Genomic DNA, 56720 nt, shown 5'->3' with positions numbered 1-56720 from the left:
TCGAACATGAACGGGCCCGCGGATAGCCAGTGGGCCGCAACGGCACCGAGCAGAGACGTGTACTCAGACTCCCAGGGGGTCACTCAGGCCAGTCTTCCTCATCGCGGCCACAGCAACCGCCAAATCGTGGCAGCTGCCGCCGACCGCGAAACTCGAGTCGCGGGCCGCTCCAGACACTCTGCCTCCGGGCGACAACGAGAGCGATGTCCTCGCCGGACGCACGTGGGTTAGGGCCCAGCATGAGACTGGACTCCTGACCCGACCATAAGTTGATCAATGGGAGCCACGATGGGTGCGAAATACTATCGGCGAGATCCAAAAGAGCCACTCCAGGCAAGCAGTGGGTCAAGCTGACCAGCAGCGAACGGCGGAGATGGTGTTGACCAGCGCTTTTGCAAGGCGGTGCTCACCAGTTCACGTCTTCCTCCTGCTCGTCGATCCAGCGATCGAGGTCGGAGCGTCGGATCCGGAGCTCCCCGTTCGGAAGCTTGATGCACTTCGGCCCACGCCTCTTCATGCGCCACTCGTAGAAGGTTCTTCGGGCCACTCGTAGCTCGTCGCACACCTCCATGACCGTCAGCAATCTACTGGGGCGGTTCATGCTGCTCCCTGCGAAGCCGCGCCACGAAGTTGTTGACGGCGGCCGCCGGCACGCGACGGTTGCGACCGATGGTCACCGACTCGAGCTGGCCTGATCGCAGTAGCTCGTAGATCACGGTGCGACTGATCGCCAGCCGGTTGCCGGCCTCCTCGACCGTGAGGAGGACCCGCGGCTGTCCGGCTGGCAGCTCGCGAAGCTTCTGCGCGACTACCTCACCGAGCAACGTCGCGAATCGGCGGGCGAAAGCATCCGAAATGTCTAGGTCGCCGACGCTGATCGTCAGCTGGTCTTGATCTCGATGCACGGTTCTTCTCCGTGGAGTGGGGCTCAGCCTGTGCGACGGGCCCGCCGCGGCGGCAGGCTAGCGCTCATCCGAGCGCCGCGCAGCCGAAGTACGTCGCCCTTGTCGGGCGTGCCGCTTGGTCGCGGCGCTTCTTGCGCGACCGGGACGGGCGGCCATGGTGATTAGAGTCCTTTCTGTGCAACGTCAGCGACATGTGCGACGCGCGCAAATTATGAAAATAGAGTGAAGAAATGAACTTGCAATTTGTTGCCACCGTCCTTCGGATCTGAAGTACGATTCTTTTCATGTTGAACGCAGAACACGGGTATTTGCATATGGCGACTGAGGCGAGCTCGGGTCAAGGCCCGTCTGGCCCGCGGCGGATGCTGACGGTCGAGCAGGCCGCTGATTGGCTCGCAGTCAGCCGTACCACCATGTTCGCCCTCATTAAGGCCGAGGTTGTGCCAAGCGTCCTGGTCGGCCGCCACAGGCGAGTGCCGGCCAATGAGCTGACGGCGTATGTCGAGCGCCTTATAGCTGAAGCAGGAGGATGCTGAGGATGCCGCGCAGGAAGCGTGTTGAAGGTTCGCGAGCGCCGAACGGGGCGAGCAGTATCTACCTCGGCCAGGATGGGAAATGGCATGGCCGTGTCTCCATGGGGGTGCTCGACAATGGCGAGCCAGACCGTCGGCACGTCGAACGAAAGTCCGAGCCTGAGGTCATCGCGGCGGTACGCGAACTCGAACGCCAACGCGATAGCGGCAGGGCGGCGAAGCCCGGCTCGCAGGCGTGGACGGTCGAGCAGTGGCTGAGCCACTGGGTGGAGAACGTGGCAGCCCCTTCCGTGCGGGAAAGCACGCTGACCGGGTATCGGGTTGCGGTTTACAAGCACCTGATCCCCGGACTTGGGGCGCACCGGCTCCGCAAGCTGGAGCCTGAGCACCTGGAGAAGCTCTACGTCAAGATGGCCAAGGCCGGCGCGAAATCAGGAACGGTGCACCAAGTCCATCGCACCGCCAAGACAGCACTCACGGTCGCGGTCGACCGCGGACGCCTGGCTGTCAATCCGGCGAAACTGGCGAGGGCGCCACGACTTGACGAGGACGAGATCGTTCCGCTGGCCGCGGTTGAGGCCAAGCGGGTACTCGCGGCGGCCCGCAATCGGCGCAACGGCACACGCTTCGTGATTGCTCTCGCGCTCGGCCTGCGTCGCGGTGAGGCGCTCGGGCTGAAGTGGTCGCGGATCGATCTGGACGCCGGTTTGCTCCGCACGCCCCGACAGCTTCAACGCCACAAGTGGAAGCACGGCTGCGACGACCCGCACAATTGCGGCGGGCGACTCCACAAAATGAAGCCGTGCCCGCTCGGGTGCACCAGGCATGCGAAGTGCCCGCCGGTTTGCCCGCCGGACTGCGTACGGCACGCCAGCTCTTGTCCGGAACGTCATGGTGGCGGGTTGCGGGAGGTGGACGTGAAGTCGAAAGCTGGACGCCGCACCGTCGGCATCCCCGGACCGCTCCTCGAGCTGCTGCGCAAGCACAAGGTGACGCAGGACCAGGAACGCGAGTTTGCCGGCACCGAATGGCAGGAAGGGGGCTGGGTGTTCGCGCAGCCGACCGGCCGGCCGCTGGATCCGCGGGCGGATCACGATGAGTGGAAGACGTTGCTGGCCGAGGCTCAGGTTCGCGACGCCCGATTGCACGATGCTCGTCACACGGCAGCGACGATGCTGCTGGTCTTGCGGGTGCCGCTGCCCGCGATCATGGAGGTGATGGGCTGGGGCGACGCGGCAGTGGCGAAGCGATACGTCCACGTGCCGACGGAAGTCGTCACGGGAATCGCCGACCAGGTCGGCAACTTCCTCTGGAGCGAAGCTCCACAGCAGGCGCCACCTGCGGCGCCTGCTGACGCAGCCTCGCTGATCGACCAGCTCCAGCAACTCCTCGATGCCGCGAAATCGTCCGGCCGCGACTCCGGTGGCGACGACCCGCCCGGGCTGCGCGCGGTGGTCTGAACGCCGTATAACGGCTTGTACTGAGACGGAAACTGAGACGGCGGGGTTTCTCCTCTCGGAGAAGCCCCGCCGTTTTCGCTGGTCACACCAATTGCCTGAGTCGGGATGACAGGATTTGAACCTGCGACCCTTCGCTCCCAAAGCGAATGCGCTACCAAGCTGCGCCACATCCCGATGCCCGCCACCCGCCGAAACCCGAGCCGAGCCGGGGTCCGGAGGGGGTGTGCCGCACCAGCCTAGCCCTCACGCTAAGCTGGGCCAGCCTCCGGGTCCACTGGGTCCCAGTGGGGGCGCTGCGGGTGTAGCTCAATGGTAGAGCCCTAGTCTTCCAAACTAGCTACGCGGGTTCGATTCCCGTCACCCGCTCCATAACCGTTCACCTGCGAAGACGAGGCCGCGTCGGCCTCGAGGCGGGTGGCGATCACGTCCAGGAGCAGGTCGGTGTCCACCGGCTTGGTGATGTAGTCGTCGGCGCCCGAGGCGAGGGTGCGTTCGCGGTCCTCGGCGGTGGCCTTGGCTGTGACGGCAATCACGGGCAGGTCCTCGTGGGCCGCCTCGGCGCGGATGGCCGCGATGGTGGCGTTGCCGTCGAGCTCGGGCATCATGACGTCCATCAGGACCAGCGCGGTGTCCTCGTGGCGCTCAAGGGCGCGGATGCCCGCGACACCCGTGTCGGCGTAGATCACCTCCAGGCCGGCCTGTTCGAGCACCGCCGCGAGGGCGAAGACGTTGCGCAGGTCGTCGTCGACGATCAGGACCTTCTCGCCGTTGAAGCGCTTCGGGGCGCTGTCCGGCTCGGTCACGGTGATGGTGCTCGGCAGGACCGGTAGCTTCGGCGCGGGGCGCACCGGGACGGCGGGCGCGATGAGGTTCGCCGCGCCCACGGGCAGGTACAGCGTGAACGTGCTGCCCTGGCCCGGTTCGCTGTGCACGCGCAGCTCGCCGCCGATGAGTTCAGTGAGCTGCTGGCTGATCGAGAGCCCGAGGCCGGTGCCGCCGTACTTGCGGCTCGTGGTGCCGTCGGCCTGGCGGAACGCGTCGAAGATGATCGCCAGCTTCTCCTCGGGGATCCCGATGCCGGTGTCCTCGACACCGAACGCGATGATCCCCGCCGCCGACTGCAGCGCCTCCCGCTCCACCTCTTCGGCCGACGCCATGCGGATGTGCAGCCGCACGCCGCCCTCGTCGGTGAACTTGGCGGCGTTGGACAGCAAGTTGCGCAGCACCTGCTGCAACCGGTGTTCGTCGGTGTGCACGCTGCCGGGCACGGGTGGGTCGATGAGCACGGCGAACTCCAGGCCCTTGTCCGACGTGAGCGGACGGCACAGGGATTCGACGTAGTTGACGAGCTCCGGCAGCGTCACGTCGGACATCTGCAGGTCCATGCGCCCGGCCTCGACCTTCGCGAGGTCGAGGATGTCGTTGATCAGCTGCTGCAGGTCGCTGCCCGCCGCCCAGATCGTCTTGGCGAACTGGATCTGCTTCTCCGTGAGGTTGCCCTCCGGGTTCTCCGACAGCAGCTTCGCGAGGATCAGCGCGCTGTTGAGCGGGGTCCGCAGCTCGTGCGACATGTTCGCCATGAACTCGGTCTTGTACTGCGACGCCACGGTGAGCTGCCCGGCGCGCTCCTCCAGCTCCTGGCGCGCCTGCTCGATCTCGATGTTCTTGACCTCGATGTCGCGGTTCTGCTGGGCCAGCAGTGCCGCCTTCTCGGCCAGCTCAGTGTTCGATCGCCGCAGCTCGCCCTGCTGCGCCTGCAGCTGCTCCGAGCGCGCCCGCAGTTCCTGCGCCAGCCGCTGCGATTCCGTGAGCAGCGCTTCGGTGCGCGAGTTCGACAGGATCGTGTTCACGTTGACGCCGATGGTGTGGCGCAGCTGCTCCAGCAGATCCAGGTGCACGGCGGAGAACTCGTTGACCGACGCCAGTTCCAGCACGCCGAGCACCTCGCCCTGGAACAGCACGGGCAGCACGATCACGTTCACCGGCGGCGCCGAGCCGAGGCCCGAGGACACCAGCGCGTACTCCGGCGGCGCCTCGCGCACGAGGATCGTCTGCCGGTCGACGGCGGCCTGCCCGATCAGCGACTCGCCGAGCGTGAACCGAAGGCCGGCGCGCGACTGCGCGAGCCCGTACGCGGCGATGCAGTCGAGCACCTTGCGGCCCGGGTCGCTGCCGTCGTCGTGAGCCAGGAAGAACGCGCCCTGCTGCGCGCTCACCAGCGGCGCCAGCTCGGACAGGATCAGTGTGGCCACGGACGCGAGGTCGCGGTGGCCCTGCATCCGCCCGCCGAGGCGCGCGAGGTTGGTCTTCAGCCAGTCCTGCTCGCGGTTCGCCGACGTCGTCGACTTCAGGTTCGCGATCATCTGGTTGATGTTGTCCTTGAGGTCCGCCAGCTCGCCGGACGCGTCCACTGTGATGTGGCGGGTCAGGTCGCCCGCGGTCACGGCCGTGGCGACCTGGCCGATGGCGCGCACCTGGGTGGTGAGGTTGCCGGCCAGCTGGTTCACGCTCTCCGTGAGCCGCTTCCAGGTGCCGGACACGCCCTCGACCTCGGCCTGGCCGCCGAGCTTGCCCTCGGTGCCCACCTCACGCGCCACGCGCGTGACCTCCGAGGCGAACGCCGAGAGCTGGTCGACCATCGTGTTCATCGTGGTCTTGAGCTCGAGGATCTCGCCGCGCGCGTCGACGTCGATCTTGCGCGAGAGGTCCCCTCGCGCGACCGCCGTGGTCACCTGCGAGATGTTGCGCACCTGGCTGGTCAGGTTGTGCGCCATGAAGTTGACGTTCTCGGTCAGGTCCTTCCACGTGCCGGCCACACCCGGCACGCGCGCCTGACCGCCGAGGATGCCTTCTGTGCCGACCTCGCGCGCCACGCGCGTGACCTCGTCGGCGAACGCGCGCAGCGTTTCGACCATGCTGTTCAGCGTGGCCGCGAGCGCCGCGACCTCGCCGGCGGCGTCGATGGAGATCTTCTTCGACAGGTCGCCGTTGGCCACCGCGCTCGCCATGGTGGCGATGCTGCGGACCTGCTCGGTGAGGTTGTCGGCCATGCCGTTGACGTTGTCGGTGAGGTCCTTCCACGTGCCGGCGACGCCGGGCACGCGGGCCTGGCCACCGAGCTTGCCCTCGGTGCCGACCTCGCGGGACACGCGCGTGACCTCGTCGGCGAACGCCGAAAGCTGGTCGACCATCGTGTTCAGCGTGTTCTTGAGCTCCAGGATCTCGCCGCGCGCGTCGACGCTGATCTTCTGCGTCAGGTCGCCCTTCGCCACCGCCGAGGTGACCTGGGAGATGTTCCGCACCTGGTCGGTGAGGTTGTTGGCCATGAAGTTGACGTTGTCCGTCAGGTCCTTCCACGTGCCGGCCACACCCGGCACGGCCGCCTGACCACCCAGCTTCCCCTCGGTGCCGACTTCGCGGGCCACGCGCGTGACCTCGTCGGCGAAGGCGGAGAGCTGGTCGACCATCGTGTTCAGCGTGGTCTTGAGTTCGAGGATCTCGCCCCGGGCGTCCACCGCGATCTTCTTGGTCAGGTCGCCGCGCGCGACGGCCGTGGCGACCTGGGCGATGTTGCGGACCTGCGCGGTGAGGTTGTTGGCCATGAAGTTCACGGACCCGGTCAGGTCGCGCCAGATGCCGGCGACGCCGGGCACCTGCGCCTGGCCGCCCAGCATGCCCTCGGTGCCGACTTCGCGCGCGACACGGGTGACCTCGTCGGCGAAGGCGGAGAGCTGGTCGACCATCGTGTTCATCGTCGTCTTGAGCTCGAGGATCTCGCCGCGCGCGTCGACGGTGATCTTCTGCGTCAGGTCGCCCTTCGCCACGGCAGTGGTCACATGGGAGATGTTGCGGACCTGGTCGGTGAGGTTGTCGGCCATCTGGTTCACCGAGTCGGTGAGCCCGCGCCACGTGCCGGCCGCGCCGGGGACCTCTGCCTGACCGCCGAGCCGGCCGTCGCTGCCGACCTCGCGGGCCACGCGGGTGACCTCGTCGGCGAAGGCGGAGAGCTGGTCGACCATGGTGTTCAGCGTGGTCTTGAGCTGCAGGATCTCGCCGCGGGCGTCCACGTCGATCTTCTTCGTCAGGTCGCCCGCGGCCACCGCCGTGGCGACCTGGGAGATGTTGCGGACCTGGTCGGTGAGGTTGTCGGCCATCAGGTTCACCGAGTCGGTGAGGTCGCGCCAGGTGCCGGCCACGCCGGGCACGCGCGCCTGACCGCCGAGGCGGCCTTCGCTGCCGACCTCGCGCGAGACGCGGGTGACCTCGTCGGCGAACGACGAGAGCTGGTCGACCATGGTGTTGATGGTGTTCTTGAGCTCGAGGATCTCGCCCCGGGCGTCCACGTTGATCTTCTGCGTCAGGTCGCCGCGCGCCACGGCCGTGGTGACCTGGGCGATGTTGCGGACCTGCTCGGTGAGGTTGTCGGCGAGGAAGTTCACGGAGTCGGTCAGGTCGCGCCAGGTGCCCGCGACGCCGGGGACCTCGGCCTGACCACCGAGGCGGCCCTCGCCGGCGATCTCGCGCGACAGGCGGATCACTTCGGCGGCGAAGCGCGAAAGCTGCGCGAGCAGGCCGTTCACGGTCTTCGCGAGGTCGGCGTACTGGCCCTGCAGCGGCTTGCCGTCCAGCTGCAGCGCCATCGGCTGCGAGAGGTCGCCCTCGGCCACCGCGCCCAGCACCCGATCGAGCTCCACCACGGGCTTGCTGACGTCCTCGATCAGCCCGTTGATCGTCTCGACGGCGGTGGTCCAACCACCGGGGCCGATCTCGGCGCGCACGCGCTCGGTGAGCCGGCCCTCCTGCCCGACGGCGCCGCGCACGCGCATGAGTTCGGTCACGAGCCGCTGGTTGCGCTCGGCGATGTCGTTGAACGCGCCCGCGAGCTGAGCGGCGATCCCGTCGCCGCTCGCCACGAGCCGACGGCGGAAGTTGCCTTCGCCGAGGTCACGGACGGCGGCCAGGAGCCGCTCCAGCGCGGCCGCCTCACCGGCGGCAATGCCGCTTCCCCCGGTGATCTCGTCCCGCTCGGAACCGGTTGTCATGTCTGCCGACCCTCTCCACCACGCGTGTGCCAGCCATGGTCGTCGACCCAGCGTGCCATGGTTCGCCCTACACTTCGAGCCAGTCCGCCCGCTCACGCTGTGCCAACCTTGTACTGACGACAAGTCGGTCGACCCGGAGGCAGGAGGTTCGTGCATGGTGTCACGGCCCGCTCCGGCGTCGGCCCTGCCACCCGGCGCCGAGCTGCCCGAGCACGGGGGTTTCTGGCGTTCGGTGCTCGAAGACGTGCGGGACCCGGTGTTCGTCCAGGACCCGGCCGGAGCCGTGCGCTGGGCCAACGCGGCCGCGCGCACGCTCGCCGCCGAAGGTCCGCCCGTGCTCGTCACCGTGACGGAGAGCACCGGCCGCATCGACCTCGGCGACGTCCGCCGCGCCGCGCACCTGCGCCCGCTGCCCGAGGGCTGGCGCGTGTGGACCGTGGTCGACGACAGCCCCCGTCGTCCTGAGGAGTTCCTCGCGGAAGCCGGTCCGAAACTCGCCGCGGCCCGCGGCCGCCACGGCACGGCGCGCGTGATCGCCGAGCTGGCCGCCTCCGCGCTGGGCGACTGCGTGTTCGTGCTGCTGCCCACCACCCGCGGCCGCTGGGAGTGGTGGAGCTGCGAGGACCACGGCGCGCCCGGCCACGGCCGCATCCGGCGGGTGCCGGCTCAGCACGCGCCGGCGGTGGCCGAGACTTTCGCGGCCATCGGGCCGCCCGAGGTGCGCGTGGTACCCGCCGCGGAGGTGGCCACGATGCCGTCGGCGGTGGCCGAGCGGTTCTCCGGCCACGCCGAGGTATCGGCGGTGTCGCTGGGCGTCGACGAGGGCGGCGTCACCGGCGCGGTGCTGATCGGGCGGCGCACGGAACCGGCGTTCGGCGCCGGGCAGCCGCGCGCGATCGAGGCGTTCGCCACGGCCGCGGGCACGGCGCTGGCCAACGCGCAGCGCTACGCGCGTCAGGAAGAAGCGACGCGCGGCCTGGAGACCACGCTGAAGCCGACGCCGCCGGCGGAGGTCGACGGCGCCGACTTCGCGCTCTGGTACGAGCCGGCCGGTGGCGTTCTCGGCGTGGGCGGCGACTTCTACGACGTGACCGCGAGGGAAGACGGCAGCGCGTTCGTGGTCGTCGGCGACATCTGCGGCAAGGGTGCCGAGGCGGCCGCGCTCACGGGCCGCGTGCGGCATTCGCTGGCCGCGCTGCAGCTCGTGGAACGCGATGGGCGCACGATGCTGCGCCTGCTCAACGAACTGCTCATCGCCGGCGGCTCCAACCGTTTCGCGACGCTCGTGCTCGGCTCGGTGGCGCCGACGGACTCGGGTCTCGACGTCACGCTCGCCTCGGGCGGGCATCCGGCGCCGCTCGTGCTGCGCCGCGACGGCGGGGTCGAGGAGGTGAGCGTGCCGGGCACGCTTGTCGGGATCTCGCCGCAGGCCCGCTTCGCCGAGGCGACGGTGCACCTCGACGAGGGCGACGTCTGCCTGCTCTACACCGACGGCGTCACGGAAGCCCGCAACCGCACGGAATCGGCCGAGCTGTTCGGCGACGAGCGGTTCCACTCCGTGCTCGCCGACTGCGTCGGGCTGCCGGCGCACCAGGTCGTGGCGCGGCTGCGCGAGGCCGTGCGCGCGTGGCTGGGCAACTCCGGCCACGACGACATCGCCGTGCTCGCGATCGAAGCCGTGGCGCGCGCGGATTGAGCGGTCCGCCACGTGGGTAGCCGGGGGTCAGTCACTTGGACCCCGGACGGAGGAAACCCGATGGCGAAAGTACTTCAGGGCCGCAAGGTGGCCATCCTGGCGGCCGACGGCGTCGAGCAGGTGGAGCTGGAGCAGCCGCGCAAGGCGGTCACCGCCGAAGGCGCGACGGTGGACCTGGTCTCGCTCGCCGACGGCGAGATCCAGGCCATGAACGGCGACATCGACAAGGGCGCCACGTTCCCGGTCGACCGGCTCGTCGCCGACGTCTCCGCCGACGACTACGACGCCCTGCTGCTGCCCGGCGGCACGATGAACCCCGACAACCTGCGCCGCGACCCGGCGGCCGTGCGGTTCGCGGGCGATTTCGTGCGCGCGGGCAAACCCGTCGGCGTGATCTGCCACGGGCCGTGGACGCTCGTGGAGGCCGACGTGGTCCGCGGGCGCACGCTGACCTCGTTTCCCAGCGTGCGCACGGACATCCGCAACGCGGGCGGCACCGTGGTCGACGAAGAAGTCGTGGTGGACAACGGTCTCGTGTCCAGTCGGAACCCCGACGACCTGCCGGCGTTCTGCGCGAAGGTGATCGAGGAGTTCGCCGAGGGGCGCCACCCGGTCGGCTGAGGCTTGCCGCCGAGCCGCGCAAAGCACTGGCGCACTTCCGGTCCACGGGGGACCCTGGTGGGGTCCACGCCGTGCAGTCCGGGAGGAGGTGACGCGATGACAGTGCATTCGAGGCGGTATGGCAGGTGGTGCCGGGACCACTTCGACGCGGCCGCCCCCGCCGGGGACAAGGCTGTGGAGGAGGCTCAGGTTCAGGCGCAGGTTCCCCAGCCTGAACCTCCGGGGCCGCCGGCGCCTCCGTCGCCGCGGAAGCCGAAGGGCTGAATTCCGGGCCGTCCGGGGGAAGGCGGGCAACCTCGGTTAGGGCCGCACGTCCTGCCGATCATGAAACCCACCCGGTGCGCCGCCGTCGTCGCGGCCGCACTCGCCGTGCTGGCCCTCGTCCCCGCCTCCGCCACTGCTGCTCCTGATGTTTCTGCTGTTCCTGCCGGCTTCGCACCCGCGTCGACGAGCTGGACCGGGCCGGAGCACGGCTTCGTGCTCGGCTACACCGACTGCGGCGAACCGGGCTGGTGCCCGGTCCTGCTCGAGACGACCGACGGCGGCGCGCACTGGCGAAGGCTGGGCGCGCCGCCGATGTCGTTGCCGGACAACCACAACCACGTCCGGCTGGTCGCCGCCAGCGCTCAGCACCTGTACGTCACCGACGGCTCCCGCATCCTCGCCACGCGCGACGGCGGCCGGCACTGGTTCACGGTGCTCGTGGCCGGCGGCGGGCAGCGTTACGTGTCCGTGCTGGCCGAGACGGGCGGCCGGATTTTTGCCGTGGTCACGAGCAACTCCTACGGCAACACCACGTCCGTGTACTCCGGCCTGGCGGGCGCGCCCGTGCTGGCGCCGCTGCCGGGGTTCGAGGTCACGGGCGGCATCACCTACGGCGACCTGGCCACCGGGGGAGGGCTGCAGATCGCGCTGGGCGCCGACTACCGCACCGAGGAGTACTGGACTTCGCGCGACGGAGTGGTGTTCACGCCCGCGTCGCCGCCGTGCCCGTCCGGGACCGCGGCCTCGCTGGGCGGGGTGCGGGCCGGGCAGGTGATCGCGTTGTGCAGCAGCAGCCCGGGTTCGCCGCAGCCGGGTTCGTCGGAGCGGCGGATGTGGCGCGCGCCGAAGCTGGGCGGCACGTTCAGCGGCACGGCCGACGCGCCGGCCGTCGGCATCACGCAGGGCTTCAGCGCCGCGACCGCCGACACCGCGACCGTCGCGGCCGAGGGCGGCGGCGACGGCTTCCTCCACCACACCACCGACGGCGGCCGCACGTGGACCACCACCGTGCTGTCCGATCGTGGCGTCGGACTCTCGGATCTGGCCTTCGTGGGTGACGGCGTCGGAGTGGTCGTCGACGGGCTGCCGGACGCCGAAAGCGGCTCCGCTGTGTATCGGACGACCGACACCGGGAGGACGTGGGTAGAACTCTCGTTCTCCTGAGGATTACTGCAGGTGGAGCAGGCTGTGGGGAGTGGGTTCACTTGGTGGACGCGGTGTCGTAGTCTGTGCACTGTCCGTGGCGCGAAGGGGGCAATGGTGGTTTCGGGGACCTCGACGCGCTTCGACCCCGACCGCCCCAGCCTGGCCCGCCTGTCCGACGCCCTCCTCGGCGGCTGTGACCACTACGAAGCCGACCGCGTGATGCTCCAGCGCCTGCTCGCCGTCGCCCCCGGCGCCCAGGACATGGCGCACGAGCACCGCGCGTGGCTCATGCGCGTGGTCCGCCACCTCGCCGCCGACCGCGGCATCGACCAGTTCCTCGACCTCGGCTCCGGCATGCCCACCGCGGAGAACACCCACGAGGTCGCCCAACGCCACAACCCCGACGCGCGAGTCGTGTACGTCGACAACGACCCGGTCGTCCAGGTCCACGGCCGCGCCGTCCTGGAGACCAACGACCGCACCCACGTCTCCGGCGCCGACCTCACCGACCCGGGCGCCACCCTGGGCGACCCCATCGTCTACCGCCACCTCGACTTCGACCGCCCGATGGCCCTGCTGCTCTGCTCGATCGTCCACCACATCGACAGCCTCGACCGCGCGCAGTTCATCGTGCGCAGCTACGTCGACCAGCTGGCCCCCGGCTCGTACCTCCTGCTCACCCACCACCACGAACCCCCGGCCGACCCCCCTCGGCAGGCCTTGGCGCACCTCATCGACTCGACCTTCCAGGGCACCGGGCTGGGCACGGTGCACCGGTCGCGGGAGGAGATCGAGTCGTTTTTCACCGGGTTGGAGCTGCTGGAGCCGGGCCTGGGCATGATGCACGAGTGGTGGCCCGATGGGCCGCGGATGACTCCGTTGGGGGATTTGAACTATCTGACGTTGGGTGGAGTGGCCCGGAAGCCGTGAGGCGGTGGTAGCGGACCACCGGCCAGACCTGGCCGCCGACCTCTTTCGTGGGCGGGCCTTCGAACCGGCCGAAGCCGGCGTGCTCGGCCGCTCGCTGCGAAGCGACGTTGTCCGCGTGCGTCCAGAGACGGATCTCGGTGCCGGGCCACGCGGCGCTCACCCGCCGGCACAGCTCGGCGAGCGCGCGGCGCGCGACTCCGCGGCCTCGTGCGGAGGCCGTCACCCAGTAGCTGACCTCCGCGACGGCACCTTCGCGCTCCGCGGCGAGGTTGGCCAGCCGCTCCCCGGACTCGGCGGCGATGGCGACGAAGCCGAGGGCGTTCTCGTTGCGGCGCAATGCTTCCAGGGCGTGCCGGAACTCCGCGACCGTCAGCGTCGCCCGCTCCGTGGTGAAGCGCAACGTGTCCGGGTCCTGCACCTGCGCGACGTACCACGCCGCGTCCTCGGGCAGCCAGTCCCGCAGCTCGATCTCCATACCGCACCGTAGAACAGAAAACGGGCGGCTCCCCACCAAGGGAGCCGCCCGTTGTCAAGCCGACCTCACGCCACGTCGAACGTGTCCGGGTCCGGGCCGGTGCGCAGGCCGCGGTCGAGCGACGACAGGCTCGCCACCTCGGCGTCGGTGAGGGTGAAGCCGAAGACGTCGAAGTTCTCGGCCACGCGCGAGGGTGTGACGGACTTCGGGATGACCACGTTGCCCAGCTGCAGGTGCCAGCGCAGGACGACCTGGGCGGGCGTGCGGCCGTGCGCGGTGGCCACCTCGACGACGGCCTGCTCGCCCAGGAGGTCGCCGCCCTTGGCCAGGGGGCTCCAGGCCTCCGTGGCGATGCCGTGGTCGGCGTGGAAGGCGCGCAGTTCCTGCTGGACGAGGTACGGCGACAGCTCGATCTGGTTCACGGCCGGCACCACGCTGCCCTCGTCGAGCACGCGGCGCAGGTGCGCCGGCTGGAAGTTGGACACGCCGATGGCTCGGACGCGACCGTCGGCGTAGAGCTTCTCCAGCGCCTTCCACGTGTCGACGTACTTGTCGCGCGCGGGCAGCGGCCAGTGGATGAGGTAGAGGTCGAGCTGATCGAGGCCCAGCGCGGAGATGCTGGAGTCGAACGCGCGCAGCGTCTGGTCGTAGCCCTGGTCGCTGTTCCACAGCTTGGTGGTGATGAACAGCTCGTCGGCCGCGATGCCCGACTCGGCGAGGGCCTCGCCGACGGCGGCTTCGTTGCCGTAGGCCGTGGCGGTGTCGATGCTGCGGTAGCCGGCGTCGAGCGCGGTTTTGACCGCGGCCTTCGTCTCGGCGGCCGGCACCTGGAAGACGCCGAAGCCGAGCTGCGGCATCTCGACGCCGTTGTTCAACTTGGTGACAGGAACGCTGGTCAACTCAGAAACCCTTCTGTAGCAAGAAAACTCACGGAATGATCGCCGACGCGACCCCGCCGTCGACGCGCAGCGCGCCCCCGGTGGTCGCGGCGGCCTGGTCGGAGGCGACGTAGGTGATGAGGTTCGCCACCTCCTCCGGGCGGATCAGGCGGCCCAGCAGGGAGGTCGGACGGTCCTGGGCCATGAACCGCCGCTCGGCCTCGGCGAAGTCGAGGTCCGGGTACAGGCTGCGCACGAACTCGCGCACGCCCTCGGTGAGCGTGGGTCCGGGCAGCACGCTGTTGACGGTGACGCCCGTGCCGGCCACCTCCTGCGCCATCCCGCGGGACAACGCCAGCTGGGCCGTCTTCGTCATACCGTAGTGGACCATCTCGGTCGGCGGCTGAACCGCCGATTCACTGCTGACGAAGATCACCCGGCCCCACCCGCGATTCACCATCCTGGGTGCGTAGTGCCGCGTCAGCCGGACGCCCGAGAGCACGTTCACCTGGTAGATCCGGAGCCACTCCTCGTCGCTGATCTCGAACACCGGGATCGGCGCGAAGACGCCCGCGTTGTTCACCAGCACGTCCACGTCCGGCAGCTGCTCAACAAGCGATGCCACGCCCTCCGCTGTGCCGACGTCGGCGGCGATCCCGCGCACGCCCAGGTGCTTCGCGACTGCGGCCACGCGATCGGCGTTGCGGCCGTTCACCACCACGTCGGCCCCCGCGGCGGCCAGTGCCGCGGCCGCGGCCTCGCCGATACCGGCGGTGGACCCCGTGACCAGGGCGGTGCGCCCGCTCAGGTCGATGTTCATCGGGTGGATACCCCTTCCTGCGTTCGCGAGTACAGTGGCAGCAGACGATTACGAGCGTCAGCAATACTTGCGCACGCGGTTATTTGCACACGCTCGATAGTGCCTGAAGGGCGAACCACCCGCAACCGCGGGGGTCGGCGAGAAGGGGTGAACCGTGTCACTGGCTGACGACGCCGTGGAGGCCCGGGCGCAGGGCTGGCGCACTCTGGCCGCGTTGCACGCGCGCATCGAAGACCGGCTGCAGCGCGCGCTCGAGCGCGACCACGAGCTGTCGGTGAGCGAGTACACCGTGCTCGACGTGCTCGCCCGCCAGGACGGCTTCCACCTGCGGATGAACCAGCTGGCCAACGCCGTGGTGCTGAGCCAGTCGGCCACCACCCGCCTGGTGACGCGGCTCGAGGACCGCGGCCTGCTGTCGCGCTACCTCTGCCCGACGGACCGGCGCGGCATCTACACCGAGGTGACCGTCGCGGGCCGGGAGTTGCTCGACGCGGCCCGTCCGACGCACGACGCCACGCTGTCGGCCGCGCTCGCCGAGGCCGAGGAGCTGCCGGAGCTGGCGCCCCTCGTCGTCGCGCTCGGTTCGCTCGCCTTCGCGAAGCAGTAACGCACCGTCACCATCCGGCTGGGGCCGTCCGAGGACCTTCGACCCTAGGCCTACACCATTCGCCGCGTGAGGCTGAACCGGGAAAACTCCCGGAAGCCGGGTGGCGAAATGACGGAAAACGCTCGTATCACGGAAGAAGCCCCCGCCGGAATCCTCGAACGCCTCGGTCGGTGGTGCGCCGCGCGTCCGTGGCCGGTGATCGTGATCTGGATCCTGGTGCTGGCCGGCGCGACGGTGGCCAACAACCTCGTGGGCGGTACGTACAGTGACGACTTCAGCCTGCCCGACGCCGAATCCGGCCGCGGCAGCACTGTGCTCGCCGAGCACGGCGTCGTCGGTGGTTCGAACAGCGCGCGCCTGGTCTTCACCACTGACTCCGGCACGCTGAGCAGCCAGAGCGCGGCCATCGAGCAGGCCGCGACGGCGGTCCGCGCCGTGCCCCACGTCGTGTCGCTGTCCGACCCGCTCGCGCCCGGCACCACCGCGCCCGACGGCCGCGTCGCCTTCGCCAACATCCAGTTCGACGACAAGCCCGCCGCGCTCGGCACCGACCTCGTCGACGGCATCGACAAGGCCACCGATCCCCTCCGCGCGACCGGTGTCCAGGTCGACTACAGCGGCGCACTCGGCAAGGCGGCCGAACCCGGCGCCGGCGACCTGCGCTCGGAGTCCGTGGGCATCATCGTCGCGATTCTGGTACTGCTACTGGCTTTCGGCAGTGTGATCGCCGCCGGCCTGCCGATCGTCACGTCGGTGATCGGCGTCGCGACCGGCCTCGGCATCCTCGGCCTGCTGGCGGCCGCGATCAGCTTCGCCACGGCCTCGCCGACGCTGGCGATCATGATCGGCCTCGGCGTCGGCATCGACTACGCCCTCTTCCTCACCACGCGCTTCCGCCAGCACCTGCTCGACGGCGCCGATCCGGTCACGGCCGCCGGCCGCACCGTCGCCACCAGCGGCCGTTCGGTGCTCATCGCGGCGACGACGGTGGTCATCGCGCTGATGGGCCTGTTCACCGTCGGCGTCGCGTTCATCGGGAAGCTCGGCCTGGCCGCCGCGATCACGGTGGTCGTGGCCGGGATCGCGGCGACCACGCTCGTGCCCGCGCTGCTCGGCCTGTCCGGGCGGCGGATCGACCGCTGGCACGTGCGCAAGCCCGTGGCCGAGCAGTCGGCCGACGGCAAGGAAAGCGCCTGGCACCGCTACGCCGTGCGCATCGACCGCCACCCCTGGCGCTACCTCGGCGGCGGCGTGCTCGTGGCCGCGGTGCTCGCCATCCCCGCGTTCTCCATGGAGCTGGGCCACATCGACGAAGGCGCCGACCCGGCCGGCACCACCACGCGCCAGGCCTACGACGCCATCAGCAGCGGCTTCGGCCCGGGCGCCAACGGTCAGTTCACCGTCGTCGTGGAATCGTCCGACGTGGCTTTGGGCTCGGCTGTCCAGCAGGCCCTGGCGAAAACCCCCGGCGTCGCCTCGGCCACCCCGATGTCGCCCAGCCCGGACGGCGCGCTGATGCTGTCCACCGTCACCCCCACCACGGGCCCGCAGGACGCTGCCACCGACGAGCTCCTCGGCACGCTACGCACGCAGACCCTGCCCCCGGTCCTCGCCGGCGCGACCAGCTACGTCACCGGCATGACGGCCGGCCAGCTCGACTTCCGCGACATCGTCGCCGCCCGCCTGCCCACGATCATCGGCGTGGTGGTGGCGGCTGCGTTCGTGTTGCTGCTGCTGTCTTTCCGCAGCCCGGTGTTGGCGTTGAAGGCCGCGTTGCTGAACTTGCTGTCGATCGCCGCTTCGTACGGCGTGATCGTCGCGGTGTTCCAGTGGGGCTGGGGCGGGGCGCTGCTGGGGGTGCACGAGAAGGTGCCGATCGAGTCGTACGTGCCGATGATCATGTTCGCCATCGTGTTCGGCCTGTCTATGGATTACGAAGTGTTCCTGCTCTCGCGGGTGCACGAGGCTTGGCTGCGTACGAAGGACAACCACGTGAGTGTGGCTGATGGTCTCGCGGTGACCGCTCGGGTGATCTCGTCGGCCGCGGTGATCATGGTGTGTGTGTTCTTCGCGTTCCTGGCTTCGCCGAATGTGGTGATCAAGATCTTGGCCCTGGGCCTCGGGGTCAGCGTGCTGATCGACGCGACGATCATCCGGCTGATCATCGTGCCGGCGGCGATGTTCTTGCTGGGAAAGCACAGTTGGTGGCTGCCGCCTTGGCTGGATCGGCTGTTGCCGCATATCGAACCCGAACCTGAGGGGGTGCCGAAGCCGGTGACTCCTGCACCGGAGTCGGCACCGTCCACTTAGGCCGGTTTGTCGAGGCTGCTGAACCAGTAGACGGCGTTCTGGCTCCGGACCTGCCCGTCCGGGGTCCGAACGGCGGAGAAATCGGCGGTGTAGGAGGTGCCGTCCGCGCGGGTGCCTCGGATGTGCAGCACCTCGGCTCCCTGCACGGTGTCCCTGTCCGGTTGACTGATCGCACCTTCCACCGCAGGCGGTGCGGAGGAGGGTGCCGCGTGCGAGACATCCGCCCGATCGAGCACCTTCTGACAGGCGCCTGCATCCTGCGCGACGGTCTGGCACAAGCCCGCGTAGTCGTGCGCCCGGGCGAAGCCGGTTGCCTGGTTGAGCAGGGCTTCCGCCTCCGCCCGGGTCGGCATGGGCAAGACCGGTGTGTCGGTGACCTGCCGGCCGAGCCACACGGTGGGGGTGCCGGCGATGACCAGGAGGCCGGCGCACAGCGCCAGCACTGCGCCGCCGAGCCACAGCACGGTTCGGCGTCGACGACTCACCATGGCCGGCCCCCTGGCTCGCTCACCCCTTACCCGCCCGGCGGATGCGCGGGACGCTGAATTTTACCCGATGGGTTGACCACCGATTTCCCGCGCCACCGTCCACTTAGGTCTCTTACGGCCTCAGTCGATGCAGGTCGCGCGGGAACAGGGTCGTACCGCGGATGTTCGGCACCTTCAGCACCCGCGCGACCCACCGTTCGAGGCCGATGGCGAAGCCGCCGTGGGGCGGCATGCCGTGGACGAACGTCGCGAGGTAGTCGCGGTACTGGTCGGCGTCGGGGCCGAGTGCGGCGAGGTAGTCGGCGTAGTGGTGCAGCCGTTGGCCGCCCGTGACGAGTTCGAGGCCGCGGAAGAGGAGGTCGAAGCTGTTGGACAGGCCCGGATGCGCTGGGTCCGGGTGGGTGTAGAAGGGGCGTTTGGCCATGGGGTAACCGGTGACGAAGAGGAACTCCGAGTTGTGGTTGTCCAGGGCCCATTCGCCGAGGTGGCGTTCGTCTTCGGGGGAGAGGTCGGGTTCGGTGCTGTGCAAGATCTGCTGCGCCGCGGGGTAGGAGATGGCCGGGATTTCCAGGGGTACTTCAGGAGCTTCAGGACCCACAGCCGAGGCCATTTCCGCGATCACGTCCCGCAGCACAGCCATCACGTCGCGGTGGTCGTGGATGAAGCCGAGTTCCGCGTCCAGGCTCGTGTACTGCGCGAGGTGGCGCGCGGTGTCGTGGGGTTCGGCGCGGAAGACCGGGCCGACTTCGTAGACCCGTTCGAAGACGCCGACCAACGCCTGTTTGAAGAACTGCGGTGACTGCGCGAGATAGGCCGGTTTGCCGAAGTAGTCGAGCTGGAAGACGTTGGCGCCGGATTCCGTGCTGGTGGCCACGATTTTGGGCGTGTGAACCTCGGTGAAGCCGCGGTCGTCGAGGGCGCGCCGGAATGCCGCGACACTGCGAGCCGCGATCTCGTGCCGCCGCTTCAACTCGGGATGCCTGAGTGCGACGGCCGCGTTGTCGAGAACCGTCGGCAGTGCCGCCGGGATTGTGGGCCGGTAGAGGTCGAACGGCGGCTGTTTCTCAGGTGTGGCAAGTACTTTGATGGTCGCTTCTACGATCTCGATCCCGCCGGGTGCCTGCTTGTTGGCGACGACTCGCCCGGTTACCTCGACGACCGTTTCTTCGCTCAGCTGCGGGATTTCGGTGCGGTCTGCGGACTTGTCCACACCCGACCCGAGTTGTGGACAACTCGGCCCCATTTCGACTTGGCCGCCGTTTTTGTCGGGGGTGGGCGATAGAATTGGCTCGGGGACGCCCCCCTGGGAGGGCGGGGGCGTGTTCGGGCCGGGGCGAGGTGGTGCACTGAACACCACCTGGGCCAACCCCGTACGGTCCCGGATCACCAGGAACGTCACAGATTTCAGGGTGCGCCGGCGGTGGAGCCAGCCGGCGATGGTCGTGGTGGTGCCGGTGTGCGTGGGCAGGTCGGCGACCAGGGTGCGAGGGAACATCCACTCTCCTCGAGCGAACTCGGCGACCCCTTGGGGGTGCGGGCGAGAAGGGAACTCGCGGTACCACCGCACCTTCGCCGCCGGGACAAAGGCGGCCTCGAAAAACTGGGCCCGGTGTCGGGGGCCGGCCGGCGGGGCATTGCCTCCCCGCTGCTCGGGAGTGTCTTCGCGGCGGGGGCGCGGCGCCGCCTCTCAGCGATGGCGGCTCTCTGTGGGCGCGGGACCCCGCGCTACTCGGTTCCGTCAGCGCGTTGCGCGGAAGTCTAGGCACAGGCGCCACCGAACGTCGCGCGAATTAACTCGCCAGCCGTGCAGGACTTTCGACTTGCCGCGCCGAACGGTGACAAACAGCCGTTTCCAACGAATTCCCCCGCGGCCACCCCGCCGCGGTCACCCGGCTGGCCCAGCGGTCCACGCAACCTCGTCGGGCCGGCTCATCCGAGCGGCTGAAGCCGAACGGGTGAGTGGTTCGGCCATCGATTCATCCCAATCCGTGCTCCATCCGAAGGACGGCCCACGACGCCCCGAAGAACAGTTTCCCCAGGTCACTCCGGCATTTAGGGGCTTTTGCCGGGATCGTTACCATCCCTCCATCGTTGACCCCTTCGTTCGCCCTGACTTAATTTGTTGCCCCACCAGACGAACTTGGCGGTGTCAGCGTGGACTCCTCCCTGCCTCTGAGACCCATCGGCCCACCGCGGCCGGCGGACCAGGCCTCGGTGCGGCGCAGCAACCTCGCGCTCGTGTTGCGGCACCTGCGTGACGCCGGGCCGCGGTCGCGGGCGGGCATCGCGGCGGAGACGGGGCTGAACAAGGCCACGGTGTCGAGCCTCGTCGCGGAGCTGGTCGAGCGCGGGCTGGCGCGGGAGGGCGAGCTGGAACGCGCGGGGGCGGTCGGGCGGCCGGGCACGATCGTGGAGCTCGACGGGCGCGGCGTGGGCGGCGTCGGCGTCGAGGTGAACGTCGACTACCTCACCGCGCTGGCCCTGGATCTCACCGGCACCGTCCTGTTCGAACAGCGCGTGGCGCTCGACGTGCAAGCGCTTCCTCCGGCCAAGGTCCTCGACGCGACGGCCGAGCTGGCCGCGAGAGCGCTCAGGGAATGCCGCCGTCTCAAGGTCTCGCCGGTCGGGCTGACGCTGGCGATTCCGGCCCTCGTCGACGTGGAAGCCGGCACCGTGGCGTTCGCGCCCAACCTGCACTGGACCGACGTCCCCGTGGTCACCGGCCTGACCGAACGGCTCACCCACCGGCTCGGCCGCCTGGGATTCCCCGTCCGCATGGCCAACGACGCCAACCTCGGCGCGCTCGGCGAGCACGCGATGGGCAGTGTCGCCGGCACCGCGGACCTCGTGTACCTCACCGGCGAGATCGGCGTCGGCGGCGGCGTGATCTCCGGCGGCCGGCTCCTCGGTGGCGCGGAAGGGTTTTCCGGCGAGATCGGCCACATCCAGCTCGACCCGAACGGCCGGCGCTGCGGCTGTGGCAGGCGCGGCTGCTGGGAGACGATCGTGGGCCTCGCCGGGATGCTGCGGCTCGCGGCCGAGCCCAACGACCCGGTGCACGACCCGTCGTTGGACCTCGAACAGCGCCTCGACATGGTGCGCCGCCGCGCGGAGCTGAAAGACCGCCGCACGCTCGACGCGCTGGCCCAGGTGGGCACCGGGCTCGGCGTGGGCGCGGCAGTGCTCGTGAACGTGTTCAACCCGCGCGTGGTGCTGCTCGGCGGTTACTTCGCGCAGCTCGGCCCATACCTGCTCGGCCCGATGATGGCCGAGCTCAAGGCCCGCGTGGTCGCGCCCGACATCGGCGGCTGCCGCGTGGAGCTGTCGTGGCTGGGCTTCTCGGCCGCCTCGCGCGGCGGGGCCCACGTGGCGCTGGAAGCCGTGTTCGACGACCCCGCGCGGGTTATCGCCGGAGGAGCGGAGAGGGACAGCGGATGACGCTTCTCGAAATGACGGGGATCGGCAAGGGTTTCCCCGGCGTGCGCGCGCTCGACGACGTCGAGCTGAGCGTGGCCGAAGGGGAAGTGCACTGCCTGCTGGGCCAGAACGGCGCCGGCAAGTCCACGTTGATCAAGGTGCTCGCCGGCGCGCACCGGCCCGACGCGGGGGAGATCCGCGTCGGCGGCGAGCCCGTGGAGCTGCCCAACCCGACCGCTGCCATCAAGTGCGGCATCGCCACGCTGTACCAGGAGCTCGACCTCGTCGACGGGCTTTCCGTGGCGGAGAACATCTTCCTCGGCCACGAGCAGGCCAGCGGGGGCTGGGTGCACCGCGCGACCATGCGCGCCGAGGCGCGAAAACTCCTGGACCGGCTGGGGCACCACGAGATCCGCGTCGAACGCGAGGTCGGCTCGCTCTCGGCTGCGGGCAAACAGATCGTGAGCCTCGCCCGCGCGCTCTCGCTCGACGCGCGCCTGATCGTGCTCGACGAACCCTCGGCCGTCCTCGCCAGCGACGAGGTCGCGAACCTCTTCCGCGTGATCCGCGGCCTCACCGAACGCGGCGTCGCCGTCGTCTACATCTCCCATCGGCTCGAAGAGATCCGCGAGATCGGCGACCGCGTCACCGTCCTGAAAGACGGCCACACCGTCGCCACCGGGCTCCCGGCCCGGACCACGCCGACCACCGAACTGGTCGCGCTGATGACCGGACGGCGCGTCGAATACCTCTTCCCGCCCCGGCCCGCCGAAGACGCGTTCGACGACCGCCCGGTGCTGCTGGAGGTCGAGGACCTCACCGTGGCCGGCTCGTTCGAAGACGTGTCGTTCACCGTGCGGGAAGGCGAGATCGTCGGCCTCGCGGGACTCGTCGGGTCGGGCCGCTCCGAAGTCCTCGAAACCGTCTACGGGGCGAGGAAAACCACCGCCGGCCACGTGAAGCTCGCCGGCAAACCACTGCGGAACGGCGTGACGTCGGCCGTCCGTGCCGGCCTCGGCCTGGCGCCGGAGGAACGCAAGAGCCAGGCCCTGCTCCTGCAGGAGTCCGTGGCCCGCAACGTTTCCCTCGCCTCGCTGCGGCGTTACGCGCGGTTCGGCTGGTTCAACTCCCGCGCCGAGACCGTCGCCGTCCGCCGCCACACCGAGGCGCTCGACCTGCGCCCGCCCGACATCCGCAGGCCCGCGGGGAAGCTCTCGGGCGGCAATCAGCAGAAGGCCGTGCTCGCGCGCTGGCTGCTCAAGGGCTGCCGCGTGCTGCTGCTCGACGAGCCGACGCGCGGCGTCGACGTCGGCGCGCGGGCCGAGCTCTACCGCGTGATCCGCGACCTCGCCGATTCCGGCGTCGCGATCGTGCTGGTCTCCAGCGAGCTGCCGGAGGTCCTCGGCCTGGCCGATCGGGTGCTGGTGCTGCGCGAAGGCCGCGTGCTCACCGAGGCGCGGGGGCGCGACCTCGACGAATCGGCCGTGCTCGATCTCATCCTCGAGGAGCAGGAGCGTGCGGAATGAACGCTGAACAGGCGGTGGCACCCGAGCCCACGCGCCGGTTCTCGGTGCGGCTGCGGGAGGCCCGCAACCTCGGGCTGGTCGGGGTGCTGGCCGTGCTGGTGCTGATCGGCGCGCTGACCGAACCGGGCCAGTTCCTCACCACCGGCACGGTGGTGCTGGTGCTCACGCAGGCGTCGGTCATCGGCGTGATCACCGTGGGCATGACGTTCGTGATCATCGGCGGCGGCATCGACCTGTCCGTCGGCGCGGTGGTGGCGCTCGCGACGGTGTGGGCGACCACGCGCTCCACGCAGCAGTTCGGCATCGGCGGGATCGTGTTCACCGCCGTGGCCGTGGGGGTCGGCTGCGGCCTGGTCAGCGGGCTGCTCATCGCGTACGGCCGGCTGGTCGCGTTCATCGGCACGCTGGCGATGCTTGCGTCGGCCCGCGGCCTGGCGATCCAGCTCTCGCAAGGCCGCACGCAGACCGTGACGTCGAGCAACCAGGCGCTCGTCGACCTCGGCTACCAGGACAGCTACGTGCTCGGCATCCCGCCGCTGGTACTGATCTTCGCGGCCGTCGCGATCGTCGGCTGGCTCGTGCTCAACCGCACCACCTTCGGTCGCCGCACCTACGCGATCGGCGGCAACCTGGAGGCCGCGCGGCTCGCGGGCATCAACGTGAAGCTGCACACCTGCCTGCTGTATGTCCTTTCCGGACTGTGCTGCGGCATCGCCAGCGTGATGCTGATCATCCTCACCTCCAGCGGCACGTCGGGCAACGGCAACCTCTACGAGCTCGACGCCATCGCGGCGGTGATCATCGGCGGCACCCTGCTCTCCGGCGGCCGCGGCACGCTCGTCGGCTCCGTGCTCGGGGTGCTCGTGTTCACGGTCATCAGCGTGCTGTTCACCCTCAACAACCTGCCCACGGCCGTGCAGCAGCTGGCCAAGGGCGTGATCATCGTGCTCGCCGTGCTCGTGCAGCGGCGGGCTTCGCTCTACTCGAGTGAGAGGACCACCCGATGAACACCGACATCCGCCGCCGCGCGTTCCTGACCGGAGCGACCCTGGCGGGCGTGGGCGCGCTCGCCGCGTGCACGAGCAACGAGGAACCACCGCCCGCCGCCGCGACCGCACCCCAAGGCGCCCAGGACGCGCCGGGCAAGAGAGTCACGGTCGGGTTCGCCGGGCCGCAGGCCGACCACGGCTGGCTCAACGCGATCACCGTCAACGCGCGGGCCGAAGCGCAGCGCCATCCCGACGTGGAGCTCGTCGTCGCGGAGGGGTCGAACGACGCCGCCACGCAGTCGGCGCAGATCGACGCGCTGATCAACCGCAAGGTCGACGTGCTCGTGGTGCTGCCGGCCGACGGCAAGCAGCTCACGCCGGCCGGGCGCAAGGCGATGAACGCGGGCATCCCCGTGATCAACCTCGACCGGATCTTCGACTCGCCGCAGGCCTACCGCACGTGGGTGGGCGGCGACAACTACCGCATGGGCGTGAACGCGGGCAACTACATCGGGCAGCAGCTCAACGGGCAGGGCACCGTGCTCGAGCTCGCCGGCATCGACACCCTCGAGCTCACCCGTCAGCGCACGCAGGGCTTCGACGACGCGCTGGCCAACTACCCGGGCATCCGCAAGGTCGGCCGCGCGGCCGCCGAGTTCACCGTGCCGACCGGGCAGGCGCGCATGGCCGAGCTGCTGCAGGCGCACCCGCAGTTCAACGCGATCTGGAACCACGACGACGACCAGGGCGTGGGTGCGCTGCAGGCCGTGCGCCAGGCCGGGCGGTCCGACTTCCTGATGGTCGGCGGCGCCGGGTCGAAGGCCGCGATGGAGCAGATCAAGGGTGACACCTCGGTACTCAAGGCCACTGTGCTCTACCCGCCGACGATGGCCGCGTCCGCCGTGCGCCTCGCGCGGCTGCTCGGGCAGGCGAAGGGCGTGTCGGACCTGGCGGAGCAGGAGATCCCCGCTTCGGTGACCACTTTCTCGGCGGTGGTGACCAAGGAGAACGTGGACAAGTACCTGCCGGTTTCCTTCGAGTGAAAGGGTTTTCGATGGCCGGGCAGATCGGCGTCGGGATGGTGGGCTACGCCTTCATGGGCGCGGCCCACTCCCAGGCGTGGCGGACCGTGCACCACGCCTTCGACGTGCCGCTGACGCCGCGGATGGCGGTGCTGTGTGGACGCGACGCCGCGGCGGCGTCGGCTGCCGCGGAGAAGCTCGGCTGGGCTTCCGTGGAGACGGACTGGAAACGGCTGGTGGAGTCCGACGAGGTGGGGCTCGTCGACATCTGCACGCCGGGGGACACGCACGCGGAGATCGCGCTGGCCGCGCTCGCCGCGGGCAAGCACGTGCTGTGTGAGAAACCGCTGGCCAACACCGTTGCCGAAGCCGCGGCGATGACCGCTGCCGCCGAGGAGGCGACCGCTCGCGGGGTGCGGTCGATGGTGGCATTCAACTATCGGCGCGTGCCGGCGCTGGCGTTCGCGCGGTCGCTGGTGGCCGACGGGCGGCTGGGGGAGCTTCGGCACGTGCGGGCGCAGTACCTGCAGGACTGGATCGTCGATCCTGAGTTCCCGTTGGTGTGGCGGCTGCAAAAGGACCGCGCGGGGTCGGGTGCGCTCGGCGACATCGGCGCGCACATCGTGGATCTCGCGCAGTTCCTGACCGGCTCGCGGATTTCGGGCGTGAGCGCGGTGACGGAGACGTTCGTGCGCGAGCGGCCGCTGGTCGCTTCGTCGTCGGGGCTGGCGGCTTCGTCGGGGTCCGCGCGGGGTGAGGTGACGGTGGACGACGCCGCGCTGTTCACCGCGCGGTTCGCGTCGGGCGCGCTGGGCAGCTTCGAGGCGACGCGGTTCGCGGCCGGGCGCAAGAACTCGATGCGGATCGAGCTCAACGGTTCCGCGGGCAGCCTCGCCTTCGATTTCGAGGCCATGAACGAGCTGTACTTCCACGACCACACGCTGGATCCGTCGGTCGCCGGGTTCCGCCGGATCCTCGTGACCGAGCCGGAGCACCCGTACGTCGGCGCGTGGTGGCCGCCGGGCCACGGCCTGGGTTACGAGCACACCTTCACCCATGAGGTGCGCGATTTCCTCGTGGCGCTCGCTTCGGGCACCGACCCGGCGCCGTCGTTCGCCGACGGGCTGCAGGTGCAGCGCGTGCTCGACGCGGTGGAACGCAGCGCCGCCGCCGATTCCGTGTGGACCGTTGTCTGATCAGGAGGTTTTCGATGGCACGACCGCTGACGCTGTTCACCGGGCAGTGGGCCGACCTGCCCTTCGAGGAGGTCTGCCGCCTCGCGAGCGGCTGGGGCTACGACGGCCTCGAGCTCGCCTGCTGGGGCGACCACTTCGAAGTCGACAAAGCGCTTTCCGACGACGGGTACGTGCAGTCCAAACGGGACACGCTGGCCAAGTACGACCTTCGCGTGTGGACGATCTCCAACCACCTGGTGGGCCAGGCCGTGTGCGACCACCCCATCGACGAGCGCCACGAGGCCATCCTGCCCGCCCGCATCTGGGGCGACGGGTCACCGGAGGGCGTGCGCCGGCGGGCGGCCGCGGAGATGCAGGACACCGCGCGGGCGGCCGCTTTGCTGGGTGTGTCCACTGTGGTCGGTTTCACGGGATCGTCCATCTGGCACACCGTGGCGATGTTCCCGCCGGTGCCGCAGTCGATGATCGACCGCGGCTACGAGGACTTCGCGGCCCGCTGGAACCCGATCCTCGACGTGTTCGACGAGGTCGGCGTCCGCTTCGCCCACGAGGTCCACCCGAGCGAGATCGCCTACGATTACTGGACGACCGTGCGCACGCTGGAGGCGATCGGCCACCGCCCGGCCTTCGGCCTGAACTTCGACCCGTCGCACTTCGTCTGGCAGGACCTCGACCCCGTGGGTTTCCTGTGGGACTTCAAGGACCGCATCTACCACGTGGACTGCAAGGAAGCCCGCAAGCAGCTCAACGGCCGCAACGGCAGGCTGGGTTCGCACCTCCCGTGGGCCGACCCGCGCCGCGGCTGGGACTTCGTCTCGACCGGCCACGGCGACGTCCCGTGGGAAGACGTCTTCCGCATGCTCAACGCCATCACCTACGACGGCCCCATCTCGATCGAATGGGAAGACGCCGGCATGGACCGGCTGACCGGCGCGCCGGAGGCGTTGGAGTTCGTGAAGCGGCTGAACTTCACACCCCCGACGGCGGCGTTCGACGCGGCTTTCTCGTCGAAGCCTTAGGTCTGTCGGACCGGCGTGGCCCTCAGATCAGGCGGTTGGCGATCATGATGATGACGACCACCAGCGTGAGGGCCGCGAACACCATGCCCACGATGGCCAGCGCCTTCATCCGCCGCCGTCCCACGCACGCGGCGATGCCCAAAGCGAGCGCCACCAGTGCGAACGGCAATCCGATCCACGCCCGAAGGTCGAGCGTGCCACCCAGGCGCGCGTCGTCCATCTCGACCGGCAAGAACGGGACGATCAGGCCCACGATCCCGACCACGAACGCCACCACGGCGAGCACGCCGCTCTTCAACGGCCCTTGCTGAAGCATCCCGGGCTGGCCGGTCCACTGCTGCTGCGGCCCGGGGTGTGGGGGCAGGCCGGGTTGTGGCGGCAGGGGAGCCGAGGGCGGCTGCGGCACCGCGGCGGGAGTGGACCACGCCTGCTGGGTCCCGCCGCTCAGCCGCCCGGCCTCGGCCGCAGGCGGCTGCCCCGGCGTGTACCGCAACACGGGCCCTTGCGGCGGCGGCGGAAAACTCGCGTCCGGCTGGGTTTCCGGCGTGCCCGGGCTCTGCTGTGGACCGTCGGTCATGGTGGGAACTCCTCGGTGGCGGGGACCGCGCTGGCGAGAACACAAGATAGTCGTCTCGACCACCTCGCGACCAGCAAACGGCCTACCCCGCCACCGGGGAAATCCGTCACCGGGTGCCGAGCAGGTGCTCCAATGCCAGCTGGTTCAGCCGGGTGAAGTGGTAACCCCGTTTACCCGCCGTCTCGACGTCGAACGAGTCCGCGGCCAGGTCGTCCAGTGTCTCGCCGAGGGCGACCGTCGGGACTGACAGCTCGTCGACGCGCGAAGCCGACAGCGCCGCGGCCACCTCGGGGTCCGCCCGGAACGCGGCGGCCTTTTCCTTCAGGATCAAGTACATCCGCATGTTCGCGGCGGCCGAATCCCAGACGTCCGAAGCGTCCTCGGTGCGCAGCGGCTTGTAGTCGAAGTGCCGCGGGCCGTCGTAGCCGGCGGTCTCCAGCAGGTCCACCAGGAAGAACGCCGAAGTCAGGTCGCCGTGGCCGAAGATGAGGTCCTGGTCGTACTTGGGACCGTGCTGGCCGTTGAGGTCGATGTGGAAGAGCTTGCCCTGCCACAGGGCCTGCGCGATGCCGTGCACGAAGTTCAGGCCGGCCATCTGCTCGTGGCCGACCTCGGGGTTGAGGCCGAACAGCTCGGGACGCTCCAGCTGCGAGATGAGGCCGAGCGCGTGCCCGATCGTGGGCAGGAGGATGTCGCCGCGGGGTTCGTTGGGCTTGGGCTCCAGGGCGAACCGGATGGCGTAGCCCTGGGACACGGCGTAGTCGGCCAGGAGGTCGAGGCCTTCCTTGTAGCGGTCCAGCGCGGCGCGCACGTCCTTCGCCGCGTCGGACTCGGCGCCCTCACGGCCGCCCCACAGCACGTACGTGGAGGCGCCCAGCTCGGCGGCCAGGTCGAGGTTGCGGCGCACCTTCGTCAGCGCGTACCGGCGGATGTCGCGGTCGTTGCTGGTCAGGCCGCCGTCCTTGAACACGGGGTGCGTGAACAGGTTGGTGGTCGCCATCGGCACCTTCAGGCCCGTGGCCTCCAGCGCCGCCTTGAACTTCTTGATGGCCGCGTCGCGGTCGGGCTCGGTGGCGAGCAGGTCGTCGTCGTGGAAGGACACGCCGTACGCGCCCAGCTCGGCCAGGCGGTGCACGCTCTCCACCGGGTCCAGCGCCGGCCGCGTCGCCACGCCGAACGGGTCGGCGGCCTGCCAGCCCACGGTCCACAGGCCGAACGAGAACTTGTCGTCCGGAGTGGGCGCGAAGTCGGTCATGACGGTCCCCTTCAATCAAGTACCATTTAGTTCACGTTGTAGACTAAATATGCGCTCCAGGGGCCCGCCCGTCAAGGGCCACCGCTTCACGGGGGGCCTCGGTACAGTTCCGGGAGGAGGCCACGGGGATGACGCAGGCGGTGCGGCACGACTCGATGCGCGCGCGCAACCTCGAGCTCGTGCTCGGCGAGGTCGCCGGGCACGGCCCGCTCACCCGCGCGGCGCTCGCGGAGCTCACCGGCCTCACCAAGTCCACCGTGTCGAAGCTCGTCGGCGACCTGCTCGACGCCGGTTTCCTCGCCGAGACCGGCCCGGCCCGCGCGGGCGAGCGCGGCCGCCCCGGCGTCGAGGTCGTGCTGTCCGGCGCGCGCGTGGCGTCGCTCGGGCTGGAGATCAACGTCGACTACCTCGCCGTCTGCCTGCTCGACCTCGCCCGCACTGTGCGCTTCACCGAACGCCGCGAGCGCGACAACCGCGGTTCGCGCCCCGAGGAAGTGCTGGGGGAGCTGCAAAACCTCGCCGAAAAGGCCCTCGCCGCGGCCGGAGACCTGACCGTCGCCGGCGCCGTCCTCGCCGTGTCCGGCCCGGTCGGCGACGGCGTGCTGTTCAGCGCCCCCAACCTCGGCTGGAGCGACGTCCGCGCCGCCGACATGCTGCACCTGCCCGTGCCCGTCACCCTCGACAACGAGGCCAACCTCGGCGCCCTGGGCGAGCTCTGGTTCGGCGCCGGCCCGTCCGACTTCCTGTTCGTCTCCGGCGAGGTCGGCATCGGCGCGGGCCTGGTCGTGGACTCGGCGCTGTTCCCCGGCACCCACGGTCTCGCCGGCGAGCTCGGCCACGTCGTCGTCTCCCCGGCGGGCCCGCGTTGCCGCTGCGGCGCGTCCGGCTGCCTGGAAACCTATGCGGGACAAGAGGCTCTGCTCGAAGCCGCGGGCGTCGCCGGTGTCCGCGAGCTCCTGCGCAATCTCGACGCCAACGACCCGACCGCCACCAAGGCCACCACCGCGGCGGGCGAAGCGCTCGGCCTCGCGTTGTCCTCCGCGGTCAACCTGCTCGACCTCGACCACGTGGTGCTCGGCGGCGTCTTCGCCCCGCTCTTCCCGTGGCTGGCCCCCGCCGCGGAAGCCGTGCTGGCCACCCGCCTGGGCCACCTTCGCGGCTCCGTCCCGACGCTGGCACCGTCCACTGTGGGCGGCGACGCCGCCACCCTGGGTGCGGCCGGCCGCACGATCCACCACGTCCTCGCCGACCCCGGCCCCTACCTCACGCGCGCCGAAGCCACCTGATCCGGGTGAGGTGACCGTGCGGCACCGTCGCCAACGATGGCGGAGCCAGTGACCGGTGCGAGCGGGAGGTGCGTCATGACTCCGAGCGATCGAACACTGCGGTCACAGCCCGACCGGCAGCAAGTCGCACGGCACGCCGACGTCGCCTTGCGCTCCATGGGACAGCCGAACTCGGTTGTCAGCGAGTTCGACTTCTGGAACGACCGGTACGAGGGGCGTCGGCTGTTCTCCGAGGTGCTCGGCACCTTCTTCCTGGTGCTGGTCGCGGTCGGCGGCGGTGTGGTGAACGCGCGGTTCGGCGGTGACGCGGTGCCGGCTGGTGCGCGGGTCGTGGCGCCGGCGTTGATGGTCGCCGCCATCATCCTGTTCATGGGCACAGTGTCCGGCGCCCACCTCAATCCGGCCGTGAGTCTCGCGTTCGCGGCGCGAGGCGACTTCCCGTGGAAACGGGTTCCGGCCTACATCGTGGCCCAGTTCGTCGGCGCGGCGCTGGCCACGCTCCTGTTGTGGGCGTTGCTCGGCAAGCAGGGCAGCGCGGGCCTGACCCTGCCCGGCAGCGGGATCAGCACGGTCACGGCGATGCTGTGGGAACTCGTGCTCACCGTGGGGCTCGTGAGCGTGATCCTGGGCAGCTCCTCAGGAGCCCAGCAGGTCGGGCCGCTGGCCGCGATCGCGGTGGGCAGCTACATCGCGCTGGCCGGGTTGTGGGGAGCACCGGTGAGCGGCGCGTCGATGAACCCGGCGCGCTCGCTCGGGCCCGCGCTGGTGCTCGGCGACTGGACGTCGTGGTGGGCTTACCTGGCCGGCCCGATCGCCGGGGGCCTCATCGCGGTGGGGATCGCCTACATCCTGCGCGGCGCCGGGGGTGGCCGCAGCGGGGAGAAGGCGGCGCAGGGCGTGCTTCCGGGGAGCGCGGTGCCGCGCTCCCCGGAGAACACCTAGCTCACCGAACGCACCAGCACGATGCCGCTGCCCACGGTCGCGCCCGCGTCGTCGACCACCGAGAGCTGACCGCGCAGCACGCGGCCCGCGTCCGGGGCGGCCGAGGCCGTCACGACACCCGGCACGGTCCACGTGGTGCCCGAGGCGTGCGCGGCGACCGGGTCGGTCACCGTGACGCCGCCGAACGACGGGTTCACGAACACGTCCAGGTAGTCGTACGCCGTGGTCCCGGTGGGCACTGAGTACCCGTCGACGACCGCGACCCACCCGCCCGCCGCCGGGTTCTGGATCGTCACCGACTCCTCGGAGTCACCGTCGGCGCTCTGGCCCGCGAGGACGCACGAACCGCTGCTGCAGTTGTACACCGACAGGTCCAGGTCGGCGGCGGTGTCGGCGGTGTTGCCGATCGTCACCGTCAGCGAGGTCGAACCCGGCAGCACGGTCAGCGGCGTCTGCGCCGACTGGTCCTGCGCGATCGTCGGCCGCGTGATCTTCGCGCTGCCGAACGTGCTGCCCACCACGTGCCCGGTGAACGCCTTGAGCGAGTTCTTCACCGTGTACGTGCGATCCACCCCGGTACCCAGCGGAGCCGACGCGATGTCGTCCGGGTTCGGCGTGATCGCGGTGCCCAGCGCGGAAACCGTCAGCTTGTACGGCGCGGTGTCCACATCGGACGTCCGCCGCGCCTCCACCGTGATCTCCCAGACGCCCGGCAGCGGGTTGGTCAGCGTGCGGCTGGTCGGCGTGCCGCCGACGCAGCCCGCGCCCGCGTCGGGGTTGTAGCAGTTGGTGGAGGTGTTGCTGTCGACGGGAACGCCGGTCGGGTCGTAGCGCAGGAAGCGCACCTGGCCCTTGCCGGGGTCACCGCCACCGGTCAGGTCCACCTGGAGCGAGCTCGCACCCTGCGGCACGCGCAGGAAGTAGCTCACCGACTGGTTGCGCGCGATCGTGCCCGACGCGGTGAAGGTGCCCGACGAGGCGAACTCCGCCGGCGCGAAGACCGTGTTCATGGTCTGCACGTCGACGCCGATCGTCAGCGGGTTGTCCAGGTACAGCAGCGCCGAATGCGCACCGGCCTGTTTGGGGTTCACCTTCACCTGGAAGGAAACGGGCTTGTTCAGGGGCAAGGACACCAGGGAACCCGAGGAGAATGTTCCGTCGTTACCCACCCAGCGTGCGAAATACACCACCGGACGAGAAGAACCGGACGTGCGCGTGAGCGTGTACGTGCGCGTGTAGGACTTCCCGACGGTCACGCCCTCGCGGTCGTGGATGCCGACGCCGACGCCCGGGGTGGGTTTCAGCAGGTTGGCCTGAACCGTGTGCACGTCGACCGCGGTGGTCACCGTGTCCGGCTTCGGGTTCAGTGACAGCGCGACCCACGCGGCGGGCACGTTGAACAGCCCGGCGCCCTGCTCGTACGCGCCGATGCCCGGCACGAAACGCGCCGTGGACTTGATCGCCGAGCGCAGCGCCGCGACCGGCGGACGCTGGCCGTGGTGCGTTGCCTTGTACGCGCTCACCAGCAGAGCCGCCGCGCCTGTCGCCTGCGGTGACGCCATCGACGTGCCCTGAAGCATCGCGTACCCGGCGGGCAGCTGGTACGTGCCCGCGACCGGACCCGGCGCCTCCCACCGCGGCACGGTGGAGATCGCCGCGCCGGGCGCGATGATGTCCGGCTTGAATCCACCGTCTTCGCGCGGACCGCGCGAGGAGAACGGGTGCAGCGCCTCGGCCTTCGACACCTTCGAGCCGTAGTTCGACAGCCACGTCTCGCGCGTGATGTACGAGCCGACGCTGATCGCGTCCGTGGCCACCGACGGGTCGCCGACCGAGTTCGCGCCGGCGCCGGAGTTGCCCGCGGAGATGAAGATCTGCACGTTGTACTCGGCGATCGTGCGGTTGTAGAGCTCGGCTCGCGCGTTGTTGCCGTCGTTGAGCGCGGGCAGGCCGCCGATGGAGATGTTGATGACGTCGGCGCCGTGGCTCGCGGCGTAGACCACGCCGTCGAGCAGACCGCTGGAGGTGCACGAGTCCGTGGTGAGACACACCTTCACGGCCATCACGTTCGCACCCGGGGCGGCACCGTCCATCTTGCCGCCGAACAGGTCGTTGCCCGTCGCGATGCCGGCCACGTGCGTGCCGTGCTCGGCGCCCGCGATGCCGATGTTCACGAAGCCCGGCTTGTCGGTCTGCACCACGAACGCCATGCGCTCTGCGCGGTCGGTGGCCGGGTTGTCGGTGCCGAAGTAGCCGACGTCGAAGTTCTTGGCGTAGTCCGACATCGGCTTCTCGTCGGTGAAGTCGCCGTCGCCGTCGAGGTCCACGCGCACCTGCTTGGTGGCGGTGTCGAGCAGCACGCCCCACGAGTCGGCGCGGTCGCTGTCCCGGTTGAGGTCGCCGCCCGTCTCGCTGCCGGCGCCGCCGAGATCGCCCGCGGTCTCCTTGAACAGGCCGAAGCTGTACGGGCCGCCGGTGGCGGGCGCGGTCCAGTCGCGGCCGTTCGACGCGAAGGTGCCGGTGTAGGTCTGGGTTGACTGCTGCACCCACGTGCCGTCGCCGGAGTTGGTGGCGTTGGCGTCGTACCAGTCGACGATCTTGCGGTCGCCGTGGCTGGTCTTGGCCAGCGCGGGGCTGTCGAGGTCGACGCCGGAGTCGAGCACGGCGACGGTGGTGCCCTTGCCGTCCCAGCCGCCGAAGGTCTGGCCGAACTGCGCGGCGTAGGTGTCGCCGGTGGGCAGGTACGGGTTCACGCGCGGGGTGTTCTTGCCCGGAGCCGGCTGCGGGATCGGGTTGGCCGCGCCTTCGGGCTTCGGGTCGTCGCGGTGGATGAGACCGTCGACGTCCACGGCGTTCACCGACTTGAGCTTCGCGGCCTTCTCGGCGTTCGCGACGGGCACGGAGACCTTGACGTAGTCGAGCTTCGCGTCCGTGGACTCGACCACGCCGCCGAGGGCCTTGAGGTCGTTCACGGCGGCGCTCGAGCGGCCGCGCTCGGCGGCGACCAGCAGCGTCACGGTGCGCTTGCCGGCCCGCTGGGCTTCGGCGACGAGCGCGCGGTCACCGTTGTCGAGGGTCTTGCCGTCAGTGGCGGTGGGGTTTCCGGGGGAGGAAGGGGGCTGCGCGGCGAGCGCAGCGGGCACCCCGACGGGGGCGACGCCGAGGGCGGTGGCGAGGAGGGTGATCCCGGCCCGCCGTCTCCAGCGTGATTTCTGCTGTGTCATCGGAGCAGTACACAGGTCGGGACCATCCGCATCAATCAGACAGTCAGCCTATCGGCCGCAATTCGGCGTGAGACGAACGGCCTAACCCAAGGGCCTGACCAGACCACCACCACGACGACTCCGCGGCCGCCGCCCCGCGAAGCAACCACCTCAGCGTCCCGGGGGAGACGGCTCGCAACACGACCACCATCGGGACTTCGGGGGGAGACGCGTCACCAAGGTGACCACCGCCGGGCCCCGGGGAGACGACTCAGCAAGGCGACCACCGTGGGGGTCCGGGGGAGACGCCCCACCAAGGTGACCACCGCGGGGTCCCTGGTGAGACGACTCGCCAAGGCGACCACCGTGGGGGTCCGGGGGCGAAGCCCTCCGGGCGGGCCCGGGGGTTGCACCCCCGGAGATACAACGAGCGAGCGGGGTCCGCGCTTCCAGCGGACACACTCCGCCCACTCGCTCGTGGCAACCGAGGGAGTCGAACCCTGCGCGGCTTGTGAAGGCGGCGCCCCTGACCGGCCCTGACCCTGCGGCGGGCGACGGCTGCCCTGTAGTTGTTCGAACAACAGGGGAGTACCCCCGCATTCCCAGCATCGCACATTCGTCACCCGTTCGGGCAGTGACGGGGTGGCGGTGTTCTTGTCGTGCCGGTGATTCCCTTCCCCCGTACCGGGCTGGCAGGCTGGGTGGATGGACGATCTCCTCCTCCGCCGGGTGCGGGTCGGGCTGGGCGGCGGGCTCGCCGACGTGCGTGTGAACGACGGCCGCGTGGCCGCCATCGAGGAGCCGGGCAGCGGTTCGGGCTTCGCCGCGCGTGTGCTCGACGGCCACGGCGGCACGCTCCTGCCGGGCCTCGTCGACGCCCACGTGCACGCCCTGCAGTGGGCCACCTTCCGCCGGCGCATCCCGCTGGGGGACGCGCGTTCGGCGGCGGAAGCGGTGGAACTGCTGCTGTGGCGGTTGTTGGAGACGTCCGACCGGCCCGGCGACCTCGTCGTCGGTGCCGGTTTCCGCGACGGGCTCTGGCCCGACAAGCCGCACAAGGACCTGCTGCAGCGCGCGTTGCCGGGCCGCGCGGTCGCGTTGTTCAGCGCGGATCTGCACACGCTCTGGCTCAGTCCCGCCGCGCTCAAGCTGGTCGGCCGCGACCACCCGACGGGCGTGCTGCTGGAAAACGACTGCATGACCGCCACGGCCGCGCTGCCGTCGGCCGCGCCGGACGTGCAGGACCGCTGGGTTGCCGACGCGCTCAGTGCGGCGGCTTCCCGTGGTGTGACGGGGATCGTGGACTACGAGTACGCGGACACGGTCACCGATTGGACTCGCCGCGTAACCGCGGTGGCACCGGCGACGCGGGTGTCCTGTGTGATTTCGCGGCCGTTGCTGGACGTCGCTGTTTCCCGCGGCCACCGGACCGGGGACGTGCTGCCGGCCGGCGGCGGGTTGCTGAGCGTGGGGCCGTTCAAGTTGTTCGTGGACGGTTCGCTCAACACCCGTACCGCGTATTGCCACGACCCCTATCCGGAGTCGGATTCCCCTGGCCTGCTTGAACTTCCGCCTTCGGAGCTGGAGCCGCTGATGCGGCGGGCCTGGGAAAACGGCCTGGTGCCGGCGGTCCACGCCATCGGCGACAAGGCCAACACCATCGCCCTCGACGCGTTCGCCGCCGTCGGCTGCCCCGGCCGCATCGAGCACGCGCAGCTGTTGTCTTCCGACGACGTGCCGCGGTTCGCCGGGCTGGACCTCGTGGCGAGCGTGCAGCCCGCCCACCAGCCCGACGACCGCGACGTCGCCGACCGCCACTGGTACGGCCGCACGGACCGCGCCTACGCCTACCGCGCCCTGCTGGATTCCGGCGCCCGCCTCGAAATCGGCTCCGACGCGCCGGTCGCGCCGCTGGACCCGTGGGACGGGATCGCCGCCGCCGTGGGCCGCACGGACGACGACCGGCCGGCGTGGCATCCGGAACAGGCGATCCCGCTGGCGGACGCGTTGGCCGCCGCTTCGGGCGGGCGCCGGGGGATCGAGGTCGGGGACGTGGCCGATCTGATGGTCACGGCCGTGGACCCGGCACACCTGTCCCCGGCGCAGCTGCGGGACATGCCGCTCACGGCGACGATCCTGGCCGGGAAGCCGACGCATCTGGCGTGAGCCGGCAGCGGTCCGGGCCGGTCCGGCGCGTCAGCGGGCGGCGGCGCCGGCCTGCCAGCCCGAGGCCCACAACCGCCCCGGCGTCACCTCACCGCGGAAGAGCGGAGCCGCGCGGGCGGCGAAGTCGGCGAAGGACGTCGGGCGGAGGCCGAGCTTCGAGAACACCGTGGTGTCCACAGTGGACTCCGGGTTCCCCGTGCGGCGAAGGTGGAAGAGCGCGGCCAGGTCGTCCGCGAACTGCGCCGGGATACCGGCCGCGACGACGCGGCGGTGGTGCTCTTCGGGGGAGAGGTCGACGTAGCGGATCGGCCGTCCCACGATGCCGGTCAGGATTTCGGCCACCTCCGACATGGTCAGCGCTTGCGGTCCGGTCATCTCGTGGACGGCCGATTCGTGGCCGTCGGACGTGGCCGCGGCGTAGACGACCTTCGCGATGTCCTCGACGTCGATCGGGGCCAGGCGGGTGGCGCCGAGGGGCAGGGCGAGCTCGCCGTCGGCGAGCATCGTCGGTACTTCTCGCAGGTAGACCTGCATGAACTGGCTCGGCCGCAGGATCGTCCAGGCGATGCCGGACGCGCGCAGGTGCTCCTCGATCCGTGCGTGCAGCCGCGCGAACCGGAAGCCCGAATCCGGGTCCGTGCCCATTCCGGACACCTTCACCACGCGCCGGACACCGCACCGCACGGCGGCGTCGATCAGGTTGGCCTGCGCTTCGGCCATCCGGCCGTCCGCGCCGGAGATCAGGACGACCGTCTCGACGCCGTCGAGAGCCGGGCCGAGCGTGTCCGGCGCCAGCAGGTCGCCGTGCACCGTGGAGATGCCGGGCAACGCCGGCTGCGGGCCGCGGACCAGGGCCCGCGCCGGGTGACCCCGCCGGACGAACTCGCGCACGACAGCCGAACCGGTGAGCCCGGTGCCGCCGGTGATGAGGATCATGGGGGTGACTCCTTCGTCGAATTTCCTCTTGATCCCTGTAGACGAAGCGCTGCCCGCGAACTGACCGCGGAATCCACCGGACCTCCGGCGCGTTGCCGGGGTTGTGACGCCGACCACCCTTGACGACTGGACCGACCTCGACGCTCGGCATCGGCCCGAGCTGCTGGGCTACTGCTACCGGATGCTCGGCTCGGCCGTCGACGCCGACGAAGCCGTGCAGGAGACGATGCTGCGGGCCTGGCGTGGGCGCGCCGGCTTCACCGGCGCCGCCACCCCGCGGGTGTGGCTGTTCCGCATCGCCACGAACGTCTGCCTCGACCAACTCCGGCGCAGGCCTCGCCGGGAGCACCCCGTCGACGTCACCGCGGCCGGCGACGCGAGTTCGCCGCTCGGCGTGGGGGAACCGGCGAGGTGGGTCGGCCCCGCACCCGATCGCTGGCTCCTGTCACCGGGCGCCGACCCGGCGGAAACGGTGGTGCGGCGCGAATCGGTGCGCCTCGCCTTCGTCGCCGCCCTGCACACGCTGTCGGCACCGCAGCGCGCGACGCTGATCTTGCGTGATGTCCTGAAGTTCAGCGCGGACGAGACAGCCGGGCTCCTCGGCATCACCGTGGCCGCCGCGAACGGGCTGCTGCGCCGCGCACGGGGGCGCCTCGCCGAGCGCCCGGCGCCGGCCGCCGGACTCACCGGCACCCAGCGCGCGCTGCTCGCCCGGTTCGTCGAGGCCTTCGAACGCTACGACGTGCCCGCCCTCACCGCGCTGCTCCACGAGGACGCCACGCTCGCCATGCCGCCCTACGGCCTCTGGCTCGCCGGCCGGACCGAGATCTCGCTGTGGTTCCGGCGCGAGGACAGCCCTTGCCGTGCGTCGAGGCTCGTTCCGATCGAGGCGAACGGCTCGCCCGCTTTCGCGATCTACCACGACGAGGGCGGTTTGCGGGCCTTCGCGGTGCTGGTCGTCGATGTCGCCGGCGACCGGGTCGCCGCGCTCGAGGCGCACCTCGAGCCGCGGCTGTTCGGCCTGTTCGGGCTCCCGGCCGAGCTCGCCGTGGCTCAGTCGCCGTGCGGGTCGGAGGCGTTGACGGCGGCGACGACCTGGTCGTAGTCGCCGCGGGCTTCGCCGTAGCGGAGGAACTTGACGCGCTCGACCTGGATCTCGCGGGCGTCCGGCTGGGTCTCGATGAGATTCACGACCTCGCTGACGAACTCGTCGAGCGGCTGGGCGTGGTCGTTGCCGGCCTGGCCGGGGAGCAGGTCAGTCTGCACGGACGGCGGTTCGAGCTCCAGGACCTTCACCGACGTGTCGGCCAGCTGCAGGCGCAGCGATTCGCTGAGCATGTGGATGGCGGCTTTCGACGCGTTGTAGCTCGGCGTCACCTTCAGCGGGGTGAAGGCGAGGCCGGAGGAGACGGTCATGATCGTCGCGTCGGGGCGGGTCTGCAGGTGCTCCACGAAGGCGGCGATGAGGCGGATCGGGCCGAGCACGTTGGTGGTCACGACCGATTCGGCCGATGCGAGGAACGACTCGGGCCGGTGCCAGTCCTCGACGCGCATGATGCCGGACATGGTGACCAGCACGTTGAGGTCGGGATGGTTCGCGAGCACCTCCTTGGCGGCGGCGTCGATGCTGGCGGGGTCGGTGGTGTCGATCTGCACGGTGTCGATCTTCGCGGTGCCTTGGCCGGGGTGCTGGGCGGCGATCTCGCGCAGCAGCTCCGTGCGGCGGCCGCCGATGATCACGGTGTTGCCCTTCGCCTGCAGCTCGAGCGCGAGGGCCAGGCCGATGCCGCTGGTCGAGCCGGGGATGAAAATGGTGTTTCCGCTGATGTCCATGCCACGACTTTCGCGCTTGGCGAGGCTGAGGTGCAGAGACCGCTCATCGGGGGATCGGCGATCCCTGGTTCGCGCCCGGCGTGAGCCGGATACTGAGTGTCATGGATCGTTCGACACTGGCGGAGTTCCTGCGCCGACGCCGGGAGGAGCTGCAACCCGAGGACGTCGGCCTGCCTGCGGGCGCGCGCCGTCGCGCTCCCGGGCTGCGGCGTGAGGAAGTCGCCTCGCTGGCCGCCATGTCCACCGACTACTACACCCGGCTCGAACAGCAGCGCGGTCCGCAGCCGAGCGAGCAGATGCTCGCGTCGCTGGCCCGCGCGCTGCGCCTGAACGCCGGCGAGCGCGACTACCTGTTCCAGATCTCCGGCCGCAACGCGCCTTCGGCCGTCGCCGTCGCCACCCACGTCGCGCCGGCGTTGCTGCGGGTCCTCGACCGGCTCGACGACACGCCCGCGCTGATCCTGTCGAACCTCGGCGAGGTCCTCGTGCAGAACCGCTTCGCCGACGCCCTCTACGGCGACCACTCCCACCACACCGGCCTCGCCCGCAGCGGCATCTACCGCTGGTTCACCGACCCCGGCGAACGCCTCATCTACCCGGCCGCCGACCGCGCCCGCCAGAGCCGCGCCCAAGTCGCGGGCCTGCGCGCGGCGTACGGGTCGATGGGACCGCAATCGCGCGCCGGCGAGCTCGTGCGGGCGTTGCGGCAGGAGAGCGCGGAGTTCGCCGAGCTGTGGGAACGGCACGAGGTGGCGAGGCGGTTCGAGGACCACAAGACGTTGATCCATCCGCAGCTGGGTCCGATCGAGGTGGACTGCCAGGCGTTGTTCACAGAGGACTGGTCGCAGTCGCTGCTGGTGCTCACGGCGGCGCCGCGGACGGAGGCGGCGGAGAAGATCCAGCTGCTCGGAGTGCTGGGGCACGAGCAGTTCCCGGCTCCGGCTCGGTGATCGGTTCGCGGTCTGTGTCCGTGGTTTTCGAGGTCTGGGGAGGAAACGAGGATGTCGCCCGTTGAGGTTTTCGCGCGGCTGAGTGATCCCCGCACGCCGGTGGCGGGGCCGGTGGTGGTGAAGACCGCCGTGGTGCTGGGCGGGAGCGTCGCGGGGCTGCTCGCGGCGCGGGCGCTGGCGGACCACGCCGAGGAGGTCGTGGTGCTGGAGCGCGACGACCCCGGGCCCGGCGCGCGACCGGGGGCGCCGCAGGGGGCGCAGACGCACGTGCTGCTGCCGGCCGGGCTGCGCCAGCTCGAACCGTGGTTCCCCGGCTTCACCGAGAAGGCCGTGGCGGCGGGGGCACGGCCCGCGCCGGCCCGGTTGCGCAGCACGTATTCCGACGGCGTGCGCAAGATCGTCGGCTCGGACACCGACATGCTCAGCAGCAGCCGGCCGTTCCTCGAAGCGCAGATCCGGGAGCACATGCTGGCGTTGCCGAACGTCCGGTCGGTCGTCGCGCGCGTGACGGGGCTGGAGTTCTCGGACACCGCGGTCACCGCCGTCCAGTACGAGGGCGGCCGGATGGAGGCGGATTTCGTCGTCGACGCCATGGGCCGCTCCAGCCGCCTCGGCGACTGGCTGCGGACGGCCGGCTGGGAGCAGCCGCCGATGACCCGCATGCGGATCGACCTGAACTACACCACCGCCGTGCTGCGCCGCGCCGGTGAGCAGCCCGAGGCTCGCGCGGGCGTGTCGATGCACTCGCCGGGCGACCCGTCGGGCATCGCGGCCGCCGCCCTGTGCCAGATCGAGGACGACCAGTGGATGGTCACGCTGTCGGGCTACCTCGACCAGCGCCCGGGCAGCACGCCAGAGGAGTTCGTCCACCTGTGCCGCACCGCGCTGCCCGGCGAGTTCGGCGCCATCGCCGCCAACGAGATGCTCGGCGGCATCACCACCTACCGCCACGCCGACAGCCGCCGCCGCGACTTCCACCGCCTCCGCCGCTTCCCCGCGCGGCTCGTGGCCACCGGTGACGCCGTCGCGTCGTTCAACCCGATCTACGGCCAGGGCATGTCCTGCGCCGCCCTGCACGCTTCGTGCCTTTCGGAGTACCTGCGTACCGGGCCGGATCTGGCCGTGCCGGCGCACGCGTTCTTCGCCCTGCAACGCTCGTCGGTGTTCGAGCCGGAGATCGCGCGGCGCTTCGACGAGGTCGCGTACCTCTTGACGCACCCGGCGACGTTGGCGCGGCCGGGGACGTTGGTGCGGTCGATCCTGGCCAACCGGCGCGGGTGACAGCCGGCGCGGTCGCCGCCGGTCCGGGCGCCCCGATACCCGGGCGCCCGGACCGACGTCGGGTCAGTGCCGGAGCTCGGCGCGGACCACGAGAGCGTCGTGGTCGGTGTAGGTCGTCGGTTCGATCTCCGCACGGGGCGCCGCGAGGGTGCCGTAGGAGTGCTGGATGCCGGGGTCCTTGGCGGCGGCCGCGTCGGTCAGCGTCCACTGGCCCTTAGGCGCGCACGAAGCGTGCCGGTTGACGTCACCGGCGAAGATGGTCGGCCGGTGCCGGGCGGCGAGCACGGTGGTCAGCTCGGTGCACTGGACGGAGTTCGTCGTGCCGGGGGCTTCGCCGTCGGTCGACAGGTGGCTGGTGCAGACGTCCACTCCGCGCGCGGTCGTCACGCAGAGCCAGCGGCGCTGCTCCACGCCGCTGAACACGGAGTACGGGGCGTCTTGGGAGGCGCGGATCGCGTCCTTGGTCAGCACGGCGTTGCCGAAGAACCCACGGCCTTCCGGTGTCTTGCAGGCCAGCGGGGCGCCGTTGTAGATCACCGTGGCGAACCGGTAGTGATAGCGGGTGCGCGCGGCGACCTGGGCCACGTCGCCGCTGCACGCCTCGTTGAGGGTGACCGCGTCGACGTTGTTCGCCTTGATCTTGGCGACGACCTCGTCGACGATCTTCGGGTACTCGGTGCCGGGGTAGCAGCCGGCGTAGCCGCTGGAGCAGACGTTCATCTGCAACAGCGAGTACGGCGACCGCCCGTGCCCGGCCTCGGTGGCGCCGGCGGTGGCGAGGGGGGACAGGAGCCCGAAGGCCAGCAGACAGAACAGCACAGTGCGCAGACGCGCAGCGAAACGTTGGGTCACGAGCAGATTCTGCGGCCCGGGCCGGGCCACCCGAAGACCTCTCGACAAGAGTTCACCGGGTGGATGTCCGGCGGGCAACCTTCATACCGGAGTTCGGCGCCTTCTGTTGCGCCACTACGGTTTCTCGCGGTCGCGGGCACCACCGAGGCGCCGCCAGCGGATTTGGCCACTCACCTCCGCGTCAGCCCCGCCCTGCGGGCCGGGGCAGGTCGAGGTGCTCGCGCAGAGTCGACCCGGTGTACTCCGTGCGGAAGCGGCCCTTCGCCTGAAGCAGCGGCACCACGTGGTCGACGAAGGTGGTCAGCTCGTAGGGGAGGGTGGAGCCCATGATCGTGAAGCCGTCGACCGCGCCCGCGTCCTGCCAGGTGAGGATGTGGTCGGCCAGCTGCTCCGGCGTGCCGACGAAGTGGAACTGACCCGCACCGCTTTTCATGGCCGAGGTCAGCTCTCGCAGCGTCGCGGTCGGCTCGGCGCGGGCCGCCTCGACGAGCTGCGCCGCCCGGCTCGACGCCGCCGGCGCGTCGAGCAGCTCCGCGGGCAACGGCGCGTCCGGGTCGAACGCGTCCGGATCGAGTCCGGCGGTGTAGAGCACGTTCTGCCACCGGAACTCCTCGCTGGACAGCGCCTCCAGCCGTTGGGCCTTTTCCTGTGCGGCAGCCTCCGTGTCGCCGAGCGTGATCATCAACGCCGGCAACACCAGCACCTGCTCGGGCGCCCGTCCGACCGCCGCGGCCTGCGCGTGCAGATCGGTGCGGAACTTCACGGCCGCTTCCAACGACGGCGGCCCCGAGAACACCAGCTCCGCGAACCGCGCCGCCAACCCGATCCCCGCCGACGACTGCCCCGCCTGCACGAGAACCGGCCACCCCTGCGGCGACCGCGGGAACGGCAGGATGCCCTCGACGTCGTAGAACTCCCCGTGGAACCGCGGCGCGTGCAGCTTCGCGCGGTCCGCCCACACGCCGTCGGGCCGATCGCCCACGAGGGCGCCGTCCTCCCAGCTGTCCCACGCCCTCGTGACGACGTCGACGAACTCGTGCGCCCGCGCGTACCGGTCGGCGTGATCGGGGTGCGCGGCCTCGCCGAAGTTGGCCGCCGCCAGCGACGTCACGGTGGTGACGATGTTCCACCCCGCCCGGCCCCCGCTGAGGTGATCCAGCGTCGCGAACCGCCGTGCCAGCTCCCACGGCTTGTTGTACGTGGTGGACCCTGTGCCGATCAGCCCGATGTGATTGGTGACTGCCGCCAACGCGGAGAGGACGGAGATCGGATCGAACTGCGTCTGCGGCAAGTGCGCTACGCGGTACTCGGGGATGGCGATGTTGTCGGCGAGGAAGATCGTGTCCAGCAGACCGCGCTCGGCCGTGCGGGCGATGTCCGCGTAGTACGGCAGGCCGAGGACGCCACGTACGTCGTCGTCGACGACCCGCCACGCTGATTCGTGGTAGCCGTTGGGCCAGATGAAGGCGTTGAAGTGCAACGGTCGCGCGCTCATGAGCTGGGCTCCTCAAGCAGTGTTGTCACGGGTGTTGTGGCTCCGGCTCACCGCAGCGGCTCACAGCTTCGGCGAGCGGCTTCCCGGTCGGCCGGCTTCCCGGTCGGCCGTGTGGCGCGGCAGCCGGGGCAGCTCGGCCGGGGCTGCCGGCGGTGGGCTTGCGAGCGGGTGCCCTCGCCGCCATGGGGCGGCCGGTTCGGTGGCCGGACCGCACCTCGCCGCAGCTGCGGGGTTGTCGGGTGGGTGGGGTCGTGCTGTTGGGCTTGCGAACGCCGCGCCACCGCAGTCGGCTGGGCAGCTTCCCCGCCGACCGTTCGGCGCGGCGCCCGTACCTCGTGGCGGCCGTCGGGCCGTTCGGGCGGGTTCGCCAGGGTCTCGCCCGGGTCGCAGCAGCGGCTGGGGCCCCTCCACCCCGTGGCGTCCGCGCCACAGAGCGGAGGGAACGACCGCAACCCGACCCGCCAGACCGAAACCTCAGGCCAGGCCCTGCTGCTTCAGCCAGTCCTTCGCCACGTCGGCGGCCGGCTCACCGTCGGAGTCGACGCGGCTGTTGAGGTCGCGCAGCTCGTCGGTGGTCAGCTTCGCGCTGACGGCGTTGACCGCCGCCGCGAAGTCCGCGCCCCGCTCGTCGAGCACCTTCTGGCTCACCGCCGGCACGACGTTCTCCGTCGGCTCGATGCCGAGGTCGTCCTTCAGCACCACGTACTTCGAGTCACCGGCGACCGGGCTCACCGAGTCGACCGGGATCACGGTCGCGCCACCCGAGTCGAGCTCCTGCACCCGCGGGCCGATTTCCTGCACGGTCTTGAACGTCGCGTTCGTGAGCTTGTACACGTCCTGGAAGCCCTTGAAGCACGGCAGCCGCGTCTCGCACTCCGGACCGCCCGCCATCACGACCTTGTCGAGCTTCTTCAGGTCGCCGATCGTGGAGAGCCCCTTGGACTTCGCCAGGTCGGCCTTCACGATGTAGACGTCCTTGTCCTCGGCCGGCGCGTAGTTCAGCAGGCCGATGCCCTCGGGCTTGAACAGCTCGGCCAGCTGGCTGTGCTCACCGGCCGCGTCCTTCACCGCGTCTTTGCCGAAGCCCGTCGCGATGGCCGCGCCCTGGTACTCCGGAACGAACTGCAGCTCGCCCTTCTTCAGCGACGGGTAGATCAGCTCGCGCGAACCCAGGTTCAGCTTGCGCGTGACCGGGTAGCCCTTCGCCTCCAGCGCGCCCGCGTAGAGCTCCGCGAGGATCTGGCTGTCGGTGAAGTTGAACGACGCCACCACGATCGGCGCGCCGCCCTTGCTCTGCGCAGCCGGCTGGTCACTGCCGCCGCCACCGCACGCCGTGAGGCCGAGCGCCGCCACGGCCAGCAGCGCCCCCGCTCGGATGGTCCGGGTCCAGCGCACGTGCCCACACTCCTCGGTTCGAGAACGGTCTTGGTGACCGATCATGGGGACCCTATAGACGGGTACCGACAGAAACCACATCGTGGGAATCACACGGGGCCGGCGTCTGCTGTGGACAGCGGTTATTCCCGATTCACGGCCAAAAATATCGGTCCGAAAGGTCATGCGAGCCGATAGGTTGATCACGTGACGAGTTACGCGATCGTGGGATCCGGCTGGCGCGCGGAGTACTTCTGGCGGCTCGCGGACGAGCTCGACTGCATCGGTGTGGTCTCGCGCAGCCCCAAGGAGCTGCCGGTGCCCGTGTTCACCTCGCTCGAAGAGTGTCTCCGGCGCAAGCCCGACTTCGTGGTGACGTCGGTGCCGTGGCACGTGACGCCGGGCCTGATCCGGGAGCTCGTGGGCCGCGGGGTGCCGGTGCTCGCGGAGACGCCGCCCGCGCCCGATCTGGACGGCCTCAGGGCGCTGTGGCACGACGTCGGCGAGAGCGGTCTGGTCCAGGTCGCCGAGCAGTACAGCCGGATGCCTGCCCACGCGGCCCGCATCGCGCTGGCCCGGTCGGGCGTCATCGGCGACATCACGCGCGTCGACGTGTCCTCCACGCACCAGTACCACGCCGTGTCCTCGATGCGGACCTTCCTCGGCGCCGGCCGCGGCCCGGTGGAGGTGCGGGCCACGCGGACGACGGCGCTCCTGGCCGACCCCCTGTCCCGCGCGGGTTGGGCCGAGACAGTCGAGACCAAACCCGCGGTGACGACGTTCGCCACGGTGGTCTTCGCGGAGGGCCTCGGCGTCTACGACTTCACCGACAACCAGTGGCACAACCAGCTCCTGCACCGCCGCCTCCTCGTCCGCGGCACCCGCGGTGAGCTGGCCGACCAGGACGTCCTGCGGCTGACCGGTGACCGCACCATCACCCACACCCCGATCATCCGCCGCCAGACCGGCTACGACCTCGACCTCGACGGCTTCGACACCGACCACCTCACGTTCGGCTCCGAGGTCCTCTACCGGAACCCGTACCAGGGCCGCCGCTGGAACGACGAGGAGATCGCGATCGCCACCCTGCTGGCCGACACGGGGGCTTGGATCCGCAGTGAGGGGCCTGCGCCGTACCCGCTGGCGGATGGGATCGAAGACCACCGGATCGCGTTGGCGATCGAGGAGGCGGCGGACCGGGACGCGGTGGTGCGGACGGGGCCGGAAGCCTGGCACTGAGCGGGGAGGCCCGAGGTCGCTGGGGCTTTACGGGCTTGTCCCTTGGGTTCATCTGGTTGCGCGGCCGCTGACTTGCCGGTGCGTGGTTGGGCGCTGCCTGCTCGCCGGACAGCTTCTCGCCTTGGGGCTTCGCGACGACTTTGCGCGTTTCGCCTGTGCGACGGCGACTCCCTCCCGGCAGACAAACCCCCGCCCTCTCTAGGGGGCGTCCCTCGTCCAGTCTATCGCCCGACGGCGACAAAACCCCTGGTAGCGAGGCAGGCCGAGGCTTTCTGTGGACAAGCGGCACCGCTGTGGACAACTCCGAATCCGGCTTGACAAGGCCCCTGGAGTGGCCTCGGCGGGCGCGAGTGCAGGTGTGCAGCGGGCGACTGCGACGTGGTCGGAGCCGCCGCACGGGGGTGGGAAGCAAGCCTGGCCACTCAGCACTGACAACGCTGCCAGTGGTCTGCACCACCGGAACCGATTCAGCACCGTGGTGAAACCCCCACTGGTACGCCCGGTGGATTGACGGAACCCCACCTAACGGGCAAAGATCGTAGACACCCCGATCTGACAACGTTGTCACGCCGAAAGGAACGCGATGAGAGCGCGGAAACGCGTGTTCGCCGCCTTGGTGCTCGCCAGCGCCGTGGCCACAGCGGCCACCACCACGGCAGCCACAGCCCAGGCCCAGCAAGGGCCGAAGTTCGCCGACGACCCCACCACGCTCGTCGACACCAGTATCGGCAACAACGGCGACGGGACGACGTTCCCGGGCGCCGCGGTGCCGTTCGGCATGGTGCAGCTGAGCCCCGACACGCAGCTGAACCAGTACGCGTCCTACGACTACAAGCAGGACACCATCCTCGGCTTCAGCCACACGCACCTGTCGGGCGTCGGCTGTCAGACGATGGGCAACTTCCGGTTCATGCCGACCACCGGGGCCGTCACGTCGTCGGACCCGGCGCAGTACGGCGCGAAGTTCAGCCACGCCAACGAAACCCGCGCGCCCGGCTACTACGGCGTGAAGTTCGACAACGGCATCCAGGCCGAGCTGACCGCGACGCAGCGCACGGGCCAGCACCGCTACACCTACCCCGCCGGCTCGGGACCCGAGAACGTGCTCATCGAGGTCGGCCAGAGCAACGGGTCCACCTACGCGGGCGACGTCCACGTGGTCGGCAACGACACCGTCGAAGGCTGGCTGCAGGGCGGCAACTTCTGTGGTGAGACCGGCAAGGAGCGCTACCGGATCTTCTTCAGCGCCAAGTTTGACCGCACGTTCCAAAGCTTCGGCACCTGGACCGACGGCACGATCACCCCGAATCAGCGCGACGCCTCACGCGGAACCCAGCGCGCCGGTGCCTACCTGACGTTCGACCCGAGCAAGGGCGACCAGGTCGGTGCGTCCGTCGGCCTGTCCTACACCTCGGTCGACGGCGCCCGCCTCAACCGCAAGGCCGAGCAGCCCAAGTCGTTCGACAAGGCGCGTTCACAAGCGCACAACACCTGGCAGGATGAGCTCAACCGCATGCGGGTTGCTGGTGGAACAACACCAGACCAGCGTACGTATTACACCGCGCTCTACCACTCGCTGCTGCACCCGTCGATCGGGTCCGATGTGGACAATCGCTACCGCGGCTTCGACGATCAGGTGCACAAGGCGGATTCGACGTACTACCAGATGTTCTCGCTCTGGGACACCTACCGCTCGCAGAACCAGCTCGTGGCGCTGCTGCATCCGGACAAGGCCGCCGACATGGCGAAATCCGTGTTGCACATCTACCAGGATGGTGGCTGGTTACCACGCTGGGGCCTCGGCAACAGCGAGACCAACGTGATGTCCGGCGACCCCATCACCCCGTGGGTCGTGGACATCTACAACCGCGGCCTGCTCGACAACCGCACCGCGCACGGCCTGTTCGACGCGCTCTGGAAGAACGCCAACGAGGTCCCGGCCGACCAGTCGATCTTCCGCGGCCGCGACGGAAACCCCAGCTACGTCCAGAACGGCTGGGTCGCCTACCAGAACCTGCCCGGCTACAAGTTCGGCGACAGCCGCCAGGCCGGCTCCGCCACGCTGGAGTACGCGCTGGGCGACTGTTCGCTTTCCACCATGGCTTCGGGACTGGGTTACCAGGACAAGGCGATAACTCTCGCCTCGCGCTGTGACAATTTCACCAAACTCTGGGACCCGACGATCACCTCCCAGGGCTTCAACGGCTTCCCCGTCCCGAGGAACGCCGACGGCTCCACGGTCGGCAACCCCGACCCCACCCAGACCAACGCCTTCCACGAGGGCACGGCCTGGCAGTACCAGTGGATGGGCCAGCAGGACCCGCAGACCCTCTTCGGGCTGATGGGCGGCGCCGGGCAGGCCGAGCAGCGGCTCGACAAGTTCTTCGACATGCCCACCGTGCTCACGGACCCGGCGAAGGCCGCCGCTGACTCCTGGGTGACGGGCGCATACGACTACCACAACGCCTTCGCCTTCAACCCCAACAACGAGCCCGACTTCGCCGCCCCGTGGATGTACACGTGGACGGGGGCGCCGTGGAAGACCTCGGCCGTGCTGCGCGCCATGCGCACGCTCTTCACCGACGACGTCTACGGCATGCCCGGCAACGACGATCTCGGCGCCACGTCGTCGCTGCTCGTCTTCGCCATGGCCGGCATCTTCGAGGCCCAGCCCGGCTCGGCGACCTACGTGATCACCGCGCCCATGTTCGACAAGGTCGAGATCCGGCCCGAGCACGGCCGCACGATCACCATCGAGGCCCCGGGCGCCAGCGCTTCGAAGCTGCAGTACGTGTCCTCGGTCAAGACCGACGGCCCGGGCAACGGCGGCAAGCTGCGACAGAGCTGGTTGTCGCACAAGGACCTGCTGCGCGCGGGAACGATCAAGATTCAGCTCTCGGACACCCCGACGAGCTGGGGCGTCAACGCCGGTCCGCCGGCGGTGGCGCGCGCCTGACAAGTCCGGGGTTGCGGTCCAACAGGGCCGCAACCCCGGGCTTCAGTGCTTCAGTGCTGCTTCTGTAGTTCAGGGCCTCAGTGCTTCGCCTGCAACGCGCCGAGCACGCCCTGCCACGCTTCGCGCGAGACGGAGAGTTGTCCCGCTTCGCGATTCTTGGTGTCGCGGACACCGATCTCTTCCGAGAGTGCCACCTCAACGCAGGCGGTGTTTTGCTGGCTGTACGACGACGTCCGCCACCGGGCAGTCTGCATGTCTGGCCTCCGTCTATCTCGCCGCCTCCGCGATCAACTCACGGCTGGCTTCCTCGCTCAATGCCTCTCCGGCGAGGAGCTTAGCAAGCCGCTGATAAGGCCCCCAGTCCTTATCGCTGCTGAGGAACGAGGTAGTGCTGTACTGTTCCAGCAGGATAATCGGATCTCGATGCTTGTATTGATAAAGCACAAATGGGCCGCTCATTCCGGGGTGGTAGCGCTGCTGTCGGGGCAAGATCCGCAGGCTGACGTTGGGTCGGCTCGTGATGGCGAGTAAGTGATCCATCTGGTCGGACATGATCCAGTCCGGAGCAATTGGCTCGTCGAAAGCGTGTGCGCTGACGATTGCGGAATACTTCACCGGGTCGTGGTTGGTCAGGATTTTCTGTCGGCCGAGGCGAACTTGAAGGCGAGCATCGGCTTGCTGGGGCGTGAGACCTTCTTCGAAAATGGCGCGCGCGTAGTCTGGTGTTTGCAATAGCCCAGGAATAACATTTAGTGTCCACTCGGTTATTGTGCTCGCGCCCTGCTCGCATTGAACCAGTGTGCTCAATTCCGGAGTCAGTTCGGCCTGACCGGCAGCCATCCAGTTGGGATCCCGGATGTTGCGGGCCAGATCCATGATCCGGCGCTTCGGCTCGCCGATCACCCGCAAGTAGCCCAGCAGGGTGGCCACGTCCTCGGTGGACGGCATACGGGTTCCGGCTTCCCAGTGCGCAACGAGACTTGGGTTCAGGTCGAGTGCCCGCGACAGTTCGCGAAGGCCGAACTTCTTCGCTTCGCGCACTTCGCGCAGCGCCGCACCCAGCGCCACGGCGCGCGGGGTGCCAGAAGGCTTGGTCATGGGCGGCATCATACGTAATCGGATGATCACCCGGGCCGCCGTTGGCGTTTACCGGCGTTGACAGAAGGCTGTGTTCAGCACCTTGCTGAATAGGGGAGACCGCTGTGTTGAGATGGCAGCAGGCCGAGGGAAAACGGCACGCCCATGAAGGGCCTTTCGCGCCGCGTCCGGAGGAATCGTTCGTCGCGTTGTGTGGGGTGGAGGTGACCGTCGCGCGGGCGGATGTTCCGCAGCTCGGCGGGAATTGGTTTGATCCGACGTGTGCGGTGTGTTCGTCGGCGTGGTTGAGCCGGACGTGAACGACACCTTGCTCCTCGAGCGGATCCGGGATCTGCACGCTTCGCTGGGCACGGATCTCGCGTTCCTGGCGCGCACGTTCGAGGAGGACCTGCCTCGCCCCGACGCGCTGCGCGACCTCGGCGAGCGGCTGCTCGACCTGGGTGGCGCGCTCGTGACGAGGTCGGACGAGTTGAACGCGGCCATCCTCGCGGTGCTGCCGCCCGACGGGTGGCTGCCCGAGGCCGGCACGCGCCGGCACGTGATCGGGGTGGTGCACCAGGTGGGGCCGAGGCCGTTGCGGTGCGGGAACGTGTTCCTGGCGTTGTGCGGTTCGGCGTGTTACCCGTTCTACGGCCGGGACGCCACGAACCGCGCGGCGCGCCACCAAAGGTGCGAATCGTGCCAAGCCTGGCAGGGATCCTCCTGACGGGTGCTCACCGGTGCCCGACCCGAGCGTGACCGGCGGTTTTCGTGTTGGCTGGACCGATGGCGGAGCCAAACCAGCAGAACCAGCCGAACCGGGAGAACCAGCAGAATCAGGGGAAGACCAGCACCGACCGGCTGTTCCGGATCGCGATCACGCTCAAGGGGCTCGACGGTGCGGTGCAGCTGGTCGGGGCGCTGATTCTGGCGTTCATCCCGTCGACGGTGGTCACGGGCTTCACCCACGCCGTGATCACGCGCGACCTGCTGGGCGACCCGTCGGGCACGCTCGCCCGCCACCTGGAACTGGCGACCGAGCACTTCGTGAGCGGTGGCACGAAGACGTTCGCGGTGGCGTACCTGCTGGCCCACGGCGTGATCAAGCTGCTGCTGGTGTGGGCGCTCGCGCGCAAGTGGATGCGGGCGTACCCGGTGGCGATGGTGGTGCTGGGCGCGTTCGTGGTCTACGAGGTGTACCGGGCGATCAACACGCATTCGATCGCGCTGCCGTTCTTCGCGGCGCTCGACGCGGTGATCATCGTGCTCGTGTACCGGGAGTATCGGCAGCTGCGCCGAGAACGAGCCCGTCAGCGTGAATCAGACGGCCCTGGTTCAGACAGCACGGACTCAGGCAGCACGGATTCAGGCAGCTGAGGGAAATCGCTCGGTGACGATGGCGGCCACGTCCACCTCCGGCTGCTCGACGAAGAGCGCGGTGGCGTTGTCGGTGCCGCCGAAGGTGATGGCTGCCTCGACGAGCGCAGCGGCGCCGCGCTCGGGGTCGGCCAGGATGTCGTCGATGGTGGCGGGCGGGAGGACCTTGTGCACGCCGTCGCTGGTGAGCAACAGCCCGCCGCCCACGACCTCCGTCGTGCCGATCTCGTCGGGCTTCGTGGTGCGCACGCTCGTGGTGACCATGTGCTCCATGCGCGGCGAGTACGGCTGGTGGCGCGCGCGGAAGTACTCGGCCAGCGTGTGGTCGGTGGTGAGCTTGCGGATCATGGTGCCGTCCCAGGCGTACGCGCGGGAATCGCCGACCCACGCGATGCGGTAGCCGCCGGGGAAGGGCATGGCGACCACGAGCACGGCGTCGCCGGTGCCGCCGAGCTCGCGCAGGGCGCGCTGGGCGTTGAGGATCGCGGCGACGGGCCCGCTCTGCACGGGCGTGCGCGCGGCGGCCGCGGCGGCGGTCTGGGCGGCGCGGCCCGCTCCGGGGTCGTCGCCGACGCCGTCGGCGAGCGCGAAGGTGATCCCGGGCGCGCCGGCGAGGGCGTAGGCGCTCACGGCGTCGGCGTTGCGCTCGTGTGGGCCCTGGGCGCTGGCGGTGTGCCAGCGTGGGTATCCGGCCATCGTGACCTCCCCGGTGTTCGCGGCTTTCCCCCTGCAGTTTCCAGAATGCGCTCGTTTCCTGGGAACAGACTGAGACCCGGCTGTTTTTCCCCTGTTGGCCTAAACCACCGCTTCACACGCTGCCTTCGCACAGACAGAGGCCACCTCGCACTGGGCGAGGTGGCCTTTGCGTCCGGCCTACTTCGTGAGGTCGTAGACGGTCGAGTTGCCGACGGTGGTGGCGGTGAAGTTCGTCGCGACCCACTCGGTGATGTCGCTCGACCCGCCGCCGGGTCCGCCGCCGCCGCGGCCGCCGTCGACGTAGTAGGAGACCTGGCCGTCGGCCACGTACTGCTGGAACTCCGCCAGCGTGGGCGCCGGGTCGCTGCCGTCCCAGCCGCCGATGCCGATCACCGACTTGCCGCTGGCGAGCTCCAGGCTTGCGGCCGACTGGGAACCGGTGGTCGCGGCGGCCCACTTCGTGGTGGTCTTGGCCAGCAGCGCGGTGAGCTCGCTGCTCGTCTGCTCTTCACCGGGCCCCCCGCCGCCGAACCCGCCGAAGCCTCCGGTGCTCGGGCCGGACGTCGGGATCGAGCCGGTGTGAGGCTGGGCGGCCGTGTCGACGGCGTAGGCGGCGGTGCCGAGCCCGAGCGTCAGCACGCTCGCCGCGGCCAGGACCACCAGCGCCTTGCGCAGCGGGGGTACGCCGACGACCACGACCGTCGCGACGAGCACACCCAGCACCACGATGATCCACCGCAGCGCGGGGAACCAGTCCGGTGTGCGGTCGAGGAGGATGAAGCTCCACACGGCCGTCACGGCGATCATCGCGCCGAGCACCGCCCGTGACGCGGTGTTCGCCCGGCCGCGCCACAGGGCATGGCCCGAAATCGCGACCACGGCGGCGATCGCCGGGGCGAGCTGCACGGAGTAGTACGGGTGCACGATGCCGCTCATGAGGCTGAACACCAGGCCCGTGACGAGCAGCCAGCCACCCCAGAGCAGCAGGGCGGCGCGTGTGCGGTCGGTGCGGGCGGCGCGGCGGGTGAACCAGGGGCCGGCGACGAGCCCGATGATCGCGGCCGGCAGCAGCCACGACACTTCCGTGCCGAAGCTGGCGCCGAACATGCGGCCCAGGCCGCTGCTGCCGCCGAACATCGTGTTGCCGCCGCCCGCACCGCCGAACCCGCCGCCACCGCCGGGCCCCTCGCCGCCGAAGATGCGGCTGAGGCCGTTGTAGCCGAGGGCGAGTTCGAGCAGGCTGTCGCCGGTGGAGCCGCCGATGTAGGGGCGCGAGGCCGTGGGCCAGATCTCGACGAGCGCCACGAACCACCCGGCGGACACGATCACCGCGAGGCCCGCGTACAGCAGGTGCAGCAGGCGTTTGCCGAGCGACGTCGGCGCGGCCACGAGGTAGACGAGCGCGAACGCGGGCAGCACGGTGAAGGCCTGCATCATCTTCGTCAGGAAGCCGAACCCGACGGCGAAACCGGCGAGTGCCAGCCACATCGGGCTCGCCTTCTCCACGGCGCGCACGGTGAAGTAGGCGGCGGCGATGAGCAGGAGCACGAGCAGGGCGTCGGGGTTGTTGAAGCGGAACATCAGCGCGGCCACGGGCGTCAGCGCGAGACCGGCGCCGGCGAGGAGGCCGGGGACGGGACCGGAGACGCGGCGGACCGTCAGGTAGAGCAGGCCGACGGACGCGACGCCCATGAGCGCCTGCGGGGCCAGCACCGTGAAGCTGGAGAAGCCGAAGATGCGGGCGAAGGCCGTGCCGACCCAGAGGGCGGCGGGTGGTTTGTCGACGGTGATCACGTTGCCGGAGTCGAGCGAGCCGAAGAGCCAGGCCTCGACGTTCTGGGTGCCCGACTGCACGGCGGCGGCGTAGAAGGAGTTGCCGAAGCCCGAGGCGGTGAGGTCCCAGAAGTAGAGAACGGCGGTGAGGGCCAGTAGGCCGAACACGGCGGGGCGGACCCAGGGTGGTGAGTTTTCCTTGCGGTGTATGGGGTTCTTCTTCGCGAGGACGGCGAGCGTGGCGGTCATGGGGTCTCCTCGGACGGGCGCCGGCGGGGGTTGAACACCCAGCCGCGCAGCAGCAGGAAGCGCAGCACCGTGGCGGCGAGGTTCGCCAGCACGAGGACGGTGGTCTCCAGCACGAGCCCGGGGTGGGTCGTGTGGTTGAGCAGGGCCAGCGAGCCGCTGGTGAGCACGAGGCCGAGGCCGAACACGATCAGGCCCTCGAACTGGTGGCGACCGGCGCCGCCACGGCCGCGGACGCCGAACGTGACGCGTCGGTTGACCGCGGTGTTGGCGACGGCCGTGACGAACAGGGCCAGGAAGTTCGCGGGCTGCGAGCCAATTCCGTTGCGCAACAAGAGGAACAGCAGCAGGTACGCGGCGGTGCTGGCGACCCCGACCGCGGCGAAGCGCACGAGCTGCTTCACGAGGCTGGGCGAGACGCCGGACGCGGTCACGCCGATGGGCTCGCGGCCGAGCTGCTCGCGCAGGCGGCGCACGGGGATCTCGCCGGTGAACGTAGCGCGCGTGATGCGCACGATGCCCTTGAGATCTGCGGTGGCCGTCTTGACGATGTGGACCGACGAATCGGGGTCGTCGACCCAGTCGACCGGGACCTCGTGGATCCTCAGGCCCGAGCGCTGCGCGAGGACGAGGAGCTCGGTGTCGAAGAACCAGCCCGTGTCCTGCACGTGGGGGAGCAGGCGGCGCGCGACGTCGGCACGGATGGCCTTGAAGCCGCACTGCGCGTCGGAGAACCGGGCAGCGAGCGCGCTCTTGAGGATGAGGTTGTAGCAGCGCGAAATGAACTCACGTTTGGGGCCTCGGACGACGCGCGCACCCCGTGCGAGCCGGCTGCCGATGGCGAGGTCCGAGTGTCCCGAGAGCAGCGGGGCCACGAGCGGCTGCAGGGCGGCGAGGTCGGTGGAGAGGTCGACGTCCATGTAGGCCAGCACCTGGGCGTCCGAAGTGGACCACACGGCGTTCAGCGCGCGGCCGCGGCCCTTCTCGTCGAGGTGGCGCACCTCGACCTGGGCGAACTCTCTCGCGAGGGTTTCTGCCACGTGGAGCGTCTTGTCGGTGCTCGCGTTGTCCGCGATGGTGATGCGGTAGGCGTAGCCGGCGTGCTCCTCGAGGTGCGCGTGGAGCCGGCGGATGCAGGGCTCCAGGTCGGTTTCCTCGTTGTACACCGGGATCACGACGTCGAGCACCGGCTGCGGCCCGCCGAGGCCGACCGGCGTCGACCCGGGCCGGGGCTGGGGCACTTGTGCCGGTGCTCCCGCGGCCTTCGCTCCGTTTTCGGCTCCGTTTCGGGAGGGTGCGGTGGCGTTCATGGGAGCCATCGTTCGGCGCCCGGCTTTGGCCGGGTTGTGGCATTGCTGTGGGGCGCCTGTGGGTCGGTGCTCTATCGGGTGATCTTGAACGGGGTTGGGTTGCTGGAGCTGGGTTGCTACGGATGGACAGTGCGGGTGCTGGCGGGGTGGGGGTTGCAGGCAGGGGGTTGGAAATGCCGCGCCAGTCGCGTGGTCGTGCGGGTGGGGCGTCGGAGATGCGTGGAATGTCGGGCGGCCGCCGTAGGATGGGCGGATGCTGTTCGAGGCACGGCTGCGGGAAGGCATCCACGCGGGGCGCGTGACCGTGATGGTGCGCAGGTGGGCGCGCAACAAGGCGATCGCCGGGCATCGGTACCGGACGGGTGTCGACCTGATCGAGGTGGAGCAGGTCGACGAGGTGACCGTCGCGGATCTGACGGACGAGGACGCGGTGGCGGCCGGGTACGCGGATCTGGCGGAGTTGGTTTCGAACCTGCGTGGCGACGAGTCGGTGCCGTTGTACCGGGTGTCGTTCCACGTGGTGCGGGGCGGGGATCCGCGGGACGCGCTGGC

47 protein-coding genes, 2 tRNA genes and 2 pseudogenes (2 of these 51 cut by a window edge) are annotated in these 56720 nt (G+C 70.1%); 27 read left to right on the top strand and 24 right to left on the bottom strand.

Annotated features, from left to right (window positions below; translation table 11 throughout):
- The 3 genes from AB0H62_RS09575 to AB0H62_RS09565 all read right to left on the bottom strand — a co-directional run.
- Positions 1-83, bottom strand: the beginning of a protein-coding gene (locus AB0H62_RS09575; protein WP_360585226.1) for a hypothetical protein. The gene continues 385 nt to the left of window position 1, outside the view; 83 of the gene's 468 nt are visible here — the first part of the coding sequence; the start codon lies at positions 81-83; its stop codon lies off the left edge, out of view.
- 323 nt (positions 84-406) lie between these two features.
- The gene (locus AB0H62_RS09570; RefSeq protein WP_360585407.1) at positions 407-571 is read right to left on the bottom strand and encodes a helix-turn-helix domain-containing protein; all 165 of its coding nucleotides are present in this window, start codon (positions 569-571) and stop codon (positions 407-409) included.
- Positions 572-584: 13 nt separating this feature from the next.
- Positions 585-905 (bottom strand): excisionase family DNA-binding protein, encoded by a 321-nt coding sequence (locus tag AB0H62_RS09565; protein ID WP_360585224.1) that lies wholly within the window; start codon positions 903-905, stop codon positions 585-587.
- Positions 906-1189: 284 nt separating this feature from the next.
- On the opposite strand from AB0H62_RS09565, the gene AB0H62_RS09560 reads away from it, so the two are divergent.
- Complete coding sequence (locus AB0H62_RS09560; protein WP_360585222.1) at positions 1190-1441, top strand: excisionase family DNA-binding protein; 252 nt, start codon at positions 1190-1192, stop codon at positions 1439-1441.
- A 2-nt stretch (positions 1442-1443) separates the two neighbouring features.
- Positions 1444-2898, top strand: coding sequence for a site-specific integrase (locus AB0H62_RS09555; RefSeq protein WP_360585220.1), 1455 nt, complete (start codon positions 1444-1446; stop codon positions 2896-2898).
- Between the two features lie 100 nt (positions 2899-2998).
- On the opposite strand, the gene AB0H62_RS09550 is transcribed toward AB0H62_RS09555, so the two are convergent.
- Positions 2999-3072, bottom strand: a tRNA-Pro gene (locus AB0H62_RS09550).
- A 121-nt stretch (positions 3073-3193) separates the two neighbouring features.
- Here AB0H62_RS09550 and AB0H62_RS09545 point away from each other — a divergent pair.
- Positions 3194-3267 (top strand) — tRNA-Gly (locus AB0H62_RS09545).
- Here AB0H62_RS09545 and AB0H62_RS09540 read toward each other — a convergent pair.
- Complete coding sequence (locus tag AB0H62_RS09540) at positions 3219-7940, bottom strand: HAMP domain-containing protein (RefSeq protein WP_360585405.1); 4722 nt, start codon at positions 7938-7940, stop codon at positions 3219-3221. The two genes, AB0H62_RS09545 and AB0H62_RS09540, sit on opposite strands and share 49 nt — an antisense overlap.
- A 154-nt stretch (positions 7941-8094) precedes the next feature.
- On the opposite strand from AB0H62_RS09540, the gene AB0H62_RS09535 reads away from it, so the two are divergent.
- The 4 genes from AB0H62_RS09535 to AB0H62_RS09520 all read left to right on the top strand — a co-directional run bounded on the left by AB0H62_RS09535 (position 8095) and on the right by AB0H62_RS09520 (position 12597).
- The gene (locus AB0H62_RS09535; protein ID WP_360585218.1) at positions 8095-9636 is read left to right on the top strand and encodes a PP2C family protein-serine/threonine phosphatase; all 1542 of its coding nucleotides are present in this window, start codon (positions 8095-8097) and stop codon (positions 9634-9636) included.
- Between the two features lie 60 nt (positions 9637-9696).
- A complete protein-coding gene (locus AB0H62_RS09530; RefSeq protein ID WP_220242959.1) occupies positions 9697-10257 on the top strand; it encodes a type 1 glutamine amidotransferase domain-containing protein in 561 nt (186 codons plus the stop codon).
- A gap of 324 nt (positions 10258-10581) precedes the next feature.
- Positions 10582-11685, top strand: a complete 1104-nt coding sequence (locus tag AB0H62_RS09525; RefSeq protein ID WP_220242958.1) for a hypothetical protein — start codon at positions 10582-10584, stop codon at positions 11683-11685.
- Positions 11686-11781: 96 nt separating this feature from the next.
- Positions 11782-12597 (top strand): SAM-dependent methyltransferase, encoded by an 816-nt coding sequence (locus AB0H62_RS09520; protein ID WP_255638293.1) that lies wholly within the window; start codon positions 11782-11784, stop codon positions 12595-12597.
- 82 nt (positions 12598-12679) lie between these two features.
- On the opposite strand, the pseudogene AB0H62_RS09515 reads toward AB0H62_RS09520, so the two are convergent.
- The 3 genes and pseudogenes from AB0H62_RS09515 to AB0H62_RS09505 all read right to left on the bottom strand — a co-directional run.
- Positions 12680-13072, bottom strand: a pseudogene (locus tag AB0H62_RS09515) (GNAT family N-acetyltransferase); the annotation flags it as partial.
- 65 nt (positions 13073-13137) lie between these two features.
- The gene (locus AB0H62_RS09510) at positions 13138-13971 is read right to left on the bottom strand and encodes an aldo/keto reductase (protein WP_360585215.1); all 834 of its coding nucleotides are present in this window, start codon (positions 13969-13971) and stop codon (positions 13138-13140) included.
- Positions 13972-13999: 28 nt separating this feature from the next.
- Positions 14000-14770: an SDR family oxidoreductase gene (locus AB0H62_RS09505; RefSeq protein WP_360585213.1), complete on the bottom strand. Its 771-nt coding sequence runs from the start codon at positions 14768-14770 to the stop codon at positions 14000-14002.
- A gap of 154 nt (positions 14771-14924) precedes the next feature.
- Here AB0H62_RS09505 and AB0H62_RS09500 point away from each other — a divergent pair, with 154 nt between their 5' ends.
- Together AB0H62_RS09500 and AB0H62_RS09495 are read left to right on the top strand one after the other, a co-directional pair.
- A complete protein-coding gene (locus tag AB0H62_RS09500) occupies positions 14925-15377 on the top strand; it encodes a MarR family transcriptional regulator (protein ID WP_220242955.1) in 453 nt (150 codons plus the stop codon).
- 108 nt (positions 15378-15485) lie between these two features.
- Entirely contained in the window at positions 15486-17687 is a 2202-nt protein-coding gene (locus tag AB0H62_RS09495) for an MMPL family transporter (RefSeq protein ID WP_360585211.1), read from the top strand.
- Here the strand turns inward: AB0H62_RS09495 and AB0H62_RS09490 are convergent.
- The 3 genes and pseudogenes from AB0H62_RS09490 to AB0H62_RS09480 all read right to left on the bottom strand — a co-directional run.
- Complete coding sequence (locus AB0H62_RS09490; RefSeq protein WP_360585209.1) at positions 17684-18151, bottom strand: hypothetical protein; 468 nt, start codon at positions 18149-18151, stop codon at positions 17684-17686. The two genes, AB0H62_RS09495 and AB0H62_RS09490, sit on opposite strands and share 4 nt — an antisense overlap.
- 136 nt (positions 18152-18287) lie before the next feature.
- A complete protein-coding gene (aspS, locus tag AB0H62_RS09485; protein WP_360585403.1) occupies positions 18288-19385 on the bottom strand; it encodes an aspartate--tRNA(Asn) ligase in 1098 nt (365 codons plus the stop codon).
- Positions 19386-19532: 147 nt separating this feature from the next.
- A pseudogene (locus AB0H62_RS09480) lies at positions 19533-19670 on the bottom strand (aspartate--tRNA(Asn) ligase); the annotation flags it as partial.
- A gap of 719 nt (positions 19671-20389) precedes the next feature.
- Here AB0H62_RS09480 and AB0H62_RS09475 point away from each other — a divergent pair.
- From AB0H62_RS09475 to AB0H62_RS09450, 6 genes are read left to right on the top strand one after another with little or no spacing between them, the layout of a single operon-like run.
- Positions 20390-21613 (top strand): ROK family transcriptional regulator, encoded by a 1224-nt coding sequence (locus AB0H62_RS09475; protein WP_360585207.1) that lies wholly within the window; start codon positions 20390-20392, stop codon positions 21611-21613.
- Positions 21610-23118 carry a sugar ABC transporter ATP-binding protein gene (locus AB0H62_RS09470; RefSeq protein ID WP_360585205.1) on the top strand — a complete coding sequence of 503 codons (1509 nt, stop codon included), beginning with the start codon at positions 21610-21612 and terminating at the stop codon, positions 23116-23118. Before AB0H62_RS09475 ends, AB0H62_RS09470 begins: the two co-directional genes overlap by 4 nt.
- Complete coding sequence (locus AB0H62_RS09465; protein WP_360585203.1) at positions 23115-24125, top strand: ABC transporter permease; 1011 nt, start codon at positions 23115-23117, stop codon at positions 24123-24125. Before AB0H62_RS09470 ends, AB0H62_RS09465 begins: the two co-directional genes overlap by 4 nt.
- Positions 24122-25150 carry a substrate-binding domain-containing protein gene (locus AB0H62_RS09460; RefSeq protein ID WP_360585201.1) on the top strand — a complete coding sequence of 343 codons (1029 nt, stop codon included), beginning with the start codon at positions 24122-24124 and terminating at the stop codon, positions 25148-25150. The genes AB0H62_RS09465 and AB0H62_RS09460 overlap by 4 nt, the downstream gene beginning before the upstream one ends.
- A gap of 11 nt (positions 25151-25161) precedes the next feature.
- On the top strand, positions 25162-26325 hold the full coding sequence (locus tag AB0H62_RS09455; protein ID WP_220242949.1) for a Gfo/Idh/MocA family oxidoreductase: 1164 nt from the start codon (positions 25162-25164) through the stop codon (positions 26323-26325).
- 14 nt (positions 26326-26339) lie between these two features.
- Positions 26340-27344 (top strand): sugar phosphate isomerase/epimerase family protein, encoded by a 1005-nt coding sequence (locus tag AB0H62_RS09450; protein WP_360585199.1) that lies wholly within the window; start codon positions 26340-26342, stop codon positions 27342-27344.
- Between the two features lie 22 nt (positions 27345-27366).
- Here the strand turns inward: AB0H62_RS09450 and AB0H62_RS09445 are convergent, their stop codons facing one another.
- Positions 27367-27921 carry a hypothetical protein gene (locus AB0H62_RS09445; RefSeq protein ID WP_220242947.1) on the bottom strand — a complete coding sequence of 185 codons (555 nt, stop codon included), beginning with the start codon at positions 27919-27921 and terminating at the stop codon, positions 27367-27369.
- A gap of 106 nt (positions 27922-28027) precedes the next feature.
- On the bottom strand, positions 28028-29176 hold the full coding sequence (gene xylA, locus AB0H62_RS09440; protein ID WP_360585196.1) for a xylose isomerase: 1149 nt from the start codon (positions 29174-29176) through the stop codon (positions 28028-28030).
- Positions 29177-29304: 128 nt separating this feature from the next.
- On the opposite strand from xylA, the gene AB0H62_RS09435 reads away from it, so the two are divergent.
- Both AB0H62_RS09435 and AB0H62_RS09430 read left to right on the top strand, forming a co-directional pair.
- Positions 29305-30462, top strand: a complete 1158-nt coding sequence (locus tag AB0H62_RS09435) for an ROK family transcriptional regulator (protein WP_360585194.1) — start codon at positions 29305-29307, stop codon at positions 30460-30462.
- A gap of 75 nt (positions 30463-30537) precedes the next feature.
- Positions 30538-31404, top strand: a complete 867-nt coding sequence (locus AB0H62_RS09430; protein WP_220242944.1) for an MIP/aquaporin family protein — start codon at positions 30538-30540, stop codon at positions 31402-31404.
- On the opposite strand, the gene AB0H62_RS09425 is transcribed toward AB0H62_RS09430, so the two are convergent.
- A complete protein-coding gene (locus AB0H62_RS09425) occupies positions 31401-34628 on the bottom strand; it encodes a S8 family serine peptidase (RefSeq protein WP_360585192.1) in 3228 nt (1075 codons plus the stop codon). The genes AB0H62_RS09430 and AB0H62_RS09425 overlap by 4 nt on opposite strands.
- A gap of 684 nt (positions 34629-35312) precedes the next feature.
- Between AB0H62_RS09425 and AB0H62_RS09420 the strand changes: the two genes are divergently transcribed.
- Positions 35313-36773 carry an amidohydrolase gene (locus AB0H62_RS09420; RefSeq protein WP_360585190.1) on the top strand — a complete coding sequence of 487 codons (1461 nt, stop codon included), beginning with the start codon at positions 35313-35315 and terminating at the stop codon, positions 36771-36773.
- Between the two features lie 30 nt (positions 36774-36803).
- Here the strand turns inward: AB0H62_RS09420 and AB0H62_RS09415 are convergent, their stop codons facing one another.
- Positions 36804-37709, bottom strand: coding sequence for an SDR family oxidoreductase (locus AB0H62_RS09415; RefSeq protein ID WP_360585188.1), 906 nt, complete (start codon positions 37707-37709; stop codon positions 36804-36806).
- 103 nt (positions 37710-37812) lie between these two features.
- Here AB0H62_RS09415 and AB0H62_RS09410 point away from each other — a divergent pair, with 103 nt between their 5' ends.
- Positions 37813-38814: an RNA polymerase subunit sigma-70 gene (locus tag AB0H62_RS09410; RefSeq protein WP_360585186.1), complete on the top strand. Its 1002-nt coding sequence runs from the start codon at positions 37813-37815 to the stop codon at positions 38812-38814.
- Here the strand turns inward: AB0H62_RS09410 and AB0H62_RS09405 are convergent.
- Positions 38763-39542 (bottom strand): SDR family NAD(P)-dependent oxidoreductase, encoded by a 780-nt coding sequence (locus AB0H62_RS09405; protein ID WP_360585184.1) that lies wholly within the window; start codon positions 39540-39542, stop codon positions 38763-38765. The two genes, AB0H62_RS09410 and AB0H62_RS09405, sit on opposite strands and share 52 nt — an antisense overlap.
- Positions 39543-39643: 101 nt before the next feature.
- On the opposite strand from AB0H62_RS09405, the gene AB0H62_RS09400 reads away from it, so the two are divergent.
- Positions 39644-40492 (top strand): helix-turn-helix transcriptional regulator, encoded by an 849-nt coding sequence (locus tag AB0H62_RS09400; RefSeq protein WP_220242938.1) that lies wholly within the window; start codon positions 39644-39646, stop codon positions 40490-40492.
- Between the two features lie 51 nt (positions 40493-40543).
- Complete coding sequence (locus AB0H62_RS09395) at positions 40544-41773, top strand: FAD-dependent monooxygenase (RefSeq protein WP_360585182.1); 1230 nt, start codon at positions 40544-40546, stop codon at positions 41771-41773.
- A gap of 63 nt (positions 41774-41836) precedes the next feature.
- Here AB0H62_RS09395 and AB0H62_RS09390 read toward each other — a convergent pair whose 3' ends face one another.
- From AB0H62_RS09390 to AB0H62_RS09380, 3 genes are all read right to left on the bottom strand, one after another.
- Positions 41837-42625 (bottom strand): endonuclease/exonuclease/phosphatase family protein, encoded by a 789-nt coding sequence (locus AB0H62_RS09390; RefSeq protein ID WP_360585180.1) that lies wholly within the window; start codon positions 42623-42625, stop codon positions 41837-41839.
- Between the two features lie 181 nt (positions 42626-42806).
- Entirely contained in the window at positions 42807-44120 is a 1314-nt protein-coding gene (locus AB0H62_RS09385) for an LLM class flavin-dependent oxidoreductase (protein WP_360585178.1), read from the bottom strand.
- Positions 44121-44594: 474 nt separating this feature from the next.
- Positions 44595-45515: an ABC transporter substrate-binding protein gene (locus AB0H62_RS09380; protein WP_255638290.1), complete on the bottom strand. Its 921-nt coding sequence runs from the start codon at positions 45513-45515 to the stop codon at positions 44595-44597.
- 186 nt (positions 45516-45701) lie between these two features.
- Between AB0H62_RS09380 and AB0H62_RS09375 the strand changes: the two genes are divergently transcribed.
- Together AB0H62_RS09375 and AB0H62_RS09370 are read left to right on the top strand one after the other, a co-directional pair.
- The gene (locus AB0H62_RS09375) at positions 45702-46733 is read left to right on the top strand and encodes a hypothetical protein (protein WP_360585176.1); all 1032 of its coding nucleotides are present in this window, start codon (positions 45702-45704) and stop codon (positions 46731-46733) included.
- Positions 46734-47316: 583 nt separating this feature from the next.
- Positions 47317-49689, top strand: a complete 2373-nt coding sequence (locus AB0H62_RS09370; protein ID WP_360585174.1) for a GH92 family glycosyl hydrolase — start codon at positions 47317-47319, stop codon at positions 49687-49689.
- A 77-nt stretch (positions 49690-49766) separates the two neighbouring features.
- On the opposite strand, the gene AB0H62_RS09365 is transcribed toward AB0H62_RS09370, so the two are convergent.
- A complete protein-coding gene (locus tag AB0H62_RS09365; protein ID WP_220242931.1) occupies positions 49767-49943 on the bottom strand; it encodes a DUF397 domain-containing protein in 177 nt (58 codons plus the stop codon).
- Positions 49944-49956: 13 nt separating this feature from the next.
- Positions 49957-50787, bottom strand: a complete 831-nt coding sequence (locus AB0H62_RS09360; RefSeq protein WP_220242930.1) for a Scr1 family TA system antitoxin-like transcriptional regulator — start codon at positions 50785-50787, stop codon at positions 49957-49959.
- Between the two features lie 104 nt (positions 50788-50891).
- Between AB0H62_RS09360 and AB0H62_RS09355 the strand changes: the two genes are divergently transcribed.
- Genes AB0H62_RS09355 through AB0H62_RS09345 form a run of 3 tightly spaced genes read left to right on the top strand, consistent with a single transcriptional unit; the run spans position 50892 to position 52143 of the window.
- Entirely contained in the window at positions 50892-51086 is a 195-nt protein-coding gene (locus AB0H62_RS09355; protein WP_220242929.1) for a zinc finger protein, read from the top strand.
- Positions 51083-51493, top strand: a complete 411-nt coding sequence (locus tag AB0H62_RS09350; RefSeq protein WP_360585171.1) for a hypothetical protein — start codon at positions 51083-51085, stop codon at positions 51491-51493. Before AB0H62_RS09355 ends, AB0H62_RS09350 begins: the two co-directional genes overlap by 4 nt.
- Before the next feature lie 59 nt (positions 51494-51552).
- Positions 51553-52143: a DUF2127 domain-containing protein gene (locus tag AB0H62_RS09345; RefSeq protein WP_360585169.1), complete on the top strand. Its 591-nt coding sequence runs from the start codon at positions 51553-51555 to the stop codon at positions 52141-52143.
- Here AB0H62_RS09345 and AB0H62_RS09340 read toward each other — a convergent pair.
- The 3 genes from AB0H62_RS09340 to AB0H62_RS09330 form a co-directional block, all read right to left on the bottom strand.
- Positions 52132-52839, bottom strand: a complete 708-nt coding sequence (locus AB0H62_RS09340) for a serine/threonine protein phosphatase (RefSeq protein WP_360585167.1) — start codon at positions 52837-52839, stop codon at positions 52132-52134. The genes AB0H62_RS09345 and AB0H62_RS09340 overlap by 12 nt on opposite strands.
- A gap of 177 nt (positions 52840-53016) precedes the next feature.
- Positions 53017-54861: a glycosyltransferase family 39 protein gene (locus AB0H62_RS09335; protein ID WP_360585165.1), complete on the bottom strand. Its 1845-nt coding sequence runs from the start codon at positions 54859-54861 to the stop codon at positions 53017-53019.
- Entirely contained in the window at positions 54858-56168 is a 1311-nt protein-coding gene (locus tag AB0H62_RS09330) for a bifunctional glycosyltransferase family 2/GtrA family protein (protein ID WP_220242925.1), read from the bottom strand. Before AB0H62_RS09330 ends, AB0H62_RS09335 begins: the two co-directional genes overlap by 4 nt.
- Before the next feature lie 253 nt (positions 56169-56421).
- Here AB0H62_RS09330 and AB0H62_RS09325 point away from each other — a divergent pair, with 253 nt between their 5' ends.
- On the top strand, positions 56422-56720 hold the 5' portion of the coding sequence (locus AB0H62_RS09325; RefSeq protein ID WP_220242924.1) for a hypothetical protein. 295 nt of this gene lie beyond the right edge of the window; the window shows 299 of its 594 coding nt (coding positions 1-299); its start codon is at positions 56422-56424; the stop codon falls past the right edge of the window.

The sequence above is a fragment of the Amycolatopsis sp. NPDC050768 genome (assembly GCF_040654155.1).
Classification (GTDB): domain Bacteria; phylum Actinomycetota; class Actinomycetes; order Mycobacteriales; family Pseudonocardiaceae; genus Amycolatopsis.
Note: the sequence above shows the minus strand (reverse complement) of the source record. Positions and strands in the feature narration are given on the sequence as shown.

Bases quoted from the DNA above. Each gene is read 5' to 3' on its own strand.
- AB0H62_RS09470 (WP_360585205.1), top strand. From the start codon at position 21,610: ATGACGCTTCTCGAAATGACGGGGATCGGCAAGGGTTTCCCCGGCGTG.
- AB0H62_RS09465 (WP_360585203.1), top strand. From the start codon at position 23,115: ATGAACGCTGAACAGGCGGTGGCACCCGAGCCCACGCGCCGGTTCTCG.
- AB0H62_RS09360 (WP_220242930.1), bottom strand. From the start codon at position 50,787: ATGACCAAGCCTTCTGGCACCCCGCGCGCCGTGGCGCTGGGTGCGGCG.
- AB0H62_RS09330 (WP_220242925.1), bottom strand. From the start codon at position 56,168: ATGAACGCCACCGCACCCTCCCGAAACGGAGCCGAAAACGGAGCGAAG.
- AB0H62_RS09530 (WP_220242959.1), top strand. From the start codon at position 9,697: ATGGCGAAAGTACTTCAGGGCCGCAAGGTGGCCATCCTGGCGGCCGAC.
- AB0H62_RS09425 (WP_360585192.1), bottom strand. From the start codon at position 34,628: ATGACACAGCAGAAATCACGCTGGAGACGGCGGGCCGGGATCACCCTC.
- AB0H62_RS09505 (WP_360585213.1), bottom strand. From the start codon at position 14,770: ATGAACATCGACCTGAGCGGGCGCACCGCCCTGGTCACGGGGTCCACC.
- AB0H62_RS09535 (WP_360585218.1), top strand. From the start codon at position 8,095: ATGGTGTCACGGCCCGCTCCGGCGTCGGCCCTGCCACCCGGCGCCGAG.
- AB0H62_RS09445 (WP_220242947.1), bottom strand. From the start codon at position 27,921: ATGACCGACGGTCCACAGCAGAGCCCGGGCACGCCGGAAACCCAGCCG.
- AB0H62_RS09460 (WP_360585201.1), top strand. From the start codon at position 24,122: ATGAACACCGACATCCGCCGCCGCGCGTTCCTGACCGGAGCGACCCTG.
- AB0H62_RS09385 (WP_360585178.1), bottom strand. From the start codon at position 44,120: ATGAGCGCGCGACCGTTGCACTTCAACGCCTTCATCTGGCCCAACGGC.
- AB0H62_RS09340 (WP_360585167.1), bottom strand. From the start codon at position 52,839: ATGGCCGGATACCCACGCTGGCACACCGCCAGCGCCCAGGGCCCACAC.
- AB0H62_RS09450 (WP_360585199.1), top strand. From the start codon at position 26,340: ATGGCACGACCGCTGACGCTGTTCACCGGGCAGTGGGCCGACCTGCCC.
- AB0H62_RS09345 (WP_360585169.1), top strand. From the start codon at position 51,553: ATGGCGGAGCCAAACCAGCAGAACCAGCCGAACCGGGAGAACCAGCAG.
- AB0H62_RS09435 (WP_360585194.1), top strand. From the start codon at position 29,305: ATGACGCAGGCGGTGCGGCACGACTCGATGCGCGCGCGCAACCTCGAG.
- AB0H62_RS09370 (WP_360585174.1), top strand. From the start codon at position 47,317: ATGAGAGCGCGGAAACGCGTGTTCGCCGCCTTGGTGCTCGCCAGCGCC.
- AB0H62_RS09555 (WP_360585220.1), top strand. From the start codon at position 1,444: ATGCCGCGCAGGAAGCGTGTTGAAGGTTCGCGAGCGCCGAACGGGGCG.
- AB0H62_RS09400 (WP_220242938.1), top strand. From the start codon at position 39,644: ATGGATCGTTCGACACTGGCGGAGTTCCTGCGCCGACGCCGGGAGGAG.
- AB0H62_RS09495 (WP_360585211.1), top strand. From the start codon at position 15,486: ATGACGGAAAACGCTCGTATCACGGAAGAAGCCCCCGCCGGAATCCTC.
- AB0H62_RS09455 (WP_220242949.1), top strand. From the start codon at position 25,162: ATGGCCGGGCAGATCGGCGTCGGGATGGTGGGCTACGCCTTCATGGGC.
- AB0H62_RS09525 (WP_220242958.1), top strand. From the start codon at position 10,582: ATGAAACCCACCCGGTGCGCCGCCGTCGTCGCGGCCGCACTCGCCGTG.
- AB0H62_RS09395 (WP_360585182.1), top strand. From the start codon at position 40,544: ATGTCGCCCGTTGAGGTTTTCGCGCGGCTGAGTGATCCCCGCACGCCG.
- xylA (WP_360585196.1), bottom strand. From the start codon at position 29,176: ATGACCGACTTCGCGCCCACTCCGGACGACAAGTTCTCGTTCGGCCTG.
- AB0H62_RS09335 (WP_360585165.1), bottom strand. From the start codon at position 54,861: ATGACCGCCACGCTCGCCGTCCTCGCGAAGAAGAACCCCATACACCGC.
- AB0H62_RS09365 (WP_220242931.1), bottom strand. From the start codon at position 49,943: ATGCAGACTGCCCGGTGGCGGACGTCGTCGTACAGCCAGCAAAACACC.
- AB0H62_RS09430 (WP_220242944.1), top strand. From the start codon at position 30,538: ATGACTCCGAGCGATCGAACACTGCGGTCACAGCCCGACCGGCAGCAA.
- AB0H62_RS09560 (WP_360585222.1), top strand. From the start codon at position 1,190: ATGTTGAACGCAGAACACGGGTATTTGCATATGGCGACTGAGGCGAGC.
- AB0H62_RS09405 (WP_360585184.1), bottom strand. From the start codon at position 39,542: ATGGACATCAGCGGAAACACCATTTTCATCCCCGGCTCGACCAGCGGC.
- AB0H62_RS09540 (WP_360585405.1), bottom strand. From the start codon at position 7,940: ATGACAACCGGTTCCGAGCGGGACGAGATCACCGGGGGAAGCGGCATT.
- AB0H62_RS09570 (WP_360585407.1), bottom strand. From the start codon at position 571: ATGGAGGTGTGCGACGAGCTACGAGTGGCCCGAAGAACCTTCTACGAG.
- AB0H62_RS09420 (WP_360585190.1), top strand. From the start codon at position 35,313: ATGGACGATCTCCTCCTCCGCCGGGTGCGGGTCGGGCTGGGCGGCGGG.
- AB0H62_RS09415 (WP_360585188.1), bottom strand. From the start codon at position 37,709: ATGATCCTCATCACCGGCGGCACCGGGCTCACCGGTTCGGCTGTCGTG.